The sequence below is a fragment of the Nonomuraea sp. NPDC004186 genome, from assembly GCF_053603495.1.
The window spans coordinates 1-55,243 of sequence record NZ_JBSGFQ010000089.1 but is presented as its reverse complement, the minus strand read 5'-3'; the positions used below and the strand labels follow the sequence as shown (position 1 = coordinate 55,243).

52 protein-coding genes and 1 pseudogene are annotated in these 55,243 nt (G+C 70.0%); 35 read left to right on the top strand and 18 right to left on the bottom strand.

Going from position 1 to position 55,243, the window contains the following annotated elements:
- Positions 1–49: 49 nt before the first annotated feature.
- Complete coding sequence (locus tag ACWEPL_RS47360; protein WP_165959788.1) at positions 50–214, bottom strand: hypothetical protein; 165 nt, start codon at positions 212–214, stop codon at positions 50–52.
- A gap of 235 nt (positions 215–449) precedes the next feature.
- Between ACWEPL_RS47360 and ACWEPL_RS47355 the strand changes: the two genes are divergently transcribed.
- From ACWEPL_RS47355 to ACWEPL_RS47340, 4 genes are all read left to right on the top strand, one after another.
- Complete coding sequence (locus tag ACWEPL_RS47355) at positions 450–1,103, top strand: response regulator transcription factor (protein WP_350722895.1); 654 nt, start codon at positions 450–452, stop codon at positions 1,101–1,103.
- Positions 1,104–1,155: 52 nt separating this feature from the next.
- Positions 1,156–2,460 carry a sensor histidine kinase gene (locus tag ACWEPL_RS47350; RefSeq protein ID WP_363966610.1) on the top strand — a complete coding sequence of 435 codons (1,305 nt, stop codon included), beginning with the start codon at positions 1,156–1,158 and terminating at the stop codon, positions 2,458–2,460.
- 320 nt (positions 2,461–2,780) lie between these two features.
- Positions 2,781–3,080 (top strand): DUF4193 domain-containing protein, encoded by a 300-nt coding sequence (locus tag ACWEPL_RS47345; protein ID WP_020542847.1) that lies wholly within the window; start codon positions 2,781–2,783, stop codon positions 3,078–3,080.
- Positions 3,081–3,159: 79 nt separating this feature from the next.
- The gene (locus ACWEPL_RS47340) at positions 3,160–3,981 is read left to right on the top strand and encodes a hypothetical protein (RefSeq protein WP_350722893.1); all 822 of its coding nucleotides are present in this window, start codon (positions 3,160–3,162) and stop codon (positions 3,979–3,981) included.
- On the opposite strand, the gene ACWEPL_RS47335 is transcribed toward ACWEPL_RS47340, so the two are convergent.
- The 3 genes from ACWEPL_RS47335 to paaI are packed head-to-tail and all read right to left on the bottom strand — an operon-like array spanning position 3,970 to position 6,245.
- Positions 3,970–4,566 (bottom strand): TetR/AcrR family transcriptional regulator, encoded by a 597-nt coding sequence (locus ACWEPL_RS47335; protein WP_363965953.1) that lies wholly within the window; start codon positions 4,564–4,566, stop codon positions 3,970–3,972. The two genes, ACWEPL_RS47340 and ACWEPL_RS47335, sit on opposite strands and share 12 nt — an antisense overlap.
- A gap of 3 nt (positions 4,567–4,569) precedes the next feature.
- Positions 4,570–5,865 carry a phenylacetate--CoA ligase PaaK gene (gene paaK, locus ACWEPL_RS47330; protein WP_363965951.1) on the bottom strand — a complete coding sequence of 432 codons (1,296 nt, stop codon included), beginning with the start codon at positions 5,863–5,865 and terminating at the stop codon, positions 4,570–4,572.
- Positions 5,865–6,245, bottom strand: a complete 381-nt coding sequence (paaI, locus tag ACWEPL_RS47325; protein WP_350723237.1) for a hydroxyphenylacetyl-CoA thioesterase PaaI — start codon at positions 6,243–6,245, stop codon at positions 5,865–5,867. Before paaI ends, paaK begins: the two co-directional genes overlap by 1 nt.
- A 99-nt stretch (positions 6,246–6,344) precedes the next feature.
- Here paaI and paaN point away from each other — a divergent pair, with 99 nt between their 5' ends.
- The 4 genes from paaN (at position 6,345) to ACWEPL_RS47305 (ending at position 11,996) form a co-directional block, all read left to right on the top strand.
- Entirely contained in the window at positions 6,345–7,991 is a 1,647-nt protein-coding gene (gene paaN / locus ACWEPL_RS47320) for a phenylacetic acid degradation protein PaaN (protein ID WP_452440123.1), read from the top strand.
- An 81-nt stretch (positions 7,992–8,072) separates the two neighbouring features.
- On the top strand, positions 8,073–9,020 hold the full coding sequence (locus ACWEPL_RS47315; RefSeq protein ID WP_452440122.1) for an MBL fold metallo-hydrolase: 948 nt from the start codon (positions 8,073–8,075) through the stop codon (positions 9,018–9,020).
- Positions 9,017–10,552, top strand: a complete 1,536-nt coding sequence (locus ACWEPL_RS47310; RefSeq protein ID WP_452440121.1) for an FAD-dependent monooxygenase — start codon at positions 9,017–9,019, stop codon at positions 10,550–10,552. The genes ACWEPL_RS47315 and ACWEPL_RS47310 overlap by 4 nt, the downstream gene beginning before the upstream one ends.
- 10 nt (positions 10,553–10,562) lie before the next feature.
- Positions 10,563–11,996 (top strand): alpha,alpha-trehalose-phosphate synthase (UDP-forming), encoded by a 1,434-nt coding sequence (locus ACWEPL_RS47305; RefSeq protein WP_350722881.1) that lies wholly within the window; start codon positions 10,563–10,565, stop codon positions 11,994–11,996.
- Here ACWEPL_RS47305 and ACWEPL_RS47300 read toward each other — a convergent pair.
- The gene (locus ACWEPL_RS47300) at positions 11,929–12,213 is read right to left on the bottom strand and encodes a DUF4235 domain-containing protein (RefSeq protein ID WP_452440120.1); all 285 of its coding nucleotides are present in this window, start codon (positions 12,211–12,213) and stop codon (positions 11,929–11,931) included. The two genes, ACWEPL_RS47305 and ACWEPL_RS47300, sit on opposite strands and share 68 nt — an antisense overlap.
- A 108-nt stretch (positions 12,214–12,321) precedes the next feature.
- Between ACWEPL_RS47300 and valS the strand changes: the two genes are divergently transcribed.
- Positions 12,322–14,811: a valine--tRNA ligase gene (gene valS, locus ACWEPL_RS47295; RefSeq protein ID WP_363965943.1), complete on the top strand. Its 2,490-nt coding sequence runs from the start codon at positions 12,322–12,324 to the stop codon at positions 14,809–14,811.
- A 68-nt stretch (positions 14,812–14,879) separates the two neighbouring features.
- Here valS and ACWEPL_RS47290 read toward each other — a convergent pair whose 3' ends face one another.
- Complete coding sequence (locus tag ACWEPL_RS47290; protein ID WP_452440119.1) at positions 14,880–15,398, bottom strand: ArsR/SmtB family transcription factor; 519 nt, start codon at positions 15,396–15,398, stop codon at positions 14,880–14,882.
- Between the two features lie 57 nt (positions 15,399–15,455).
- Between ACWEPL_RS47290 and ACWEPL_RS47285 the strand changes: the two genes are divergently transcribed.
- Entirely contained in the window at positions 15,456–16,688 is a 1,233-nt protein-coding gene (locus tag ACWEPL_RS47285) for an MFS transporter (protein ID WP_452440118.1), read from the top strand.
- Here the strand turns inward: ACWEPL_RS47285 and ACWEPL_RS47280 are convergent.
- On the bottom strand, positions 16,666–18,819 hold the full coding sequence (locus ACWEPL_RS47280; RefSeq protein ID WP_452440117.1) for a DUF6351 family protein: 2,154 nt from the start codon (positions 18,817–18,819) through the stop codon (positions 16,666–16,668). The two genes, ACWEPL_RS47285 and ACWEPL_RS47280, sit on opposite strands and share 23 nt — an antisense overlap.
- A 155-nt stretch (positions 18,820–18,974) precedes the next feature.
- Between ACWEPL_RS47280 and ACWEPL_RS47275 the strand changes: the two genes are divergently transcribed.
- From ACWEPL_RS47275 to ACWEPL_RS47230, 10 genes are all read left to right on the top strand, one after another.
- Complete coding sequence (locus ACWEPL_RS47275; RefSeq protein ID WP_452440116.1) at positions 18,975–20,234, top strand: AI-2E family transporter; 1,260 nt, start codon at positions 18,975–18,977, stop codon at positions 20,232–20,234.
- Between the two features lie 11 nt (positions 20,235–20,245).
- On the top strand, positions 20,246–20,473 hold the full coding sequence (locus ACWEPL_RS47270) for a hypothetical protein (protein WP_452440115.1): 228 nt from the start codon (positions 20,246–20,248) through the stop codon (positions 20,471–20,473).
- A complete protein-coding gene (gene dut / locus ACWEPL_RS47265) occupies positions 20,470–20,910 on the top strand; it encodes a dUTP diphosphatase (RefSeq protein WP_363965932.1) in 441 nt (146 codons plus the stop codon). Before ACWEPL_RS47270 ends, dut begins: the two co-directional genes overlap by 4 nt.
- Before the next feature lie 45 nt (positions 20,911–20,955).
- Positions 20,956–21,594 carry a DUF3710 domain-containing protein gene (locus ACWEPL_RS47260; RefSeq protein WP_363965930.1) on the top strand — a complete coding sequence of 213 codons (639 nt, stop codon included), beginning with the start codon at positions 20,956–20,958 and terminating at the stop codon, positions 21,592–21,594.
- Between the two features lie 219 nt (positions 21,595–21,813).
- Positions 21,814–22,020, top strand: a complete 207-nt coding sequence (locus ACWEPL_RS47255; RefSeq protein WP_225289212.1) for an OB-fold nucleic acid binding domain-containing protein — start codon at positions 21,814–21,816, stop codon at positions 22,018–22,020.
- Positions 22,021–22,023: 3 nt separating this feature from the next.
- Positions 22,024–22,695 carry a DUF3159 domain-containing protein gene (locus ACWEPL_RS47250; RefSeq protein ID WP_318786963.1) on the top strand — a complete coding sequence of 224 codons (672 nt, stop codon included), beginning with the start codon at positions 22,024–22,026 and terminating at the stop codon, positions 22,693–22,695.
- Between the two features lie 103 nt (positions 22,696–22,798).
- Entirely contained in the window at positions 22,799–23,020 is a 222-nt protein-coding gene (locus ACWEPL_RS47245) for a hypothetical protein (RefSeq protein ID WP_355194388.1), read from the top strand.
- A gap of 640 nt (positions 23,021–23,660) precedes the next feature.
- A complete protein-coding gene (locus ACWEPL_RS47240) occupies positions 23,661–23,948 on the top strand; it encodes a hypothetical protein (RefSeq protein WP_452440113.1) in 288 nt (95 codons plus the stop codon).
- A gap of 416 nt (positions 23,949–24,364) precedes the next feature.
- Positions 24,365–24,724: a hypothetical protein gene (locus ACWEPL_RS47235; RefSeq protein ID WP_452440112.1), complete on the top strand. Its 360-nt coding sequence runs from the start codon at positions 24,365–24,367 to the stop codon at positions 24,722–24,724.
- Between the two features lie 29 nt (positions 24,725–24,753).
- A complete protein-coding gene (locus ACWEPL_RS47230) occupies positions 24,754–25,137 on the top strand; it encodes a hypothetical protein (RefSeq protein ID WP_452440111.1) in 384 nt (127 codons plus the stop codon).
- A gap of 212 nt (positions 25,138–25,349) precedes the next feature.
- Here the strand turns inward: ACWEPL_RS47230 and ACWEPL_RS47225 are convergent, their stop codons facing one another.
- Positions 25,350–26,009 (bottom strand): potassium channel family protein, encoded by a 660-nt coding sequence (locus ACWEPL_RS47225; protein ID WP_350722859.1) that lies wholly within the window; start codon positions 26,007–26,009, stop codon positions 25,350–25,352.
- A complete protein-coding gene (locus ACWEPL_RS47220; protein ID WP_350722857.1) occupies positions 26,009–26,674 on the bottom strand; it encodes a potassium channel family protein in 666 nt (221 codons plus the stop codon). Before ACWEPL_RS47220 ends, ACWEPL_RS47225 begins: the two co-directional genes overlap by 1 nt.
- Positions 26,675–26,944: 270 nt before the next feature.
- Here ACWEPL_RS47220 and ACWEPL_RS47215 point away from each other — a divergent pair, with 270 nt between their 5' ends.
- From ACWEPL_RS47215 to ACWEPL_RS47205, 3 genes are all read left to right on the top strand, one after another.
- Positions 26,945–28,819, top strand: a complete 1,875-nt coding sequence (locus ACWEPL_RS47215) for an APC family permease (RefSeq protein WP_452440110.1) — start codon at positions 26,945–26,947, stop codon at positions 28,817–28,819.
- A 9-nt stretch (positions 28,820–28,828) separates the two neighbouring features.
- Positions 28,829–30,079, top strand: a complete 1,251-nt coding sequence (locus ACWEPL_RS47210) for a class I SAM-dependent RNA methyltransferase (protein WP_397365106.1) — start codon at positions 28,829–28,831, stop codon at positions 30,077–30,079.
- Between the two features lie 315 nt (positions 30,080–30,394).
- Positions 30,395–31,261, top strand: coding sequence for a CAP domain-containing protein (locus ACWEPL_RS47205; protein ID WP_363965916.1), 867 nt, complete (start codon positions 30,395–30,397; stop codon positions 31,259–31,261).
- 23 nt (positions 31,262–31,284) lie between these two features.
- On the opposite strand, the gene mug is transcribed toward ACWEPL_RS47205, so the two are convergent.
- Genes mug through ACWEPL_RS47180 form a run of 5 tightly spaced genes read right to left on the bottom strand, consistent with a single transcriptional unit; the run spans position 31,285 to position 38,148 of the window.
- On the bottom strand, positions 31,285–31,782 hold the full coding sequence (gene mug, locus ACWEPL_RS47200; RefSeq protein ID WP_363965914.1) for a G/U mismatch-specific DNA glycosylase: 498 nt from the start codon (positions 31,780–31,782) through the stop codon (positions 31,285–31,287).
- Positions 31,783–31,792: 10 nt separating this feature from the next.
- On the bottom strand, positions 31,793–33,193 hold the full coding sequence (locus tag ACWEPL_RS47195) for a sugar porter family MFS transporter (RefSeq protein ID WP_452440109.1): 1,401 nt from the start codon (positions 33,191–33,193) through the stop codon (positions 31,793–31,795).
- A 50-nt stretch (positions 33,194–33,243) separates the two neighbouring features.
- Positions 33,244–35,751, bottom strand: coding sequence for a polynucleotide kinase-phosphatase (locus ACWEPL_RS47190; RefSeq protein ID WP_452440108.1), 2,508 nt, complete (start codon positions 35,749–35,751; stop codon positions 33,244–33,246).
- Positions 35,690–37,189 (bottom strand): 3' terminal RNA ribose 2'-O-methyltransferase Hen1, encoded by a 1,500-nt coding sequence (locus ACWEPL_RS47185; protein ID WP_363965909.1) that lies wholly within the window; start codon positions 37,187–37,189, stop codon positions 35,690–35,692. The genes ACWEPL_RS47190 and ACWEPL_RS47185 overlap by 62 nt, the downstream gene beginning before the upstream one ends.
- A gap of 44 nt (positions 37,190–37,233) precedes the next feature.
- Positions 37,234–38,148, bottom strand: a complete 915-nt coding sequence (locus ACWEPL_RS47180; protein WP_452440107.1) for an LLM class F420-dependent oxidoreductase — start codon at positions 38,146–38,148, stop codon at positions 37,234–37,236.
- 145 nt (positions 38,149–38,293) lie between these two features.
- Between ACWEPL_RS47180 and ACWEPL_RS47175 the strand changes: the two genes are divergently transcribed.
- From ACWEPL_RS47175 to ACWEPL_RS47160, 4 genes are read left to right on the top strand one after another with little or no spacing between them, the layout of a single operon-like run.
- Complete coding sequence (locus tag ACWEPL_RS47175) at positions 38,294–39,277, top strand: glycoside hydrolase family 18 protein (RefSeq protein ID WP_363965907.1); 984 nt, start codon at positions 38,294–38,296, stop codon at positions 39,275–39,277.
- Between the two features lie 51 nt (positions 39,278–39,328).
- Positions 39,329–40,447 carry a sensor histidine kinase gene (locus tag ACWEPL_RS47170; protein WP_452440106.1) on the top strand — a complete coding sequence of 373 codons (1,119 nt, stop codon included), beginning with the start codon at positions 39,329–39,331 and terminating at the stop codon, positions 40,445–40,447.
- Positions 40,444–41,535 carry a sensor histidine kinase gene (locus ACWEPL_RS47165; RefSeq protein WP_452440105.1) on the top strand — a complete coding sequence of 364 codons (1,092 nt, stop codon included), beginning with the start codon at positions 40,444–40,446 and terminating at the stop codon, positions 41,533–41,535. The genes ACWEPL_RS47170 and ACWEPL_RS47165 overlap by 4 nt, the downstream gene beginning before the upstream one ends.
- Complete coding sequence (locus tag ACWEPL_RS47160; protein ID WP_192786541.1) at positions 41,532–42,131, top strand: response regulator transcription factor; 600 nt, start codon at positions 41,532–41,534, stop codon at positions 42,129–42,131. Before ACWEPL_RS47165 ends, ACWEPL_RS47160 begins: the two co-directional genes overlap by 4 nt.
- Before the next feature lie 15 nt (positions 42,132–42,146).
- Here the strand turns inward: ACWEPL_RS47160 and ACWEPL_RS47155 are convergent.
- Positions 42,147–42,940 (bottom strand): annotated as a pseudogene (locus tag ACWEPL_RS47155) (LLM class flavin-dependent oxidoreductase).
- Between ACWEPL_RS47155 and ACWEPL_RS47150 the strand changes: the two are divergent.
- From ACWEPL_RS47150 to ACWEPL_RS47125, 6 genes are all read left to right on the top strand, one after another.
- Complete coding sequence (locus ACWEPL_RS47150; RefSeq protein WP_452440125.1) at positions 42,932–43,096, top strand: hypothetical protein; 165 nt, start codon at positions 42,932–42,934, stop codon at positions 43,094–43,096. The pseudogene ACWEPL_RS47155 and the gene ACWEPL_RS47150 sit on opposite strands and share 9 nt — an antisense overlap.
- 283 nt (positions 43,097–43,379) lie before the next feature.
- The gene (locus tag ACWEPL_RS47145; protein ID WP_452440103.1) at positions 43,380–45,137 is read left to right on the top strand and encodes an ABC transporter substrate-binding protein; all 1,758 of its coding nucleotides are present in this window, start codon (positions 43,380–43,382) and stop codon (positions 45,135–45,137) included.
- 64 nt (positions 45,138–45,201) lie between these two features.
- The gene (locus ACWEPL_RS47140; RefSeq protein ID WP_363965899.1) at positions 45,202–46,197 is read left to right on the top strand and encodes an ABC transporter permease; all 996 of its coding nucleotides are present in this window, start codon (positions 45,202–45,204) and stop codon (positions 46,195–46,197) included.
- Positions 46,194–47,078, top strand: a complete 885-nt coding sequence (locus tag ACWEPL_RS47135; protein WP_185077827.1) for an ABC transporter permease — start codon at positions 46,194–46,196, stop codon at positions 47,076–47,078. Before ACWEPL_RS47140 ends, ACWEPL_RS47135 begins: the two co-directional genes overlap by 4 nt.
- On the top strand, positions 47,075–48,016 hold the full coding sequence (locus ACWEPL_RS47130) for an ABC transporter ATP-binding protein (RefSeq protein ID WP_350722825.1): 942 nt from the start codon (positions 47,075–47,077) through the stop codon (positions 48,014–48,016). The genes ACWEPL_RS47135 and ACWEPL_RS47130 overlap by 4 nt, the downstream gene beginning before the upstream one ends.
- On the top strand, positions 48,016–48,891 hold the full coding sequence (locus tag ACWEPL_RS47125) for an ABC transporter ATP-binding protein (RefSeq protein WP_452440102.1): 876 nt from the start codon (positions 48,016–48,018) through the stop codon (positions 48,889–48,891). Before ACWEPL_RS47130 ends, ACWEPL_RS47125 begins: the two co-directional genes overlap by 1 nt.
- 18 nt (positions 48,892–48,909) lie before the next feature.
- Here ACWEPL_RS47125 and ACWEPL_RS47120 read toward each other — a convergent pair whose 3' ends face one another.
- The 3 genes from ACWEPL_RS47120 to ACWEPL_RS47110 all read right to left on the bottom strand — a co-directional run bounded on the left by ACWEPL_RS47120 (position 48,910) and on the right by ACWEPL_RS47110 (position 50,996).
- Positions 48,910–49,590, bottom strand: coding sequence for a DUF6879 family protein (locus ACWEPL_RS47120; protein ID WP_363965895.1), 681 nt, complete (start codon positions 49,588–49,590; stop codon positions 48,910–48,912).
- A gap of 87 nt (positions 49,591–49,677) precedes the next feature.
- Positions 49,678–50,232 (bottom strand): DUF1707 SHOCT-like domain-containing protein, encoded by a 555-nt coding sequence (locus ACWEPL_RS47115; protein ID WP_452440101.1) that lies wholly within the window; start codon positions 50,230–50,232, stop codon positions 49,678–49,680.
- A 32-nt stretch (positions 50,233–50,264) separates the two neighbouring features.
- Positions 50,265–50,996: a PadR family transcriptional regulator gene (locus tag ACWEPL_RS47110; RefSeq protein ID WP_363965891.1), complete on the bottom strand. Its 732-nt coding sequence runs from the start codon at positions 50,994–50,996 to the stop codon at positions 50,265–50,267.
- A 430-nt stretch (positions 50,997–51,426) separates the two neighbouring features.
- Between ACWEPL_RS47110 and ACWEPL_RS47105 the strand changes: the two genes are divergently transcribed.
- Positions 51,427–52,155, top strand: coding sequence for a metal-dependent hydrolase (locus tag ACWEPL_RS47105; protein ID WP_355194437.1), 729 nt, complete (start codon positions 51,427–51,429; stop codon positions 52,153–52,155).
- A gap of 147 nt (positions 52,156–52,302) precedes the next feature.
- The gene (acnA, locus tag ACWEPL_RS47100; RefSeq protein ID WP_363965889.1) at positions 52,303–55,032 is read left to right on the top strand and encodes an aconitate hydratase AcnA; all 2,730 of its coding nucleotides are present in this window, start codon (positions 52,303–52,305) and stop codon (positions 55,030–55,032) included.
- Positions 55,033–55,243 lie beyond the last annotated feature (211 nt).

The window sequence follows — 55,243 nt, the reverse complement described above, 5'->3', positions numbered from 1 at the left end:
CCACCCCCCGGCCCGCCCCCCCCGGGGCGCCCCCCCCGTACGCGCTTGGTCAGCGGGGCAACGGGATGCCGTGATCGTCGGCCAGCCTGCGCAGGTCCTCGATCTCGGCGGTGAGCGTGTCAGCGAGATATTCGTCGCCGACGCTACGGGCCTCCCGAAGGCCCTTATAAGCCTGGTCGAGGCGGTGTTCGATCGTAGTCGTGAACTCGCCCATCTCACCTACTCTCTGGGGTCCGATCCATGCTCTTGGGCGAAGTACGCCCATTGCCGGGTGATGTCCGGGCGATGGGTGTCCCGCAGGCATACCCCGGCCCGTCGCACCCCGAAACATGAATTTTGTGCTCCTCTCCCTGACCGGAGGGTCACCCACCTCTGAACATGCCTTACCGTGCGCTTATCGAGGCTGTGGACAGAATGAGTGACCAGAATCGGAGAGAGGTGCATCAGGCGTGCGGGTGCTGGTGGTTGAGGATGAGCGGGTGCTCGCCGACGCGATCGCGACCGGGCTGCGGCGCGAGGCCATGGCGGTCGACGTCGCCTACGACGGGGGCGGCGCCCTCGAGCGGACCTCCTACATCGACTACGACGTGATCGTGCTGGACCGCGACCTGCCGGTCGTCCACGGCGACGAGGTGTGCCGTCGCCTGGTGGAGCAGCGGAGCGCCTCGCGGATCCTGATGCTGACCGCGTCGGGCGACGTGGACGACAAGGTGGAGGGTCTCGGTCTGGGGGCCGACGACTACCTGGCCAAGCCGTTCGTGTTCATCGAGCTGGTCGCCAGGGTGCGTGCGCTCGGCCGCCGCTCCGCGCCCGCCCTGCCGCCCGTCCTGGAGCGCGGCGGCATCCGGCTCGACCCGGGCAAGCGGCTGGTGGAGCGCGACGGCAAGGAGGTCGTGCTGACCAAGAAGGAGTTCGCGGTGCTCGAGGAGCTGATGCGGGCCGAGGGCGCCGTGGTCAGCCAGGAGGACCTGCTGGACAAGGCATGGGACGAGAACATCGATCCCTTCACGAACGTGGTCCGCGTGACCATGATGACGCTGCGGAAGAAGCTGGGCGAGCCTCAGGTGATCGAGACTGTGCCCGGGGTTGGGTACAAACTGTGAGAAAACGGCGATCCATTGAACGCCGCACGGCCGTCGCGGGGGAGGCCCCGTGATGGAGAGGTCGGAGGAGCTCCAGGCGGGGCCGACGCATCCGATGATCAGCCCGCATTCGGCGAGGAAGGCGACGCGCGTGCAGCAGGCGCCACCACCCAGCGGGCCGCCCGCCTGGGACGGCCCGCCGCCGCCCGCGGAGCAGACCCAGCGCACGCCGCTGGAGCGGATGAGGGAGCTGCCCGCCAAGGTCAGCATCCGGTGGCGGCTGACGCTCACGTACGGCGCGCTCGTCTTCGTGGCGGCCGCCGTGCTGCTGGGGTCGGTCTACATGATCGTCGGATCGGCGATCACCTGGGCCTGGCCGACCATCGATCTGGGACTGCCTCCCAGCGCGGACGAGCAGCTCCAGAACGCCTGGCACAACATGCAGGCGCTGGCGATCCAGCGTGCGCGGGACGCGCTGTTCGGCAACTCCCTGCTCGCGCTGATGGGCGTCGGCATCCTGGCGCTGATCATCGGCTACTTCGTGGCCGACCGGGCGCTGCGGCCGGTGGCCCAGATGACGGCGACGGCGCGCAAGCTGTCCGAGAGCACCCTGGCCCACCAGCGCATCGACCTGCAGGGCCCCAACGACGAGCTGAAGGAGCTGGCCGACACGTTCGACGCCATGCTCACCCGGCTCAACGTCGCCTTCGACACCCAGCGCAGATTCGTGGCCAACGCCTCCCACGAATTGCGAACTCCCCTCACGATTAACCGGACCGTCCTGGAGATCGCCCTGTCCGATCCCGAGGCGTCCGAGGATCTCAAAGCGCTCGGCCGTACCCTTCTCGAAGTCAACGCGCGTAACGAGAAGCTCATCGAGGGACTGCTGCTGCTGGCGAGGAGCGAGCGCGAACTCGCCGTACGCAAACCGGTCGATGTCCGGGAAGTCGCTCAGACGGCCGTGGAACAGGTGACGGCCTTCGCCGAGGAGCACGGGGTAACCGTGACGGCCGAACTGGTCAGCGCGCCTACCATAGGCGATCCGGTGCTCCTGGAGCGGTCGGTCAGCAACCTCCTGGAGAACGCGGTCAAGTACAACATTCCTGAAAACGGAAAAGTATGGATCCGGACGGGAATGGCGGACGGTGCCTTGGTTGTTCAGGTGGCCAACACAGGGCAGCATGTCCCGGCGTACGAGGTGAACAGCCTGTTCGAGCCCTTCAGGAGGCTCCACGCGGACCGCGTGGATTCGGCGAAGGGATCGGGGCTGGGGCTGTCCATCGTTCGTGCGGTGGTTCAGGCTCACGGTGGAAATGTGGCCGCGGTGCCACGTGATGGTGGAGGGCTCGTCGTGACCATTCGGCTCCCGAGACGCTGAGATCGTCTTGCTCCGGCTCGTTCGTCCGTGTGTTGGTGCCCGTGTTGAGGCGTGGGGGGCGTCTCATTCACGCCGCACATGTGGTTGGATGTGCCGTCGAACACGGTGGTGCATGGCGCCAAGGCTGTGGGTTTCGCCATATTTGGCTAACCATTGCCGACGGCAGCAGGCCCTGACGTGTTGGGAGGTTCGTCGTCCGTTCCCGCGGGGTACCCATGGGAAATCTCCCCGGCGGAACGGGCACAAGATGGGCTTCCTGGACGTTAGAAGACGCGCGATGAGCGCGAGGACATATAGATGAGGGGGATGGAGTAAGCACAATGGCTACCGACTACGACAGCCCACGCAAGACAGACGACGACCTGGGGGAGGACAGCCTCCAGGAGTTGCAGGCGCGGCGCACCGACAAGTCGTCTGGCAGCATCGACATCGACGAGACCGACCTGGCCGAGTCGCTCGAGCTGCCCGGTGCGGATCTGTCGAACGAAGAGCTCTCCCTGCGGGTGATCCCCCGTCAGGCCGACGAGTTCACCTGCTCGCGCTGCTTCCTGGTGCACCACCGTAGCCAGCTGGCCTCCGAGAAGAACGGCCAGCAGGTCTGCCGGGAGTGCGCCGCCTAATCGACTGGAGCGAAAAGCTCGGGGTAGGGAGACGAAGCCCGACCGTGAGTGATCGCGACCATGAGGACGGAGGCAACGCGTGGCCGTACCTGAGCAGGACAAGCAACCAGACAACGAGGTCGCCGGCCCCGAACGCGAGGTCGGCGAGCTCGTAGGCAAGCTCACCGCGCCCGGCGAGCTGGAGCCGGCCGAGCGGCGCAGGCTGCTCGGCCGACTAGCCCGCGCGCTGTCCGAGGGGGCCAAGAAGGCACGCGCCACGGGCGCGGGCCGGGGCCGCTGGCTGGCGGACGTCTTTCTCAACATCGCGCCGCGCATCCCGATCAGGGACCTGCACACCCTTTCCGAGCACCATCACGGCCTGACCGGCGAGCAACTCGCCGACGACCTGGTGCGTACCGCCCAGAAGGCCACGATGACGGTCGGCGCCATCGGCGGAGCGCTCGCGGCGGCAGAGTTCGCCGCACCGCCCCTTCTGCTCTCCGCCCCCGCGCAACTCGTCGCCGAGACCATCGTCGTCGCCGCCATCGAGGTCAAGCTCCTGGCCGAGTTGCACGAGGTCTACGGCGTACGCGTCGAGGGCTCGGGCACCCAGCGCGCGGTCGCGTTCACGGCCGCATGGGCCAGACAACGTGGCATCGACCCCCTCACGCCCACGTCCGTCTCGCTCGCGCTCGGCGCGGCCACCAAGACCGCCCTGCGCAACCGCCTCCTCCGGACGCTCGGCCGCCACCTGACCACGCTCGGCCCGTTCCTCACGGGAGCGATCGCCGGCGGCGCGCTCAACCGCATCGCCACCAAGAAACTCGGCGAGGCCGTACGCAACGACCTGCGCGTCAAGCTGCCCCGCGGCGCCGAGACCCCCGAGGTCGATCCTCCGCGGCGGGACGCGTTAGACCCGTAGGCCGGTGAAGGTCATCTTGAGCAGCGCGTCGGCCAGGTCGTCCGCCGAGGCCCCGCGCGCCGGTCGGTACCACTCGGTGATCGAGTTCACCGCGCCGAACAGCAGTCGCGTCACCAGCGCCGGGTCCACGTCCGGCCGGATGCTGCCCTCCGCCGCCGCCTCCTTGACCAGGTGGCTGATGAACCTGTCGAACTCCCGCCGCCGCTCCAGCGCGGCCTGCTCGGTGCTGCTGTTGCCGCGCACCCGCAGCAGCAGCGTCACGTACGGCAGCCGGTCCACGAGGATGCGCACGCTCTGCCGGACGGCCCACTCCAGGCGGTCGATCGCGGGCCCCGAGGCGGCGCGCTCGTCGGTCACCACCGCGAACAGCCCGTCGAGCGCCCGGTCCAGCGCCCGCGCCAGCAGTTGCTCCTTGCCCGGCACGTGATAGTAGATGGCCGACTTGGTCACGCCGAGAGCCCTGGCCAGGTCCTCCATGCTCGTCCCGTCGTAGCCCCGCTCGTTGAAGACGCCGACGGCGGTGGACAGCACGGACTCCGGGTCGTGTCCGCGCTTGCGCTGGCGGGTGGGGGTCGGAGAGGCCATGTCTTAATTATCCCGCTTGTCGATGACTCGTTTGAGCTTGCCGACCGAGCGCTCCAGCGTCTCCGGATCCACCACCTCGACCTCCACGCTCACGCCCACGGTGTCCTTGACGGCCCGGCGCAGCGCCTCCCCGGCCTCCCCACGGCTCGCGAGGCCGGGGCGGGCCTCGACCCTGACCGTCATCACGTCGAGCCGCCCCGGGCGGGTCAGGTGGAGCTGGAAGTGCGGTGACAGGCCCTCCACGCGCAGCACCAGCTCCTCGATCTGGGTCGGGAACACGTTCACGCCGCGCAGGACGATCATGTCGTCGGTGCGGCCCGTCACCTTCTCCATGCGCCGGAACGCGGGCCTGGCGGTGCCCGGCAGCAGCCTGGTGAGGTCGCCGGTGCGGTAGCGGATGACCGGCATGGCCTCCTTGGTGAGGCTGGTGAAGACCAGCTCGCCCGCCTGCGCGGGCTCCCCGGTGAGGGGATCGACGGTCTCCGGGTAGAAGTGGTCCTCCCAGACGTGCAGGCCGTCCTTGGTCTCGACGCACTCGTTCGCGACGCCGGGGCCGATCACCTCCGACAGGCCGTAGATGTCCACGGCGTGCAGGTCGAAGCGGTCCTCGAGCTCCGCGCGCATGCGCTCGGTCCAGGGCTCGGCGCCGAAGATCCCGATCCGCGGGGAGGACGCGCGGGGGTCCAGGCCCTGCCGCTCGAACTCGTCCAGCAGGGCCAGCATGTACGACGGCGTGACCATGACGATGTCGGGCCGCAGATCGGTGATGAGCCGGACCTGCCGGGGCGTCATGCCGCCGGAGACCGGCACCACCGTGCAGCCCAGCCGCTCGGCCCCGTAGTGGGCGCCCAGCCCGCCGGTGAACAGGCCGTACCCGTAGGCCACGTGCACGATGTCGCCCGGCCGGCCGCCGGAGGCGCGGATCGAGCGGGCCACGACGTCCGCCCAGACGTCCAGGTCGTGCCTGGTGTAGCCGACCACGGTGGGCGTGCCCGTGGTGCCGCTGGAGGCGTGGATCCTGGCCACCTGCTCGCGCGGGACGGCGAACATGCCGAACGGGTAGGTGTCGCGCAGGTCCTGCTTGGTGGTGAAGGGGAACTTCGCCAGGTCGGCGAGCTCTTTGCAGTCGCTCGGATGCACGCCCGCCTGGTCGAATTTTTGCTGATAAATCGGGACATGTTGGTAGGCGTGGGTGAGCGTCCGCTGGAGCCGCTCCAGCTGGATCGACATGAGCTCGTCGCGGGACGCCCGCTCGATGGGATCGAGATCTTCCGGCGCGGGGGGATCGCCGAGTCTCATCAGCCCTCCACCTGTCTCAGTTCTCTGCTGCGGCCGCGGAACTCGGCGACCACCCGGCCGGCCGCTCCGCGCACCGTGATGTCGTAGATGCCGCTGCGGCCGTAGCGGGTGCGCTCGGCGGCCTCGGCCACCAGCACGTCGCCCGCGTGGGCCGGGGAGACGAACGTGATCTCCGCGCCCGCCGCCACCGTCACCGGGCCGTGGCTGTTGCAGGCGCACGCGAACGCGGTGTCGGCCAGCAGGAACACGTAGCCGCCGTGACACAGGTCGTGCCCGTTGATCATCTGGTCGGTCACGGTCATGCGGCACACCGCCCGGCCCTCGCCGAGCTCCGTCAGCTCGATGCCCAGGGCGGCGGAGGCGGTGTCGGCGTCCATCATGCGACGCGCGCTCTCCAACGCAGGTCTCCCTTGTCAACTGACCGAATGTTCGGTAAACACTTCACCGTCCGGACCATCCCTGTCAAGAGGATGAACACCATGTTCGAGCAGCACCGCGAGACTCTGGAGAAGGCGCTGTCGGCCATCGCCGAGCGGGGATACTGGAGCGCCTATCCCGAGTCGCCGAGCCCGCGCGTCTACGGTGAGGGGGCGGCCGAGCGGGGCAAGGAGGCGTTCGAGTCCTACCTCGGCAAGCCGTTCCCCCTCGACCAGCCGGACACCGGGTCCTGGATCGGCGCCGAGCGCTCCCCGTACGGCATCGACCTCGGCGTCACCTACCCGGAGCCGCTCGTGGACGACCTGATCGCCGCGGCCCGGGCGGCGCTGCCCGCCTGGCGCGACGCCGGGCCCGAGGCCCGCGCGCTGGCCTGCGTCGAGATCGTCGACCGGATCAACCGGCGCAGCTTCGAGCTGGCCAATGCGGTGCAGCACACGACCGGGCAGGCGTTCGTGATGGCCTTCCAGGCGGGCGGGCCGCACGCGCAGGACCGCGCGCTCGAGGCCGTCGCCTACGGCTACGCGGCCATGACCTCCTCGGCCGCGAGCGCCCGCTGGGAGAAGCCGGCCAAGGGCGAGCCGCTGGTCATGGACAAGCGCTTCACGGTCGTGCCCCGGGGCGTCGCGCTGGTGATCGGCTGCAACACGTTCCCGACCTGGAACGCGTACCCGGGGCTGTTCGCCTCGCTCGTCACCGGCAACCCGGTGATCGTCAAGCCCCATCCGCGCGCGGTCCTGCCGCTCGCCATCACCGTGCGGATCGCCCGCGAGGTGCTGGCCGAGGCGGGCTTCGACCCCGGGCTGGTCTCGCTCGCGGCGGAGGAGGGGCAGGGGCTGGCCAGGACGCTCGCCACCCACCCCGACGTCCGCATCGTCGACTTCACCGGCTCCACGGAGTTCGGCGACTGGCTGGAGCAGAACGCGCGGCAGGCGCTCGTGCACACCGAGAAGGCGGGGGTCAACACGATCGTCGTCGACTCGACCGGCTCCTGGCGCGGCATGCTGGGCAACCTGGCGTTCTCGCTGTCGCTCTACAGCGGCCAGATGTGCACGGCGCCGCAGAACCTCCTCGTGCCGGCCGGCGGGATCGAGACGGACGAGGGGCACAAGAGCTTCGACGAGGTCTGCGCCGGGCTGGCGGGCGCCGTCGGCAGGCTGCTCGGGGACGACGCCCGCGCGGTGGAGCTGACCGGGGCCATCGTCAACCCCGACGTGCTGGCCCGGGTGGAGGCGGCGCCGTCGCTGGGCGAGGTGGTGCTGGAGTCGCGCGCGGTGAAACACCCGGGGTTCCCGGACGCGGTGGTGCGGACGCCGGTCATCGTGAAGGTCTCGCCGGACGACTCCGACGTCTACGGGCGGGAGCATTTCGGGCCGATCGCGTTCGTCATCCCGACGGGGTCGACGCAGGAGAGCCTGGAGGTGCTGCGCCGCACGATCAAGGCCCGCGGGGCGCTCACGGCCGCCGCCTACTCCACCTCCGACGAGGTGCTCGACCAGGCCGAACGGGCCGCCCTCGACGCGGGGGTGAACCTGTCGTGCAACCTGACGGGCGGCGTCTTCGTCAACCAGTCGGCGGCGTTCAGCGACTACCACGGCACGGGCGCCAACCCGGCCGCCACGGCCTCGCTCACGGACCCGGGCTACGTGGCGGGCCGCTTCCACATCGTCCAGACCAGGCGCCCGGCGTGACGTGGGACGGCGTTGGGAGAGGTGCCGTCGGAGGGGGAAGAGGTTCTGGCGGGTGCTGACCCCGTCGCGGGAGGAGTGGTGATGGCCAGACCGTTCGCCTCGTCGGCCGATCTCGGCGAGAAGAAGCAGTCCCTGGAGGTGCTGGCCGAGGGCGTGTACGCGCTCACGGCAGAAGGCGATCCGAACGTGGGCGCCATCGAGGCCGAGGACTTCCTCGTCTGCTTCGAGGCGCTCGCCACGCCCGTGGCCGCCCGCGAATGGCTGGCCAGGCTGCGGGAGCACTCCGACAAGCCGATCAGGTACCTGGTGCTGTCGCACTACCACGCCGTCCGGGTGCTGGGCGCGTCGGCGTTCGGCGCGGACGTGATCGTGACGCACGACAAGACCCGCGAGCTGATCGCCGAGCGCGGCGAGCAGGACTGGGCCAGCGAGTACGCCAGGATGCCCCGCCTGTTCAAGGAGCCCGGGTCGATTCCTGGGCTGACGTGGCCGACGGCGACGTTCAGCGACACGTTCACCATCGACCTGGGCGGCGACCGGGGCGACCTGGTGCTGGCCCACTGCGGGCGCGGCCACACCGAGGGCGACCTGGTGGCCTGGCTGCCGAAGCGACGGATCATGTTCGCCGGCGACCTCGTCGAGTCCCAGGCCGCCCTCTACACCGGCGACGCCTTCCACCTCGACTGGTCCGCCGCGACGCTCGACAAGGTCGCGTCGTTCGGGGCGGAGACGCTGGTCGGGGGCAGGGGCGCGGTGGCGCGCGGCCGGCGGGGGGTGGACGCGGCCATCGCGCAGACGCGTGACTTCCTCACCGTGATGCTGCGCGAGGTCGGCGCGGCGGGCTCGCTCAAGGAGGCGTTCGAGCGCACGCACCGGGCGCTGGCGCCCCGGTACGGGTCCTGGCCGATCTTCGAGCACTGCCTGCCGTTCAACGTCTCCAGGCTCTGGGACGAGCTGCACGGCGTCGAGCGCCCGCGCATCTGGACCGCCGAGCGCGACCGCGAAGTCTGGGACCAGCTCCAGTCATGAACGCCCCAGCCAGTGCGCAGGTCATCGTGGTCGGGGCGGGGCCGGTCGGGCAGAGTGCCGCGCTGCTGCTGGCCCGCTGGGGCATCCAGGTGCTGGTGCTCGACCGGCGGGCCGGGCGCGACTCCACCGGGTCGAAGTCCATCTGCCAGCAGCGCGACGTGCTCGACATCTGGACCGCCGCCGGCGCGGGCAAGATCGCCGAGGAGGGCCTGGCCTGGACCACCGCCCGCACCTACTACCGCGACCGCGAGCTGTTCTCCTGGTCGTTCGAGCGCGAGGGCCCGCTGCCGGCGTGCGTGAACATCTCCCAGACCCGCACCGAGCAGATCCTGGACGAGGCCATCGCGGCGCAGCCGCTCATCGAGGTGCGCTGGGACCACGAGGTCACCGGCCTCGACCAGGACCCCTCGGGGGTGACGGTCCGCTGCGGTCAGCGGTCGCTGCGCGCGTCCTACGCGCTGGTCTGCGCGGGCGCCAGGGCCCAGCAGGTACGCCAGGCGCTCGGTGTCTCGTTCGACGGGGAGACGTTCGACGACCAGTTCCTCATCTGCGACATCAGGGCCGACCTGCCCGGCTGGGAGAACGAGCGCCGCTTCTACTTCGACCCGCTGTGGAACCCGGGCCGCCAGGTCCTGATCCATCCCTGCCCGGGCGGCACGTTCCGGATCGACTGGCAGATCGCGCCCGACTTCATCCCAACAAAAGCCGATATTTCCAGAAAAATTGGGCAGATCATCGGCGGCCGGCCCTATGACCTGCTCTGGCACAGCACGTACCGCTTCCACTCCCGCATCGCCTCCCGCATGCGCGTCGGCCGGGTCCTGCTGGCCGGCGACAGCGCCCACCTGGTGGCCCCGTTCGGCGCCAGAGGGCTCAACTCCGGCGTGCCCGACGCCGAGAACGCGGCCTGGAAGCTGGCCTTCGTGCTCAACGGCTGGGCGGGGGAGGGGCTGCTGGAGTCGTACCACGCCGAGCGGCACGCGGCCGCGCGGGAGAACCTCGAGATCACCGCCGCCACGATGCGCTTCCTCGCCCCCAGGACCGTGGCGGAGCGCATGCGCAGGCGGGCCGTGCTGGAGGGCGGGCTGGTGGCGGAGGTGGACTCGGGGCGGTTCGCGGAGCCGTTCTGGTACGTGGACTCGCCGCTGACGACCCCCGAGCCGACGCGGCCGTTCGGGGGCAGGCCGCCCAAGGGCGCGCTATGCGTTCCGGCGCCCGGCGTGATCCTTCCGGACGTGGGACTTTCGGGCGGCAGGTTGCGGGAGTTCTGTCGTGACGGTTTTCTCGTGTTGTTGGGTGATATGTGCGATTCGCGTTTGTTTGCGCAGGTCTTGGGCAAGGTCATTACGGCGCCGCTCGCCGTGCGCGGGCTCGCGGAGATGGATGGGACCGGCTCGCTCGCTGAAAGGCTCGGCGCCGGACCGGATGAGGCATGGCTCATCAGGCCCGACTCCCACATCGCCGCGATCATCCCCCATGCGGGTCCCGACTCGGTGGCGGACGCCGTCCGCCGCGTGCTCGGCGAACAATAGGAGGAACTGCGTGACTGGCCGTAGCTCGTTTCTGATCGTCGCGAACCGGTTGCCGGTGGATCGGATGCTCGAGCCTGACGGAACGGCCTCGTGGCGCAGGAGCCCTGGCGGGCTCGTGACCGCGATCGCACCGGTGATGAAGCGCCGGCACGGAGCCTGGCTCGGCTGGCACGGAGCCCCCGACGAGAAGCTGGAGCCGTTCGAGCAGGACGGCATGAACCTCATCCCGATCCCCCTGTCGGCCGGCGAGGTGGAGCTGTACTACGAGGGCTTCTCCAACGCCACTCTCTGGCCGCTCTACCACGACGTGGTGGCGCCGCCGGTGTTCGACCGGGCGATGTGGGACACCTACCGCGCCGTCAACGAGCGCTTCGCCAACGCCGCCGCCGACGCCGCCGAGAAGGGCGCGGTGGTCTGGGTGCAGGACTACCAGCTCCAGCTCGTCCCGGCCATGCTGCGCAGGCTCAGGCCGGACCTGCGGATCGGGTTCTTCCTGCACATCCCGTTCCCGCCGACCGAGCTGTTCTGGCGGCTGCCCTGGCGAAAGGACCTCGTCGAAGGGCTGCTCGGGGCCGACCTGGTGGGCTTCCAGCTGCCCGGCGGGGCCTCCAACTTCCGGCGGCTGTGCCGCAGGCTGCTCGGGCTGCCGTACAAGGGGAACGAGATCTTCCTCGACGACCGGGTGGTGACCACGCAGGCGTTCCCCATCTCGGTGGACTTCGGGCAGCTCGACTCGCTGGTGCGCGACCCGCAGATCATGGCGCGGGCCAAGGAGGTCAGGGCGGAGCTGGGCGATCCCGAGCACGTGCTGCTCGGCGTCGACCGGCTCGACTACACCAAGGGCATCGGGCAGCGGCTGGAGGCGTTCGGCGAGCTGCTCAAGGACGGGCGGCTGAAGGCGAACGAGGCCGTGTTCGTGCAGATCGCCACGCCCAGCAGGGAGCGGGTGGAGGAGTACAAGCGGCTGCGCGACGACATCGAGCTGCAGGTCGGGCGGATCAACGGCGAGCACGCGCAGCTCGGCTACCAGCCGGTCCAGTATTTCCACCAGTCGTACGACCACGCCGAGCTGGCCGCCCTCTACCTGGCCGCCGACGTCATGGTCGTGACCCCGCTGCGTGACGGGATGAACCTGGTCGCCAAGGAGTATGTCTCCTGCCACCACGACCTGCACGGCGCGCTGGTGCTCAGCGAGTTCGCCGGGGCGGCCGACGAGCTGCGCCAGGCCTACCTGGTCAACCCGTACGACGTGGAGGACGTCAAGCGGCAGATGGTGGCCGCGATGCGGGCCACGCCGCACGAGCTGGCCCGGCGGATGCGCACGATGCGCCGCCGGGTAGCCACCTACGACGTGGACCGCTGGGCCAACGAGTTTCTCACTGCCCTTGAGTCACCTGCTTCACAGACTTCCACGCGTCGTAACGCTTCTTGGCGGTCCGGTTGACCACGATCTGCGCCACCGACATGCCGACGCCCATGAGCACGGCGTAGCCGATCGCCTCCCCCATGCTGACCTCGGGCGAGTCTGTGTCGAGCGGCGGCTCCTTCCCGGTCGCCTTCACCCAGACGAACCCGAGGACCTTCCTTGCCGCCCAGCCGGTGGCCAGACCGACCAGGCCGCCGATCACACGCCAGGCGATATCGGGCTTGTCCTCCGCCATGTCGATCTCCCTTCCCCTCTGTAACGAACACTAGTCTGCACCGCTTGCCGGGCCTGCGAAGCCGTACCATATGGAGGCATGACTCAACAGCGACTACGCCATGCATCCATGCCGGAAAAGCCGACCCTCGACGGCTTGGAGCAGGTATGGGTAGCTCGCTGGGAGGACGAGGGCACCTACCGTTTCGACCGGTCCGCGCCGCGCGAGCAGGTTTATGCCATCGACACGCCGCCGCCGACCGTGTCCGGCTCGCTGCACGTCGGTCATGTCTTCTCCTTCACCCACACCGACATCATGGCCCGCTACCAGCGGATGATCGGCAAGTCGGTGTTCTACCCGATCGGCTGGGACGACAACGGCCTGCCCACCGAGCGCCGGGTGCAGAACGTCTACGGCGTGCGCTGCGACCCGTCGCTGCCCTATGACCCTGACTTCGTGCCACCGGACAAGCCCGGCAAACGTGAGATCGCCATCTCGCGGCGTAACTTCGTGGAGCTGTGCCACAAGCTGACCGCCCTCGACGAGCAGGCGTTCGAGGAGGTCTGGCGGCGGGTCGGCCTGTCGGTCGACTGGTCGCTGCTCTACACCACGATCAGCGACGAGGCGCAGGCGGTCTCGCAGCGCGCCTTCCTGCGCAACCTGCTGCGTGGCGAGGCCTACCTCGCCGAGGCGCCGACGTTGTGGGACGTCACCTTCCGCACCGCCGTCGCCCAGGCCGAGCTGGAGGACCGGGAGTGGCCCGGCGCGTTCCACAAGATCTCGTTCTACGGCGAGAAGGGCCCGGTCTTCATCGAGACGACCAGGCCCGAGCTGATCCCGGCGTGCGTGGCGCTGGTCGCCCACCCCGACGACGAGCGCTACCAGCCGCTGTTCGGCACGTCGGTGCTGACGCCGCTGTTCGGGGTGGAGGTGCCGGTGCTGGCCCACCGGCTGGCCGAGCCCGACAAGGGCACCGGCATCGCCATGATCTGCACGTTCGGCGACATCACCGACGTCACCTGGTGGCGGGAGCTGCACCTGGAGACCCGGCCGATCATCGGCTGGGACGGGCGGCTGCTGGCCGAGCCGCCGGAGGGCGTGGAGGCGGAGCCGTACAAGGAGCTGGCCGGCAAGACCGTGCACAGCGCCCGCGAGCGGATCGTGGAGCTGCTGCGGGAGTCCGGCGACCTCGAGGGCGAGCCGAGGCCCGTCTCGCGCACGGTCAAGTTCTACGAGAAGGGCGACCGGCCGCTCGAGATCGTCACCACCCGCCAGTGGTACATCCGCAACGGCGGGCGCGACGAGGAGCTGCGTGATCGGCTGCTGGGGCGCGGGCGCGAGCTGACGTGGCACCCGCCGCACATGCGCGTGCGCTACGACAACTGGGTCGAGGGGCTCACCAGCGACTGGCTGATCTCGCGCCAGCGCTTCTTCGGCGTGCCGTTCCCGGTGTGGTATCCGATCGACGAGTCGGGGCAGCCCGTCCACGACGCGCCGATCGTGCCCACGGAGGACATGCTGCCGGTCGACCCGTCCTCCGACGTGCCGCCCGGCTACACCGAGGACCAGCGCGGCGTGCCCGGCGGGTTCATGGCCGACCCCGACGTGATGGACACCTGGGCCACCTCGTCGCTGACGCCGCAGATCGCGGGCCGCTGGGAGACCGACGACGACCTGTTCAAGCGGGTCTACCCGGCCGACCTGCGGCCGCAGGCGCACGAGATCATCCGCACCTGGCTGTTCTCGACCGTGGTCAGGTCGCACTACGAGTTCGGCCGGCTGCCGTGGAGCGACGTCGCGATCTCGGGCTGGATCCTCGACCCCGACCGCAAGAAGATGTCCAAGTCCAAGGGCAACGTGGTCACCCCGCTCGACCTGCTGAAGCAGCACGGCTCCGACGCGGTGCGCTACTGGGCGGCCAACGGCCGCTACGGCGTGGACACCGCGTTCGACGCCGGGCAGCTCAAGATCGGGCGGCGGCTCGCGATCAAGATCCTCAACGCGTCCAAGTTCGTCCTCGGCCTGGCTGTGAACGACGGGCCAGGATCAAACACGGTCACCGAGCCGCTCGACCTGTCGATGCTCGCGGGCCTGTCCGACGCCGTGCGCGAGGCCGGCCAGGCGTTCGAGGCCTACGACCACACCAGGGCTCTGGAGGCCGTGGAGCGCTTCTTCTGGGCGTTCTGCGACGACTACCTGGAGCTGGTCAAGGCCAGGGCCTACGAGTCCGGTCCGGCCGCCGCCTCCGCCCACGCGGCGCTGCGGCAGGCGCTCGACGTGCTGCTGCGGCTGTTCGCGCCGTTCCTGCCCTTCGTGACCGAAGAGGTGTGGTCGTGGTGGCGCGAGGGGTCGGTGCACCGGGCCCCGTGGCCCGCTCTCCCGCGCGGGGCCGGCGACCCGGCCGTGCTGGCCGTGGCGTCCGAGGTGCTCGGCCAGGTGCGCAAGGCCAAGTCCGAGGCCAAGCAGTCGATGCGGGCCGAGGTCTCCAGGCTGACCGTTTGGGCGCCCGAAGTCGGGCTTGTCCGCCAAGCTCAGGACGACCTTTGTGCCGCAGGCACTGTGGAGGAGTTCGTCTTGGAGTATGGTGACGAGCTGAAAGTCGAGGTCCACCTGGGCTGACGTCCGGATGGCAGGACGCCGGGCCGCCCCCTCTGCGGGGCGCCCGGCGTCCGTGCGTCCAGGGGTCCTCAGGGGTCCCGGGTGACGTCGCGGTGCATGGCCAGGAAGATCGAGTACGCCTGCCCGTCCGGCGGCGCCTGCCGCCCGCGAAACTCGTCGAACAGTTCCTCCAGCCGCCTGCGCAGTTCCGCGTGCCCGTCGGGGGTGAGCCTGAGCCCCAGCCTGACGAGGTCGGCCCGCTCGATGTCGATGAGCCTGCTCTCCTGCAGGAACGCGTCGAGCATCGCCGCGCTGCCCCCGCCCACGCCGCTCTCGCGGACGTCCATCTCCCACGACTTGCCGGTGGCCCGGTAGGGGATCTCCGTGGAGCCGCGCGGCCCCGGCCGGCTGGGCTCGGCGGACAGGAAACCCGTCTCCACGAGCTTGCGCACGTGGTGGAGGGTGGTGGCGGGGTTGGCGTCGAGGCGGCCGGCGATCTCTTTGTTGGTGAGCGCCTGGTCGAGACAGAGCCGCAGGATGCGCAGCCGTACGGCCGAGGCCAGCGCGCGGGCCTCGGCCTCGGTGGCGGGGCGGCGTTGGGTGCCCATGGACCGCCACCCTATAACCGGTTGATTTTTCTCAATCGGTCAGGGATGCTCTGACGGGTGAGCCTGTTACGCGATCACGACTTCCGCCGGTTGTTCCTCGCCGACGTCGCCAGCCAGGCGGGCAGCCAGCTCCTGGTGCTGGCGCTGCCGCTGGTGGCCGTGTCGGCGCTGCGGGCCTCCGCGTTCGAGGTGGGCCTGCTGGCGGCATGCCAGACGCTGGCGTTCGTGGTGATCGGGCTCCCCGCCGGCGCCCTCGTCGACCGGCTGCGCAAGCGCGTGGTCATGGTGGTCAGCGATTGGGCGAGGGCGCTGGCGCTCGCGTCCGTGCCGGTCGCGTGGTGGCTGGACGTGCTGACGATCCACCAGCTGTACGCGGTGGCGCTGGTGCTGGGTGTGTTCACCGTGTTCTTCGACGTCGCGTACCAGAGCTACCTGCCCTGCCTGGTCGAACGCGAGCGGCTCGTCGAGGGCAACTCCACGCTGGAGATCGTCCGCACGGTGGCGCAGGTCGGCGGGCCGAGCGGGGGCGGCTACCTGATCCACCTCCTCACCGCGCCGTTCGCGCTGGTCGCCACGGTGGCCGGGTTCGCCTGGTCGGCGCTGTGCCTGGGTACGATCCGCAGGCACGAGGCCCGTCCGGAGCCCGGCCGGGCCAACCTGGGCCAGGAGATCGCCGAAGGCGTGCGATTCGTGCTCGGGCACCGGCTGCTGCGCCGCATCGCCGGCTGCACCGCCACCGCGAACTTCTTCGTCTCCGTGGCCCAGCCCATGTTCCTGCTCCTCCTGGCCAGGGAGCTCGGCCTGGACGCGGGCACCATCGGGCTGCTCATGGCCTCGGGCGGCCTCGGCGGGATCGTCGGCGCGCTGGTCAACGCCCGGGTCGTCAGGCGGCTCGGGCAGGGGCCGGCGATGTGGCTGGGCATAGCCGTGCCCGCGCCGCTGACGTTCGTGCTGCCGTGGATGGCGGCCGACTGGCGGCTGGGGCTGTTCGTGGCCTACGAGTTCTGCGTCGGGGCGGGAGTGGTGATCTACAACGTCACGCAGCTCAGCTTCCGCCAGGCCATCACGCCCGAGCCGCTGCTCGGGCGGGTGAACGCCACCATGCGCTTCCTGGTGTGGGGCACGCTGCCGCTGGGCGGGCTGATCGGTGGCGCGCTGGGCGGGGCGATCGGGGTGCGGAACACGCTCCTGGTCGCGGCTGCCGGGGCCTGCCTGGCGTTCCTGCCGCTGGCCACCTCGCCCCTGCGCTCGATGCGCGAACTGCCCGTCAGTAGTCGCACACTCCGGTAGGGAAGATCTGCTTCAGCCTGGCCCGCTCCTCCTCGGTCGGGTGCCAGGAGCCGTACAGGCCCCTCGCGACGGCCCGATCGACCGGTTGGAGGCGGCACCTGTAGACGCCGCCCGCCAGCGGGCCGCCCGCCACCACGCGGCTCGTCGAATAGAGCGGGAAGCGCTGCGTGCAGGCGCCGGGGGAGCGGCGGTCGAGGATGCCGTCCCAGACGTGCGGGCCCGCCGCGATCTGCGTGCCGTCCGTGGCGAAGCAGCGGTCCACCGCCTCCGGCGGCCTGTTGCCGACCACGCCGCGCGCCGGATATTTCCGGATGTTGGCCATCCAGGCGTCCATCACCTGCAGCGCCTGCGGCGTCTGGTCGAACTTCGGCCCGTCGGGCCGCGCGTCCGTGAACCAGATGACCTGGTTGCCCGCCCGGCCGTCGTGGTCGAGCATCCGCTGCCTGGAGGCGAACGACTGGTGCGAGTCGTGCATGTCGAGCCGGTCCTCCAGGTAGTGCCGCCAGTCGATGATCGGGATGTCGATGTCGCCCATGAACACCAGGCCGCTGCGCCGCACGTTCCTGATCGCGATCGGGTCTCCCGCGCGCCTGGGCGCCGGGTCGCCCAGGTTGACGTTGCGGGCGCTCCAGGGGTCGAAGTCGGCCGGGCAGGCGGACTGCACGAACGGGCAGCCCTCCTGGACCATGTCCGCAGCCTCCTTCCACGAGCCCGCCTTCGCGTTGACGTCCAGGAACTCGGCCGGGGTGATCACGCCGTCGGCCAGCGCCTTCAGCCCGTACTGGACGCCCACGTTGTCCCAGGTCGAGCGGGCGTACCCGTGCTCGTCCACGCCGTAGACGTTGCGCGCGTCGTCCCAGTGCGTCCACTGCACGGTGTCCTTGACGCCCGGCGGGTCCATGCGCTGCCACTCGGGGTCGTTGTTCGAGGTCCACCGAGGATTCATGGTCAGCGGGGTCAGGCCGCGCCAGCCGTTGACGCACTCGTCGGAGCCCTGTCCGCCGGTGTACGGGTTCGCGACCGTGTCGCTGGCATTCATGCCGATGAGGGCCGTCCTGTCGTCCCACCGGGCCCAGCGCGGATTGCGGTCCATGTAGCGTTCGAGCAGCTCGCAGTCGCCCACGTGGATGGTCTGGGTGACCATGTCCGGATAGGAGTACTGCGGGATCGCGGCGTCGATCAGCCGGTCGCCCAGGTTCTGGCCGTAGATGTACTGCTGGATGGCCCCGCCCGAGCCGCCCACGCCCACCGTGTAGAGCGGGACGCCGTACTGCTCGATGAAGCGCTCCTTGACCATGAGGGCCGTCTCGCCGCCCAGGATCAGGTTGTAGTGGGTGGAGGTGCGGGTGCCCGACGAGTACATGATCGCGTAGCCCTGGCCCAGCCCGTACGGGTCGAGGGCGTTGCCGCCGAGCGTGCCCTGGTCGTGGCCGATCCCCACGCCGCCGTCGAACCGGTAGATCGCCCGGCCGGTCCAGCCGTCCTCGACCATGGCGATGGAGTAGAGGAAGCGGTTGATCACGCCGCGCTCCCTGCGTACCACGAAGTCGACCGTGCGGCCGTCCGGCAGCGTGGTCGTGGACATGTCGGCGGGCCGCCCGGTAGATCCGCTCGTCGGCATGGGCTTGAACGTGCCGTCCGTGGACCGGTAGAGGCGGTCGGTGACGGCCGGCGCGAAGCAGTCCCTGCTCCAGCCGCCCGCGACGCGCATGCCCTGGCCGTCCTGGTTGTCCGCCGCGGGCGGGCCCAGCCCGCTGCGCTCGGTCTTGCACAGGAACGGGTACTGGTGCGGACCCGAGAAGACCGGCCCCTCGATGGGGTGGTTGCGCAACGTCAGCGTCCGCCGCTCCCGGCCCGCCGTGGCGACGATCGTGTTCGCTCCCGTCCTCAGGCCGGTGACCAGGGCCGTGAGGCCGTCCCTGGTCTGCTTGAAGGCCGCCGTGACGTCCTCGCCGTCGCGCGTGACCCGGAGCCGCGTGCCTTCGCGGTGGCGGACCCTGAGCAGGGCGTCACCGCCGGTGATCTGGTCGGGGCGGCTGGAGAGCACGTCCAGCGCCAGGTCGGCGCGGGAGGCGTACGCGGGGGCGGGCAAGAGCGACGCGAGCACGGCGAGGACCACCACAGCCTTCATGACCATGACGGTGACACGCCGTCCATCCCTTGCACAGGCCCGACCTTGGCGAGGTGGGCTTGTGCTGGTCGCGCGGCCTTAGCGTCGCTCTGTGGTCAGCCGCCCCATGATTTATGGGCGCGCATCCGGGCCGCGGACATGCCAGTCTGGAATATGTGTTTCCCGACCGCCCTACCAAGCTCGTGCCGCCCGTGCTGGCCAAGATGGCCGCGTGGTGCGCGTGCCTGATCCTCGTCGGCGTGGTCGTCTACTTCTTCGCCCTCGTCATCGCCCGGCTCACGTTCGTGGCGCTGCCCGTGGCGATCGCGCTGCTGCTGACCGCGCTGCTGTTCCCGCTGACCAACAGCCTGCGCCAGGCGGGCATGCGGCCCATCTACGCCACCTGGATCACCATGCTGGTGGCCCTGGCCGTGCTCGCCGGCACCGGGTGGCTGGTGGGGGCGCGGGCTAGCGACGAGTTCCCCAACCTCGTCCAGCAGGTGCAGGCGACGGCCCGATCGGTGCAGGACTGGCTGATCACCGGCCCCCTGCACCTCAAAGAGGCGCAGATCACGAGCTACGTCGACGAGATCGCCACCATGGTCAACACGCAGCGCACGGCCATCACCGGCACCGTGCTGACGGCCGGGGCGGTCGCCTTCGAGGTGCTCGCGTCCATCGTGCTGCTGCTGTTCGTGACGTTCTTCCTGCTCAAGGACGGCGAGCGCATCTGGTCGTGGGTCCTGCGGGGGTTCGGCAACGTCGCGCCGCGCGTGGACCGGGCCGGGCGGGCCGCCTGGGCCACGCTCTCCCACTACGTGCAGGGCACCGTGGCCGTGGCCGCGGTGCACGGGCTGATCATGGGCATCGTGCTGGCGGGCATGGGCGTGCCGCTGTGGGCGCCGCTGGCCGTGCTGATCTTCTTCGCCAGCTTCATCCCCATCGTCGGCATCTTCTTCGCCGGCACGGTCGCCACCCTCGTCACGCTGGGCGCCAAGGGGCTCGTCTACGCGCTGATCTTCCTCGGCATCCTCATCGTCGAGCAGCAGCTGGAAAATCACGTGCTCCAGCCGCTGATCGTGGGCCGGGCGCTCAACTTCCATCCGCTGGCGATCATCCTGGTGCTGGCCATCGGCGGCATCCTGGCCGGCATCGCGGGGGCCGCCGTCGCCGTGCCGGTGGCCGCGGTGATCTACCGCGCGCTGCCCGAGCTCATGCATCAACCACCTGCCCTGCCACCGCCCAGCCATGGTCCCGGTGAGGACAAGGGGCCCAGAGGGGACGCCGGGGGAGGGCCCGGCGAGGTTCCCCGGCCGCGCGGCGAGGGGGCCGCTCCCCGCGACGACGCATCCGGATCGCGCGGCGCGGAGCCCGGCGGGAGAGGCGCCGAGCCCGGAAGCCAGGGCGAGAACGGCCGGCGGGTGGACACCGAGTAACCTCGTCAGCCGTGACTCCCTGTCTCCTCTCCGCTCCCGTGGGCACGACACTCCACTTGCGTGCCGGGTGCGACGGCAATGCGGGCGGGAAGGCGTACCTTGAGGCTGAGGGGCGAAACAGCCCTCCGACGGTCCGTCCGCCCGTCCGCGCGGCGGCGCTGTTCGCCGAGGTGAGCATGGGACACTTCGCCAAGCACGCCACCGTACAGAACACCCAGGACTACGAGGTGAACCCTTGAGCAACGCAGAGGTCCTCATCCAGCGGCTCGACGCCGGGCTGCCGATGCCGTCCTACGCCCACGCGGGAGACGCGGGCGCCGACCTCTACGCGGCCGAGGACGTCGAGTTGCTGCCCGGCGAGCGGGCTGTCATCGGGACGGGCGTCGCGATCGCCCTGCCCGACGGCTACGCCGCGTTCGTCCACCCGAGGTCCGGGCTGGCCGCCAAGCACGGTGTCACGCTGGTCAACGCGCCGGGCACGGTCGACGCGGGCTACCGCGGCGAGATCAGGGTGACGCTGATCAACACCGATGCCAAGGAGCCGTTCCGCCTCCAGCGGGGCGACCGGGTGGCCCAGCTCGTGGTCCAGCGGGTGGAGCGCGCGGCCTTCTACGAGGTGGAGAGCCTGCCGGGTTCGGTGCGCGGCGCCAACGGGTTCGGATCTACAGGACGATGAGCATCGGGCCGCGCTGACGGCCCGCGAGCGAGGAGAGTGAGGAACGTGTTCCGACGTCGTCGTCGTGAGCAGCCGGAGCAGGTCGTCGAGCAGGATCCTGCCGCCCTTGCGCGAGATTCCGGCCCGTGGGACGCCGACGAGCCCCACCCGGAGACCGACAGGATCGACCTGGGCGGCCTGCGGCTGCCGCACAATCCCGACTTCGACGTGCGGCTGGCCTCCGTCGGAGACCAGCACGTCGGTGTCGTCGTGCTCTACGAGGAGAGCTCGCTGCAGCTCCAGGCCCTGGCCGCACCGCGCAGCTCGGGCCTGTGGGACGAGGTCAAGACCAAGATCCTGGCCCAGGCGCAGCATCTGGAGGAGCGGGAGGGCCCGTTCGGCAGCGAGCTGAGGGGCGAGATGAAGGTCGAGGACGGCTCCCGTCCCGCCCGATATCTCGGCATCGACGGGCCCCGCTGGTTCCTGCTCGCCGTGATCTCCGGCAAGGCGGCGCTGGACGAGGCCGTGGCGGCGGCGTACATCGACTTCGTCAAGGACGTCGTGGTGGTCCGGGGCAGCGACCCGATGGCCCGCGAGGAGCCCATCCCGCTGCGCCGCCCCAACGAACAAGCAGGCGAGACGGGCGACGATCGGCCCGGGTTCAACCCGTTCAAACGGGGACCCGAAATCAGCGAGATTCGCTGAGGGCTGACATCGCGCCGACATCACATAGGCTGATTCATCATGAGTACGGCAGAGCCTCCGAAACGCGGGGGATTGCGCGGGTTCTTCAGTCGGCTGGCCTCACCCCAGTCCGAGATCGAGGCCCAAGAACTGCGAGAAGACGCCGACGAGGTCGGCGCGACCCCCATCGTCTCGTGTGGCGGCCGTCGGCGCTTCTGCGTGGCAGGTACGCTACGTACGGTGACACTCCGTCCGAGGGGCGGCGCCCCCGCCCTCGAGGCCGAGCTCTACGACGGGTCCGACGTGATCGACCTGGTCTGGCTCGGCCGCCGCAAGATCGCGGGCATCGAGCCCGGCCGCACGGTCAAGGCCGAGGGCCTGGTCAGCATGCAGGACGGACGCAAGGTGATGTTCAATCCGCGTTACGAGCTGCGCCCAGGGAGTTGACACGTGAGTGCTGAGGCGGAAGAGGTCGCCCACGACACCGTTGAGGCGGCGGTGCGAGCCCAGCTCGCCAAGGCCTTCGGCGGGGTGCGCGGCATCATCGAGGCGGCGATCCCGACGATCGCGTTCACGGTGTGCTGGGTCACCACCGAGGAGCTGAAACTGTCGCTCATCGTGAGCGTCTCGATCGCGGTGGTGCTGCTGCTGGTCAGGATCGTGCAGCGGTCCACACCGCAGTTCGTGATCAACAGCCTGATCGGCATCGCGATCGGCGCGTTCTTCGCCAGCCGCACCGGCGACGCGAAGGACTACTTCCTGCCCGGCATCCTGTGGAACGCCGGCTACATGGTGGCGATGCTGCTGTCCATCGTCACCCGGTGGCCGGTGGTGGGCTTCCTGATCGGCTCGGTCACGGGCGACCCGACCGCCTGGCACAAGGACCCGGGCATCGTGAAGCTGTGCACGCGGCTGACCTGGCTGCTCCTGCTGCCGTGCGCGGTCCGGGTGGCCGTGCAGGGGCCGGTCTACTGGTTCGGAGGCGGCAACGAGGCGGTCGCCGCCCTCGGCGTCGCCAAGATCGCCATGGGCTGGCCGCTCCAGGTGGCCGCCCTCGGCGCCATGCTCTGGGTCCTGGGCCGCGGCCGCACCCCGATCAAACCCCCGGTGGCTCCCGCCTGACGATCCCTGGTAAAGATCTCCGGATCATTTCCTAGAAGAGCTGATCCACTTGCGCGGGTACGAAGGCTGGCGAAGGATCACTTCGAGCCAATCGGGGGCCCCAATGTACGCACGTGCCGTCACCGCCCTGGCCACGACCGCCGCCGCCCTGCTCCTGGCAGCGGGGCCGGCCGTCGCCGACGACGACTGGAGGGGGCCGGATGACACTCTGTGCGAACGGTTCCTCGAGAGCCTGGACAGGGGCTCCGTCATGCTGCCCATGAGTGTCGTCTTCAACTGCATGGACGCGGATGACGCCAGGCGCTTCAGCGTGACCTTCGACTGAGCGCCGGTTCCTGGTTGTCGGGCACCGCCATGGTGATGACACCGAAGGATTCGCCAAGAGGGCTGGAAACCCTGGGTTAACGGGAGAACACAGCCCTGAGATGTGGGTCATCGAGGGCCGTCCCAGGGGGCCGGCCGTCGCTGAGGCTGAGTTTCTGTCACGACGCGCTTCCTGCCCGGGCTCCTGAGGGCCGGGCAGGGGGCCACCGCTTCGGAGCTGTGACGAGGAGTCGGATGGGACCGCGAGGGGTGGCGCCGCGCTGGTCACGTGCAATCGACCCGGATGCCGGTCCGTCGCTCGCCAGGGGCGGCTTTGCCGTCGTCGTGCAGCCCGGCGGTGGGCGCCGGTAGGGAGTTCAGCCAGATGGAAACGGTCCGCGGGTCGCCGGCGTCCTGTCGCTTCCGGCGCATGACATGGGACCACCCCCGCCGCCCCGCTACGGCGAATAGCGCCGCCTGCCCGAGTTCCCCGGCGTCCTCGCTGGATTCCTGGAGTACCGCCTGGACCTGACGCGAGTCGGCAAAGCCGTGACCTCGCCGGAGACGATCTAGTTGATCAGTTGGGCCGATGGGATGGCCGAATGCCGCGTCGAGGTACTGAGGTACTGAGGTACTCTGGTACGGAGGGACAGGTGATTCCCATGGCTATGCCGAACCCAGGTGGCAAGCGGCAAGCGCCGTTGAAGGTCGATCTGGCAACAGACAAACTCATCACGCAAGGTGCACACTTCCTCGGGATGACCAAAAAGGATCTTGTGGATGCCGCGGTCCGTGCCTATCTCGATCGGCAGCGTGAGGAGATCCGTCGAGGCATGATCGAGTCCATGAAGGTCCTCGATGGCTCTCTTGCCTCTGGCGTGTCCTTGCTCACAGGGCTTTCCGCCGAGAGGATCGAGGAACTGGGCGGCGTCGGAGGCTGGGAGGAATAGCCTCACAATGGCACACGTCCGACCTACGATCCGGGTCCTTCGCCATGACCTGGGGATCCCCATTCCACCAGCAAGCCTGCCGCTGGAGAGCGTTGAGCATCCGCTCTTGGACAAAGCCTCGCGCCAGTTCGCTGACCCTGACATCGCTCATGAGCGGATACGTGCGATAGACGACACGGTGATGTTCAAGGTCAAGGTGCAGCGATGGCGCGGAGCGGTGTGGAGGGACGAGCCTTCTGCGGACGTCGAGGCATGGCTAGTGGCTGGGGGAATGCGTGAGGAGGGTTCCGGGGACGACTTCTATTCCGCCCTCACTGCCGAAACCCGAGCCGCCCGTGCCCGCTACAACGCGGAGCATGACAAGCCACTGATCACTGACGCCTATAGTGCTCACCTGCTGCCCGGTCCCGATGATCATGACCGGTATCGCCTGGAAAGTGCGACACGGTTCGCATTGCGCCTTAAATCGTACTATTCGTGAGCTGGTCTGCGGCTCGCTGCGTGACGGACATGAGCACGCGGCCGACTTTTCAGGCTTCAGGCTGGGCATCTTGATCAGGGCCGAGGACGGGCACGAAACCTATGTCGCGATCCGTATCACCGGTTCCGTTCCGCGCGACCTGGTCACGCTAATCCTGAGCCGGATGCCTGGCTGTCCCCCTGAAGCATGGTTTCCAGAGGTAGCTCTACCTGAGCGTGACCTGCTGCCTGCTGAGCAAGTGTGGTCCAACCTGATGGATCCCAAAGCGGCGGCCCTCCTCCTTGACGAGGGGTAGGGCCGGCTCCGCCCGGCAACGCTGCCGCCGTGGCGCTCGGCGGGACGAATCACATGGTGGGCAGCGACGCCATCGTCCACTGTCTCACCGTGGACTTCCCGCGCATGTTCGTCGCCGATGTGGCGCTTGATTTCCGCGGGTTGTACGCCGAACAGCGATATGGCCGTGGTGGAGGAGACCATGCGGCTACGCTGACCAACGCCCACGCCTATCGCAACGACTACTGTTTCGTCTTCGCATTGCGAGGCGGGCCGATCCATAGGGTGCGCGAGTACATGGACACCGCCAACGGGCATCGCATGGCATTCGATGGGCGTGAGGCGGGAACCTCTGACAGGGTCGTCGTGCCTGTTGCGGTGCTGCCTGTCTGCCGAAACAAACCTTGCGCCCTGGCGCATGCCGTTGATGCGTGAGTAATCGGGGTCGCGTCCGGGGGTGCGGGGGTCTGCCCCCACAGGGCGCTGCCCGAGCTCTCGTCGCGCGCAGCGCGCCTTCAAGCGAGGACCGCGCCGTTGCGGGGTCGAAGGGGCGGAGCCCGAGGGCTCTCATGGCGCGAAGCGCCTCCCGGTGCGAGGACCTTGCCTTTCGGCCCCGGAACCCCCCAGGGGGCCCGGGTTCGTACCGGCTAGTGCTGGGAGAGGAGGTGGGCGAGCTCCTGCTCCACCTCCTGGTTCGCGACGAACAGCAGCTCGTCCCCCGCCTCCAGCGGATCGTCCGCCGTCGGCACCAGGACCCGGCCCTCCCTGAGGATCGCGACCAGGGCGGAGTCCACGGGCCACGGCACCGAGCCGGCCCGCTGGCCCACGACCGGGGCGTCCTCGGCCAGCGTGAGCTCCACCAGGTTGGCCTGGCCCTGGCGGAAGGTCATCAGGCGTACGAGGTCGCCGACGCTGACCGCCTCCTCCACCAGGGCGCTCAGCAGGCGCGGGGTCGAGACGGCCACGTCGACGCCCCAGGACTCGTTGAAGAGCCACTCGTTGTTGGGGTGGTTGATGCGGGCCACCACGCGCGGTACGCCGTACTCGGTCTTGGCCAGCAGGGAGACCACCAGGTTGACCTTGTCGTCGCCGGAGGAGGCGACCACGACGTGGCAGTTGTTGAGCCCGGCCTCGTCGAGGGAGGCGATCTCGCAGGCGTCGGCGAGGAGCCATTCGGCGCGCGGCACGCTGTCGATCTTGATGGCCCGGGGGTCCACGTCGATGAGCAGGACCTCGTGGCCGTTCTCCAGGAGCTCGGCCGCGATGGAGCGGCCCACGGCGCCCGCTCCGGCGATGGCGACGCGCATCACTCGTCCTCTTCCGGTGCCGCGGCGAGCACCTTGTTGATCCGGTCCATGTCGTTCTCCGCGGCGATGACGTGGAGCACGTCGCCCTCCTGCACCACGGTGTCCTCCGTGATGGTCAGGGCCTCGCCCATGCGGTTGATGAAGGCCACGCGCGTCTTGACGCGGTGCTCGAGGTCGACGACGCGGGTGCCGATCCACTCGGGGTTGGCGGTGACCTCCGCCAGGATGATCGTGCCCGTGGGGTCGCGCCAGAGCGGCTCGGCGCCCTCGGGGAGGATGCGGCGCAGGATCTGGTCGGCCGTCCACCGTACGGTCGCCACCGTGGGGATGCCGAGCCGCTGGTAGACCTCGGCGCGGCGGGGGTCGTAGATGCGGGCCACCACGTTGTCCACGCCGAACGTCTCGCGGGCCACGCGAGCGGAGATGATGTTGGAGTTGTCGCCGCTGGAGACCGCGACGTACGCGGCGGCGGACTCGATGCCGGCCTCGGTGAGCACGTCGCGATCGAAGCCCACGCCCGTCACCCGCCGCCCTCGGAACCCGGCGCGAAGCCGCCGGAACGCCTGCGGGTCGCGGTCGATGATGGCGACGGAATGGCCGCTGTCCTCGAGGATATGAGCGAGAGTCGAACCGACTCGGCCACACCCCATGATCACTATATGCATTTCCCCCCGCACTTTCGCGGTCGGCCCATTGCTGGACACCAGTATGGCCCGAGGGGGGAGCGCCTCGTTTAAGGCCTCGGCATGGGGCTAGCATCTCGTTACGTGGCGAAGGTAACGGATCTTGTCAAACGCTTGCTCGTGGGGCGCGCCCTGCGTAGCGGGCAGCTTCACGAGCAACTCCTCCCAAAACGGATAGCACTGCCGGTTTTCGCGAGTGACGCGCTCTCTTCTGTGGCGTATGCGCCCCAAGAGATTCTGGTCATCCTGTCGTTGGCCGGAGTCTCCTTCTACACCTACAGTCCCTGGGTCGCGATCGCCGTCGTGGTCGTGATGCTCACCGTCGTGGCGTCGTACCGGCAGAACGTGCACGCCTATCCGAGCGGCGGCGGGGACTACGAGGTGGCGACCACCAACCTCGGCAAGAACGCCGGGCTCACCGTCGCCAGCGCGCTCATGGTCGACTACGTGCTCACGGTCGCGGTGTCCGTCGCCAACGGCGTCGATTACGTCGGCGCCACAATTCCGTTCGTGGGCCAGCACAAGCCCGCCATCGCCATCGCCATCGTGATCCTCCTCACGGTGATCAACCTGCGCGGCATCCGCGAGTCCGGCGCCGCCTTCGCCGTTCCCACGTACGCGTTCATGATCGCCGTTCTGGCCCTGATCGCCTGGGGCGGGTTCCGGCTGCTGGTGCTGGGTGAGCAGCTCCAGGCGCCGAGCGCCCACTTCACCATCGAGGCCGAGCAGACCAACCTGACCACCTTCGCCGCCGCGTTCCTGATCCTGCGCGCGTTCTCCTCCGGCTGCGCCGCCCTGACGGGCGTCGAGGCCATCAGCAACGGCGTGCCCGCCTTCAGAAAGCCCAAGAGCAAGAACGCCGCCACCACGCTGCTGATGATGGGCCTGGTCGCGATCACCATGTTCGGCGGCATCATCGCGCTCGGGCTCGCGTCGGGCGTGAAGATCGCCGAGCCGTCCGTGGTCGCCACCGACCTGCACCTGCCCAACGGCACCCCCGTCGGCCCCGGCTACTACCAGCAGCCGATCATCTCCCAGGTGGCCGACGCGGTGTTCGGCGGTGGGTCGCTGCCGTTCGTGGTGATCTCGGCGGTGACCGCCCTGATCCTCTTCCTGGCCGCCAACACGGCCTTCAACGGCTTCCCGGTGCTCGGCTCCATCCTGGCGCAGGACCGTTACCTGCCGCGCCAGCTCCACACCCGCGGCGACCGGCTGGCCTTCTCCAACGGCATCATCATCCTCGCGCTCGGCGCGTGCCTGCTGCTGTGGGGCTTCCAGGCCGACGTCAGCCGCCTGCTGAACCTCTACATCGTCGGCGTCTTCGTCTCGTTCACGCTCAGCCAGATCGGCATGGTCATTCACTGGACCCGCCACCTGAAGACCGAGACCGACCCCAAGGTGCGCCACCAGATGCACCGCTCCCGCGTGATCAACTTCTTCGGCGGGATCATGACGGGTCTCGTGCTGGTGGTCGTGCTGCTGACGAAGTTCCTGGTCGGGGCGTGGATCGTGTGCATCGCGATGCCGATCCTGTTCCTCATGATGAAGGGAATCAGGCGCCACTACGACAACGTGGCGGCCGAGCTGGAGATCAGCGAGGAGTACGAGCCGACCATGCTGCCCGCGCGCAACCACGCGATCGTGCTCGTCTCCAAGCTGCACAAGCCGACCATGCGCGCGCTGGCCTACGCCCGCGCCACCAGGCCGTCCACGCTGGAGGCCATCACGGTGGGCGTCGAGGGCGAGGACGCGCGCAAGCTGCAGGAGGAGTGGGAGCGGCGGGGCATCCCGGTGCAGCTCAAGATGCTCGACTCGCCGTACCGCGAGATCACGCAGCCCATCCTCGACTACGTCAAGACCCTGCGGCGGCGCTCGCCGCGCGACGTGGTGACCGTGTTCATCCCCGAGTACGTGGTCGGCCACTGGTGGGAGCACGCGCTGCACAACCAGAGCGCGCTCAGGCTGAAGGCGCGGCTGCTGTTCAAGCCGGGGGTCATGGTGACGAGCGTGCCCTGGCAGCTGCACTCCTCCGATCGCCTCAAGGGCAGGCCGGAGCCGTTCGCGCCGGGCGCGGTGCGCCGTCCCTGGGACCAGACCGCCAAGGATGGGGAGCAGGCTCGGGCATAGGGTGTCCCTGTGGAACAGGCATCTCTCGAGCTGACGGTAGGTCCGGTCGCGCACGGCGGCTGGTGTGTGGCGCGCCACGAAGGGCGCGTGGTGTTCGTACGCCACGCCTTGCCAGGCGAGCGGGTGATCGCCGACGTCACCGAGGAGACCGCCAGGTTCCTGCGTGCCGACGCCGTGGAGATCCTGGAGCCCTCGCCCGACCGCGTCGTCCCGCCCTGCCCGTACGCCGGCCCTGGGCGGTGCGGCGGGTGCGACTGGCAGCACGCCACGCTGGAGGCGCAGCGGCGGCTCAAGGCGCAGGTCGTGGCCGAGCAGCTCAAGCGGCTCGCGGGCCTGTCACGCGAGGTCGTGGTGGAGGAAGTGCCGGGCGCCAAGGACGGGCTCGGCTGGCGCACCCGCGTCCAGTTCGCCGCCCGGCCCGGCGGTGAGCTGGGCTTCCGCCGGCACCGTTCGCACGACATCGAGGTCGTGGACGCCTGTCTGATCGCCCACCCGGAGGTGGAGGCGGTCGGGGCGGAGCAGCACTCCTGGCCGGGCGCGGCCGGCGTCGAGGTCATCGCGTCCTCGTCCGGCGACCGGGCCGTGGTCGTCTCGCCCAGGCCGCGCCGCAGCGTCACCGTGCCCGAGCTCGAAGCGCCCGCCTCGATCCTCCTCGACCAGGGCAAGGGCCGTACGGTGCCGCGCCGCGGCTCGGGGGTGCTGCACGAGCAGGTCGGCGACCGCGGCTTCCGGGTCGCGGGCAGCGGCTTCTGGCAGGTCCACCCGGGCGCCGCCGAGACGCTGCTGGACGCGGTGCTGGCCTACGCGGCGCCGGAGCCGGGGGAGTGGGCGCTCGACCTCTACTGCGGGGTGGGGCTGTTCGCCGCCGGGCTGGCGGAGGCCGTGGGGGCCGAGGGGGCGGTGTTCGGGCTGGAGTCGGAGGCGGCCGCCGTCCGCGACGCCCGCGCCAACCTCCGCGACCTGCCGCAGGCCCGGGTGGAGCGGGGACGGGTCGAGGAGGCGCTGGACCGTTTCCAGATCGAACGCGCCGACCTCGTGGTCGTCGATCCGCCCCGTTCCGGGCTGGGGCGCGAGGTGGTGGAGCGGATCGCCGCGCTGGACGCGCAGCGGATCGTGTACGTCTCCTGCGACCCGGCCACGCTGGCGCGGGACCTGGCCTGGCTGGCGGAGCTCGGTTACCCGCTCTCCGACCTGCGGGCCTTCGACGCCTTCCCGATGACCCACCACGTGGAGTGCGTGGCCCTGCTGGCCAAGCAGTGATCCGTCGTCCCGGCCCGCCTCGCGGGTGAGCCGGGTCCTTCTCAGCCCGCGGCGCACGATGCGCCGCGGGCTTCTTCGTGAACCCCCAAGCGATCCTCCGCGTATCTCCAGGTGGCTCCCATGGGGGCCATGGGGCGTGCAAAGCCCGGTGGGACAGGAGTTTCGAGCCTGTGGCAGCGGGGGCACTGACGCCTCAGGTGGCACTCTGGTTTACCCGAGTTGCGAGATTTATATCGCAATTTAGTGACAAGTCGGTCTCGTTCCCGACAGAATGCCTTGCCATCCAGCGTCTATGGCAACTGGAGGGAATCCCCTATGCGTAGACCCATTGGGGTATTTGCCGGGCTCATCGGCCTGGCGGCGCTCTGCGCGCCGATCAGTGCGGCCGAGGCCGCGGCGCAGAGTTCGGTCGAGGCGCAGGCCTCGTGCCGCGTGAACGTGGCCAAGCCCAGCCTGACCAACGCATTGAAGATCAAGTCGTTCGCCACCCGTCGCAACTGCGACGACAGCGCACTCCTGCGCATCCGCATCAAGCGCGCCGTCCCGGGTCCCGACCCCGTCGTCAAGAGCGGGGCCTCCAAGGACGGCCGCATCACCTTGACACTCGCCTGCAAACCGGGCACCTATTACGCGGTCGCGACCGACTATCGCGGCGGCGCCGCCAAGTCCCGGGCCGTCCGGCTGACCTGCACCCCTGACAGCACGCCGACGCCCACTCCCACCACTCCCGGCCCCAGCGGCACGTCGACCCCGACGCCCACCGCGCCGCCCCCGTCGTCCGGAGGGACGGTCGGCACGGCCGAGGAGAACGAGGTCCTCAGGCTGACCAACGCCGAGCGGGCCAAGGGCGGCTGCCAGCCGCTCAAGCACGACCCGCAGCTCCGCACCGCCGCGTTCGGCCACTCCGACGACATGGCGAAGCAGGGCTACTTCGACCACACCTCCAAGGACGGCCGCAGCTTCATGGACCGCATCCGGGGGGCCGGCTTCAGCGGAGGCACGGCCTTCGCCGAGAACATCGCCTTCGGCCAGCCCTCCCCGGCCTCCGTGGTCCAGGGCTGGATGAACAGCGAGGGCCACCGGGCCAACATCATGAACTGCCGGTACAACCTGATCGGCGTCGGCGTGGCCAAGAACTCCCAGGGCCGGATCTACTGGACCCAGGACTTCGCGGCCAAGTAGGCCAAGTAGGCCAGGCAGGCCGATCAGGCCAAGTGGCCGCGCAGCCGTCCCATCTCGTCGGCGATGGTGGCCAGGGTCCAGTGGGCGTTCAACCCGCTCGGGTTGGGCAGCACCCACACCCTGGCCCCACCGACGAGCTCCTCCTGGAGGCCGATGCGGGCCTTGGGGCGGGCGAAGGCCATGCGGTACGCCGAGATCCCCAGCACCGCGAGGACCGTCGGCGTCGCGGCCGCCACCTTCGCGGTCAGGGCCAGGCCGCCCTCCACCAGCTCCTCCCGGGTCAGCTCCGACGCCTTGGCGCTCGGGCGGGCGACGATGTTCGTGATGCCCAGGCCGTACGAGGGGAGAAGGTGCTGCTCGGCCGGGGCCAGCAGGCGCGGGGTGAAGCCGGACAGGTGCAGCGCGGGCCAGAAGCGGTTGCCGGGCCGGGCGAAGTGGTGGCCGGTGGCCTCGGACATGAGGCCGGGATTGATGCCGCAGAACAGCACGTCGAGCTCGGGGGCCAGGACGTCGTCGATCACGTGCCGGAGATTAGCCCATCTCTTCGAGTTTGCGGCCCTTGGTCTCACGCACCCACCTGACGACGAACAGGAACGACAGCACCGCGAAGAACGCGTACATGGCGTAGGTGAGCGGCAGGTTCCAGGCCGCCATCGCCGGGAACGTCACCGTGACCGCCCAGTTCGCGATCCACTGGGCCCCGGCGGAGACGCCCAGGGCGGCGGCGCGGATGCGGTTCGGGAACATCTCCCCCAGCAGCACCCAGACCACCACGCCCCAGGACAGGGCGAAGAACAGCACGAACACGTTGGCCGCCACGAGCGCGATCAGCCCCTGCGGGTCGGGCAGCGTGACCGTCTTGCCCACCTCCCTGGCCGCGCTGAACGCCCACGCCGCGGTGGCCAGCGAGACCGCCATGCCCGCGGAGCCGATCAGGAGCAGCGGTTTGCGCCCGATCCTGTCCACCAGCGAGATCGCGATGAACGTGCCCACGATGTTGATCATCGAGCTGGAGAAGCTGATCAGCAGCGAGGCGCTCTGGTTGATGCCGACCGACTGCCACAGCACGGACGAGTAGTAGAAGATCACGTTGATGCCGACGAACTGCTGGAAGACCGACAGGCCGATCCCGATCCAGACGATCGGCAGCAGCCCGAGCGCGGGCCCGCGCAGGTCCTTCAGCCCCGGCACCCGCTGGGTGCGCAGCACGTGCTGGATCTCCGCGATGTGGGCCTCGATGTCCACGTCCTCGGGCTCGATCTCGGACAGCACCTCGCGGGCCCTCCTGGTGCGCCCCGACATGATCAGGTAGCGCGGCGACTCGGGGATGATCAGCGCGAACGTCAGGTAGAACAGGGCGGGCACGACGCAGGCGCCCAGCATCCACTGCCACGCCTGCAGGCCCCAGAGGGGGTTGTTCACGTTGCCGCCGGCCAGCTGGACGATCACGTAGTCGACGAGCTGCGAGACCGCGATGCCGAGCACGATCGCCAGCTGCTGGAACGAGCCCAGCCGTCCCCGGTAGGCGGGCGGGGCCACCTCGGCGATGTACGCGGGCCCGATCACCGACGCCATGCCGATCGCGAAGCCCGCGATCACGCGCCAGAACGCGAGGTCCCAGATGGCGAACGGCAGCATCTGACCGATCGAGCTGACCGCGAACAGCAGCGCCGCCACCTGCATCGTCCTGGTGCGCCCCAGCCGGTCGGCCAGCCCGCCGCCCGCCCACGCCCCCACGGCGGACCCGAGCAGCGCGATGGCCACCACGAACCCGATCTCGACCGGCCCCACGTGGAAGTACTTCTGGATGCCGACGACGGCGCCGTTGATCACGGCGCTGTCGTAGCCGAACAGGAACCCCCCGATGGCCGCGGCCGCCGTGATGAAGATGACGTGGCCGAGGTGCTCGTGGTGCGCGAACTTCGTTGCCATGCAGGTCCTTCCCCGTGGTGTGGGGACATACCCGCAGGTCATGGCGTTAGTCAGAGCCGGGGATCCACAGGCTCCGACTCCAGGGCCAGCACCGCGAAGACCGGCTCGTGCACCCGCCAGGCCGCCTCGCCGTCCGCCAGCCGCGACAGCGCCTCCAGCCCCAGCGCGTACTCGCGCAGCGCCATCGAGCGCTTCTTGCCCAGGAAGCGCCGGCGCAGCACGTCGAGCGACTCGGTGTAGTCGGGGCCGTAGATGATGCGCAGGTACTCGCGCCCGCGCACCTTCACCCCGGGCTGCACCCGCCCGGGAGCGTACGCGGCGGGCTTGACCACCATGCCCTCGCCGCCCGCCGCCGTCAGGGACTCCCACCACTCGGTCGCCGAAGCCCTCGACCCGGGCGAGTCGAGCGTGACGGAGACGTGCCGGGTGGGGGCGATCAGCGGCGAGTCGAGCAGCGCCAGCGTGGACAGGTGCCAGGCGTGCGGCTCCAGCGCCGTGGCCCGCCCCTCGCAGGCGAGGATCTGGAACGGCGCCACCCGGATGCCCTCCAGGCCGTCGACCGGCCAGCAGTAGCGTGCATAAGCGTCGCGGAACAGGGCAGCGTTGTCGGAGCGGCGCCGGGTGCGGGTCAGCAGTCCGCCCACGTCCATTCCCCGCCCGGCCGCCGCTTCCAGCGCCGCGACCGCCTCGGGCAGCGCGGCGCGGGCGGCCGCGCCGACGGAGGCGTACTGCGAGCGGATCAGCTCGCCGGCCTTCGCCGACCAGGGCAGCAGCTCGCAGTCGAGCACCACCCAGTCGGAGTCCAGCTCCGCCCAGAGCGGCTCGCACGCCTCGCGCAGCCGCGCGACCAGCGGCGCCGTGTCGTCGAAGAACGGCCGTCCGGTACGCGTGTAGACGGCGCCGGTGCTGCCGTCCGTCACGCCGAACCTGGCCGCCGCCACCTCCGGCGTCCTGGCCAGCACGGCGACGGCCCGCGAGCCCATGTGCTTCTCCTCGCACACGACCTCGCGCACCCCGGCGGCGGCGAACTCCTCGAACGCCTCGTGCGGGTGCTCGAGGTAGCCGTCCAGCCGGGACGTCTCCGGCGGCGCCATGGTGGGCGGCAGGTAGACCAGCCAGCGCGGGTCCACCGCGAACCGGCTCATGACCTCCAGGGCCGCGGCCGCGTTCTCCTCCAGGACCTTGACCCTGGTGCCGAACCTGGTCTCGACGTGCCGGGTGCCGATCACGTCGTTGATGTCCAGCATGCCGGGATCGCGGGCCGAGCCGGTGCCGAGGGGCTTGGCCGGCTCGTACCAGACCTTCTCGGCCGGGATCTGGACGATCTGCCGCTCCGGGTAGCGCAGCGCGGTCAGGTGGCCGCCGAAGACGCAGCCGGTGTCGAGGCAGATCGTGTTGTTCACCCACTCGGGGCGGACCGTGGGGGTGTGGCCGTAGACGACCATCGCCCGGCCGCGGTACTCGTCGGCCCACGGGTAGCGGACGGGCAGGCCGTACTCGTCGGTCTCGCCGGTCGTGTCGCCGTACAGGGCGAACGCGCGCACCCGGCCCGAGGCGCGGCCGTGGTAGGCCTCCTTCAGGCCCGCGTGCGCGACCACGAGCCGGCCGCCGTCGAGGCGGTAGTGGCTGAGCAGGCCGTCCATGAACGTCCTGGCCCGCTCCACGAACTCGGGCTCCTGCGCCGCGAGCTGGTCGAGCGACTCCTGCAGGCCGTGCGCGACCGTGACCTTGCGGCCGTTGAGCGCGCGCACCAGCTTCTGCTCGTGGTTGCCGGCCACGCAGATCGCGGTGCCGGCCTCGACCATGTCCATCACCAGGCGCAGCACGCCGGGGGTGTCGGGCCCGCGGTCGACCAGGTCGCCGACGAACACGGCCGTGCGCCCCTCCGGGTGCGTGAGCCCCTCCCAGCCGAGCCTGCGCAGCAGCGTCTCCAGCTCCGAGCGGCAGCCGTGCACGTCGCCGATGATGTCGAAGGGGCCGGTCAGCTCGGTCCTGTCGGACCAGGCCCTCTCGTACGTGATCTCCGCGTCGTCGATCTCGTCGAGGCCGCGCAGCACGTGGACCCGCCGGAACCCGTCGTTGGAGATCTTGCTCAGCGAGCGCCGCAGCTCCTTGCGCTGGCGGATGACCACGCCGGGGCCGAAGTCGCGGTCGGGCCGGGCGGCGTTGCGCTCGATGGCCACCTCCTCGGGCGCGTCGAGCACGATCGCGTCGCACAGCACGTCGTACTTCCTGGCCAGGTCGAGGAGGCTCCTACGGGCCGCGTACTGGACGTTGGTGGCGTCGACCACGGTGAACAGGCCCCTGGCCAGCCGTACGCCGACGATGTGGTGCAGCAGGTCGAACGCCGCGGGCGTGGCCGACTGGTCGTTCTCGTCGTCGGAGACCAGGCCGCGGCAGAAGTCGGAGGAGATGACCTGCGTGGGCTTGAAGTGCTTCCTGGCGAACGTCGACTTGCCGCTGCCCGAGACGCCGACGAGCACCACCAGCGAGAGCTCAGGAACGCTGATCACGGGTGAACACTCCCATCTGGGTCGGCGGGCCGACCTCGGGGTCATCGTCGCCGACCGGCGCGAAAGCGACCTGGTAGCCGTACTCGCCGGCGACCCTGGTGGCCCAGGCGGCGAACTCGGCGCGGGTCCACTCGAAGCGGTGGTCGGGGTGGCGCAGGCCGGTCAGGAACTCGTAGCGGACGTTGTGCTCGACGTTGGGGGTGGTGACGAGCACGTGCTGGGGCCGGGCGCGGCCGAACACGACACGTTCGAGCGCGGTCAGGCGCGGCGGGTCGACGTGCTCGATCACCTCCATGAGCACCGCGGCGTCGTAGCCGGACAGCCGCTTGTCGGTGTACGTGAGCGCGCCCTGGAACAGGGTGAGCCTGCCGCGCTTGCTGTCGGGCATGCGGTCCAGCCGCAGCTTGCGGGCGGCGATGGTGAGCGCCATCGACGAGACGTCCATGCCGCCGACCCTGGCGAACCTGGGCCTGGCCAGCAGCGCGCCGACCAGCTCGCCCTGGCCGCAGCCCAGGTCGATCACGCTGACCGCGCCGAGCTCCTCCAGCTTGGCCAGCACCGCCTCGCGCCGCCGGAGGTTCAGCGGCTTCGCCTTGGGCGCCTGCTGGGTGGCCTCATCTTGGGCGGCCTCCTCCTGGGGAGCGTCGCCCTGGGCCTCGGCCTCCGCGGCGGCCGCCTCGTCGGCGGCGGTCTCCCCGGCGGGCGCGTCCTCCTCGACCGCGGGCTCCAGCTCCTCCTCTGTCTCGTCGCCCAGCTCGGCCAGGCGCGCCAGCGCGGTGCGGGCCAGCGCCCAGCGCCGCCCCAGGTAGCGCCGGGTGATCAGGCCCCGCTCCGGGTGCCCGGCCAGCCAGCCCTCGCCCGCCCTGATCAGCTTGTCGACCTCGTCGGGCGCGATCCAGTAGTGCTTGCCGTCGTCGAGCACCGGCAGCAGCACGTACAGGTGGTTGAGCGCGTCGGCGAGGCGCGCCGTGCCGCGCAGGGTGAGCCGGACATAGCGCGAATCACCCCACTCGGGGAAGCCCTCGTCGAGCGGCAGAGCCTGCGCGTCCACCTCCCACCCGAGCGGCTCGAAGAGCCTGGTGGCCAGCTCGGGGCCGCCCCGGCAGGGCAGCGCGGGCAGCCGCAGCTCCAGCGGCAGCGGCGTGCCCGCCAGCTCGGGCCTGGCCGCGCACCGGCCCGCCCGCGCCGTCCGGAACACGTCGGCCAGCGCCACGGCCAGCAGCGAGGAGGCCGCGTAGGGGCGGTCGTTGACGTACTGCGAAAGGCTGAAGTCGGGCGAGCTCTTGCCGCGCGACCTGACCAGCGCGATCGGATCGACTTCGAGCAGGAGCGCCGCCGTGCAGCGCTCCTCCTCGGCCTCGGGGTAGAACACCGTCGCCGTGCCGAACGACCGGCCGAACTCCTGCACGCGCCCGGGATGCTTGTGCAGGAGGAAACCCAGGTCAGTGGCGGGCCTCGCGGTGGTCGTGATCGTCAGCAGCACGCCCCAAGTCTGCCGTACCGCCACGAAGCGCCGCCAATGATTACTTACACGTGCGGAAGCACCTCAGCGGCGATCAGCTCCAGGTGGTCGAGGTCGTTCAGGTCCATGATCTGGAGGTAGACCGTCTCGGCGCCCAGCTCGGCGAACTTGCCGATCTTCTCCACGATCTCGGCCGGGGTGCCGCACAGGCCGCCCACGGGCAGGGTCTCGGGGTTCTCGCCGATGGCGGCCGCGCGCCGCTCGACCTCCGCCCGATCCGCGCCCACGACGGTCGTCTGCGCCACCGAGTACGTCAGTTCGCGCCCGGTCGTCTCGCAGGCCGCGCGCACCCGCGCGAACGCCTGCTCCGTGTCGGCCAGGGTGTGGAACGGGAGGTTGTACTCGTCGGCGTAGGCAGCCGCCAGCCTCGGCGTGCGCTTGGCGCCGAACCCGCCGATGATGATCGGCGGCCTGGGCCGCTGGACCGGCTTGGGCAGCGCGGGCGAGTCGGCCACCCGGTAGTAGCTGCCCTCGAACGAGAAGCTCTTCTCCGCGGTCCACAGGCCCGTGATGATCTCGAGCTGCTCCTCGAACCGCCCGAACCGCTCGTTCTGCGGCGGGAACGGGATGCCGTACGCCGCGTGCTCGGTGTCGAACCAGCCCGTGCCGAAGCCGAGCTCGACCCGGCCGCCGCTCATCTGGTCGATCTGCGCGACGCTGATCGCCAGCGGCCCGGGCAGCCGGAACGTGGCCGGCGTCACCAGGGTGCCCAGCCGGATCCTCGAGGTCTCCCTGGCCAGGCCGGCCAGCGTGATCCACGCGTCGGTCGAGCCGACCCCCGGGTCGCCGGGGCCGATGCGCATGTAGTGGTCGGAACGGAAGAAAGCGTCAAAACCCAGTCGCTCGGTGGCCTGGGCGACGGTGAGCAGGTCGTCATATGTCGCGCCCTGCTGGGGCTCGGTGAAGATCCGCAGCTTCATGACGACATTATCCGCACACAACGGACGCGTGCCGGAAAAGGACCGCACAGCGGCTCGCGCGCTTGCTACCGTTCGAGTCAGCGCCGGAGAGTAGCCGAATGACCACGTGAGGTGGCCTATGCCGCGGCACAAGAGGGAGCCGGGCATGCTCCCGCGCCCGCTCGCGATCCTCGGGGCCCTCGCTCTCACCGCCGCCACCGGAGCGATCGTGCGCATGCTTCCCGCGGGGGCCACGCTCGCGCCGAGGCCGCCGGTGGTGAGGCACACCCCTGCCGTCTCGCCGCCGGTGGCGGTGGAGCCGCAGGCGGCGTTCGTGGAGTTCGTCGACACCGCGCGGGAGCCCGAGTTCGACCTGACCAAGGAGACCCGGCGCACCGGTGTGCGCCGGTACGCGCTCGGCCACCTCGTCTCGGGCGACGACGGCTGCGCGCCCAAATGGAATGGCCCGTCCCAGTCCGACCCGCTCGATCCCGGCAAGAACCCCGTGGCCAACCGGATCGGCCGGCTCAGGGCGCTGGGCGGCGACGCCGCGCCCGTGTTCGGCGGCCCGGAGGGGCGGGAGCTGGCCGACACCTGCACCAGGCCGGGCGGGCTCGCGGCCGCCTACCGCAGGGTGGTCGGGGCGTTCGACGCCGACACCATCGACTTCGAGGTCAGCGACAGCCGGGATCAGGCCGCCGTGCTGCGCCGGGCGCGGGCCATCTACGCCATGCAGCGCGAGCGGCCGCTCCAGGTCAGCTTCACGCTGCCGCTGAAGTCGGACGGGCTGGGCTCCGGCGACGTGGCGATGCTGCGGGCCACCCGCCAGGCGGGCGCCGAGATCGGCACCGTCAACCTGCTGGCCGACATCGAACCGCGGGGCGCCCCTGACGGCCGCCTGCGCCGGGTGGCGGAGGCCGTGCTGGCGGCCAGGGACCAGATCGCGCGGGCCCAGGGCCTGGACGACCCCGAGGAGGCGTGGCCGCACATCGCGCTCACCCCGGTGCTGGTGGGCGAGGGCGATCTGAACGAGGTCGACGCCCGGACCCTGGCCGCCTACGCCGCCCGCCACGGCCTGGCCTGGCTGTCGCTGCGCGGAGTCGCCCCGAAACCGGACGTGTCACGGATTCTTTGGCAGACCTCTCCCTGACTATAGGATTTCCGCGACGGGCGAGGTTTCCAGCGGCAGGGGGATGGCGTGATGGCGGCGCGTCCGGAGACGGCGCGAAAGATCCTGCTCTACTGGATGGACGCCGCGGTCATGCTCCTCGGCGTCATGTTCGTGGTGGTCATCGTCATCTACCTGGCGGACGGCCGGATCTCCACGCTCCACGCCGCGGCCGTCCTCACATGCCTGCTTGTCTGCTTCGGCCTCTTCCCCTCCCTGCTCAGGGACGCCTACGACGCCAGGCCCCGGCCCACGCCGAAGCTGGTGGTCGCGGGGCTGTCCGCGGCGGTCGCGGTGGCGCTGGTCCCGCGCCAGCCGCTGGAGAACGTGCCCACCTGGCTGGAGATCGGCGTCCTGTGGCTGTCGGTCGCCGCCCTCTACCTGCCGTGGGCCGTGACCCTCTGCCTCGGCGTGGCCGTGGTCGGCCTGGCCGGCGGCTATGTCATGGCCGTGACCGGCGAGCCGTGGTACGGGGTGCTCGTCCCCGAGACGTTCAGCGCCGTCGCGCTGACGGTGGCCATGCTGGTCTGGCGCTGGATCTGGTGGACGATCAGGGACGCCCACGACAGCAAGGAGGCCAAGGCCCGGCTGGCGGTGTCGGAGGAGCGGCTGCGCTTCGCCCGTGACCTGCACGACCTGCTCGGGCACAGCCTGTCGGTGATCACGCTGAAGAGCGAGCTGGCCGCCAAGCTGGCGACCAAGGACGCCGGGCGGGCGGACGCCGAGATGGCCCAGGTGCACCGGCTGGCCGGCGAGTCCCTGGCCGAGGTGCAGCAGGCGGTGCACGGCTACCAGACGCTCGACCTCGACGAGGAGCTGGCCGGCGCGCGGGTGGCGTTGGAGGCGGCCGGCGCGCGCTGCCTGATCGACGCCAGGGCCGACGGGCTGTCGCCGGCCGCCCGGACGCTGCTGGCCTGGGCGGTCCGCGAGGGCACCACCAACGTGCTCAAGCACAGCGCGGCCACCCGCTGCGCGATCACGATCGACGGCGGCGTGCTCGAAATGATCAACGACGGCGTGGACGGGCACCCCTCCGCCTCCGGCAGTGGCCTGCGGGGCCTGTCGGAGCGGCTGGCCACGGCGGGCGGCTCCTTCTCCGCCCGGCCGACCCCGGCGGGCGAGTTCCTGCTGCGAGCGGCGGTGCCCGCGTGATACGCCGCGCGACGAAGCTGGACAAGATCCGCTGGGTGATCGTCTACTCGACCGACTTCATCAACCTGTTCTCCTTCTTCGGCTATTACGACCTCTATGTCCGCTGGCAGATGGGCATGCCGTGGCCGGTGGTCCTGGCCGGTGTCGCCCTGCTGGTGGTCTTCAACGTGCTCGCGACGCGGCCGCACCGGGTGGCCATGAGGGGCGGCAGGCGGCCCACCGCGATCCTGGCGGTGACCGGTGTGATCATCCTGGTCATGTCCGTCGCCTTCTTCATGTGGGCCATCCCGACGTGGCTGGGCATGCTGGGGCCCTTCGTGCGCAGGCGCACCATCGTGATCCTGTCGGTCCTGTCCGTCGTGCTCTTCAACCTGTACGTGGCGCTGCAGGGCGTGCCCATCTGGGGCACGCTCCTGGTGCAGTCGGTGTTCACCGCCGTGAGCGTGGTCGGCGTGCTGACGAACCTGTGGCTCTGGCGGGTGGCCAAGGAGGCGTACGAGGGGCAGGAGGCGCAGGCCAGGCTGGCGGTCTCGGAGGAGCGCCTGCGCTTCGCCCGCGACCTCAACGACCTGCTCGGGCAGAGCCTCACCGACATCGCGGCCCGCACCGAGGGCGCGTCGCGCACGCTGCCGGTCGACCCGGCGGCGGCGGCCGAGGAGATGTTCGCGGTCCGCGACCTGGCCCGGCGGTCGCTGCGCGAGGTGCGCTCCGTCGTGCAGAGCTACCGGGCCGTCGACCTGGACGAGATGCTCGCCAGCGTGCGGGCCGTGCTGGAGGCGGCGGACGTACGATGCACCGTGCACGCCGAGACGGGCTCGCTGCCGCCGGAGACCCGCACGCTGCTGGCCACGGTCGTGCGCGAGGGGACCACCAACGTGCTCAAGCACAGCACGGCCGGACGCTGCACGATCACGATCGAGGATGGAGTGCTGGAGATGTCCAACGACGGGGTGAGCGGACCGGCGGGCGAGCACGCGCCGAACGGCCTGGCGGGGCTGGCCCAGCGCGTACGCGCGGTCGGCGGCACCCTGGAGGCCGCGCCGACGCACGAGGGCGGCTACCTGCTGCGGGCGGCGGTGCCGGCATGACGACCAGGGTGTTACTGGCCGACGACGAGCACCTGATCCGGGGCGCCATCGCGGCCCTGCTGGACCTGGAGGAGGGCATCGAGGTCGTCGCCCAGGTGGGCAGGGGTGACGAGGTCGTGGCCGCCGTGGCCGAGCACCGGCCCGACGTGGCCGTGCTCGACATCGAGATGCCCGGCATGGACGGCCTCAGCGCGGCCGAGCAGATCAGCGCGCAGTGCAAGATCGTCATCCTGACGAGCCTGGGCCGCCCCGGCTACCTGCGCAGGGCGATGGCGGCGGGGGTGAGCGGCTTCCTCGGCAAGGACGCCTCGGCCGAGGAGCTGGCCATGGCGATCCGGAAGGTCCAGGCGGGCGGCCGCTATCTCGACGCCGAGCTGGCCGCCGCCGCGATGGCCGCCGGCGACAGCCCGCTGACCGAGCGCGAGCGCGACGCGCTGCGGCTGGCCGGCGACGGGGCCACGATCTCGCGGATCGCGGCCGAGCTGCACCTGACCGAGGGCACCGTACGCAACTACCTGTCGAGCGCGATGACCAAGCTCAACGCCCAGAACCGCCTGGAGGCCATCCGCACGGCCCAGCGCATGGGCTGGCTCTGAACCCGGCCGGGGACCTCACCGCAGCAGGTCGCGCACCTTCGCCAGCAGGTCCACCTGGGTACGCCAGTCGCCGCCCGCTATGCCGATGACCGCGTGGCCCGCCCCGGCGTCGCGGTAGGCGGCGAGCGCCTCGGCGGCTCGCTCCGGCGGGCCGGTGAGCGGGATCGGCAGGACCTCCTCCAAGGGGCGGCCGTAGGCGGCGGCGACGCCTGACGCGATCTCCTCCCGCGACGGGACTCCGTGGCCGCTCCCCAGGGCCGCCGTGCCGCCGATCGCGACGACCGGTACGGGACGGCCCCGGCCCGCGGCCAGCTCCGCGAGCCGGGCCCGGCCCTCGGCCACCTCCCGGGGCGGGATCAGGGACGGGAACCAGCCGTCGCCGAGCAGCGCCGCCCGCCGGATCGCCGCCTCGGACGCGTTGCCGACCCACACCGGCGGCATCGTGGCGGCGGGCGCCAGCCGTACGGGCGGCTCGCCGGGCTCGTCCCGCAGCCGCGTCTCCTCGCCCGCCAGCAGCCGGGGCAGCAGTTCCAGGGCCGTGTCGGTACGCCGGCCGCGCGAGCGGTAGGGCGCCCCCGCCGCGGCCCACTGCCCGGGACCGCCGCCCGAGCCCACCCCAGGACGAGGCGGTCGCGGGTGACGTGCTGCAGGGTCGCGATCTGCTTGGCGGCCCACGCGAGGGGCCGGATGGCGGGGACGAACACGCTCATCCCCACCTTGATCCGCCGGGTGCCCGCCGCGGCGGCGGCCAGGGCGATGGGCCCGTCCAGGGTCGGCCCGCCGATGGCCAGGTGGTCGCCGTGCCACACGCCGTCCAGCCCGGCGTCCTCGGCGTGCCGCGCGGCGGCCGGCAGGTCGATGCCGTCGCGCCGCTGCACGGAGACTCCCGGCAGGATGACGCCGATCGTGAAGCTGTTCATGCGCTCCACCGTGCAACCTCAATCGCGGTCGAGGTCAACCGGTGAGAGCGTTTGCGGGGCGCGTCTCGAAAGAGTCACGGGTATTGACGGCACGGACATCGTGAACTTACGTTCGCGGTACTTATCCGGTTCAGCAGGCCCTCACGGCCTGTGACTACTCCTCAGTGAATCGCTCACCGGTCTCCAGGGCGGGGGCGCGTTCTGCGTCCTTGCTGGGAGCGCTCCCAGGTGGGAGCTCCCGCCGCCCGTTCGAGAGCAAGCCGGCCCATCGGGGGTCGATGGAAGACGTGCGAACCTTCGCGCCCCGCGCGGAGGAAGGAGAGAAGCGATGCGAAACCGGGCTCGGATCATGATTCCGCTCGTGGCGGCGGGCCTGCTCGCCGCGGCCTGCACCGGCGGCGGAGCCACGCCGACCCCACCGGCCTCCCAGCCGCAGAGCCAGGGCGCGGTGGCGAGCGCCAACCCCGACTCGCTGCCGCGCAACGAGACCCTCTACACGACCGGCACCCAGTGGGGGCCGCCCGTCAACTTCAACCCCATCAGGGAATGGGACCACGCCACGGGCACCAAGGGCCTGGTGTACGAGACGCTGTTCCACTATGACGCGACCGCCGGCAAGCTGACCCCCTGGCTGGCCGAGAGCGGCTCGTGGGCCGACGACAAGACGTACCAGGTCAAGCTCCGCCAGGGCGTCAAGTGGGCCGACGGCCAGCCTCTGACGGCCAAGGACGTGGCGTACTCCTTCGAGCTCGGCAAGATGGAGACGATCCCGTACCACAACCTGTGGACCTGGCTGAAGAGCGTCGAGGCGGTCGACGACCAGACGGTGAAGTTCAGCTTCTCCACGGCCAACTACCAGCAGTGGGACTTCAACCTGTACAGCCGGTCGATCGTCCCCGAGCACATCTGGAAGGGCCGCTCGGAGAAGGACGTGCTCGACGGGATCAACGAGAACCCGGTGGGCACGGGCGCATACACGTTCATGGCCAAGGACCAGGACCGCGTCGTGCTGCAGCGGCGCGACGACTGGTGGGGCAAAGCCGCGCTGAACATGGAGCCCAAGCCCCGCTACATCGTCGACATCGCCACCCCGAGCAACGAGGTCGCGATGGGCCTGCTGCTGCAGAAGGGCATGGACCTGAGCAACAACTTCCTGCCCGGCGTGGCCAACCTGGTCAAGGGCAACTTCGGCCTGACGACCTACTACAGCGAGCCGCCGTACATGTTGTCGGCCAACACCGCGTGGCTGGTGCCCAACACCACCAAGAAGCCGATGGACGACCCCGCCTTCCGCAAGGCGCTCGCCGCCTCGATCGACGTCAAGAAGATCGTCGAAGGCGTGTACGGCAACCTCGTCAAGGCCGCCAGCCCGACCGGCCTGCTGCCGCAGTGGGAGCAGTACGTCGACCAGAACGTGGTGGCCGAATCCGGGTTCGCCTTCGACGCGGCCAAGGCGAAGAAGGCGCTGGCCGACGCCGGTTACAAGGACACCGACGGCGACGGGTACGTCGAGAACAAGGACGGCTCCAAGATCAGCCTGACCATCATCGTGCCGTCCGGCTGGACGGACTGGATGGAGTCGGCCAGGTCCATCGCCGCCAGCGCCAAGACCGCCGGGATCCAGATCACCCCGGACTTCCCCGACTTCAACGCCCTGGTGGAGAAGCGCGCCAAGGGCGACTTCGACCTGCTGATCAACAACGAGCGGCAGCTGTCCAACTCGCCGTACACCTACTACGAGTACCTCTTCCAGCTCCCGATCCAGAAACAGCAGAACACCGTCAACTTCGCCCGCTACGAGAACAAGCGGGCCTGGGACCTGACCAAGCAGCTCGACCAGGTCAAGACCGACGACGTCGAGGGCATGAAGAAGATCATCTCCCAGCTCCAGCAGATCCACCTGGACGACCTGCCGGTGATCCCGCTCTGGTACAACGGCCTCTGGGCGCAGTCGAGCAACCAGGTCTGGAAGAACTGGCCGGCCGCGGCGGGCAGCACGCCCAAGACCCCGGCCGTGATGTGGCACAACTGGCTCGAACTGGGTGGTTTCGAGACCCTCACGCAGCTCCAGCCCTCCGGCTCCTGACCCCATCGTCCCCCGCTCCCGCAGGAGCGGGGGACTTTCACGGCTCTCACGGAGAAAGCATCACGTGCGTCGATATTTCGGCAGAAAACTGCTCATATACGGGCTGACCTTCTTCGTCGCTGTCACCGTCAACTGGCTGATCCCGCGTTTCATGCCCGGCGACCCGGTGGCGAGCATGGTGGCCAGGGCCAACGTCACCCAGCCCGCCGCCGCGGAGGCGATGCGGGTCTACTACAGCAACCTCTTCGGCTTCGACCAGCCGCTGATCACGCAGTACCTCAACTTCTGGGCCGCGCTGTTCAGGGGCGACTTCGGGATCAGCATCTGGCTGTTCCCTTCCCCCGTCAGCTCCGTGATCATGAGCGCGGTGCCGTACACGCTGGCGCTGATCGTCCCGTCGGTGCTGCTGAGCTGGGTGGTGGGCAACTGGTTCGGCGCGTACGCGGCCCGGCGCAAGCTGCTCGACAACACCGTGCTCCCGGTCGGGTACGTCCTGACCGCGATGCCGTACATGTGGCTGGCCGTGCTCCTGGCCTGGGCGCTCGGCGTGATCGCCGGACTGTTCCCGGTGGCCGGCGGCTACAGCTTCTCGATGCGGCCCAACTGGTCGTGGGCGTTCCTGCTCGACCTGCTGCACCACTGGACACTGCCGTTCCTGTCGCTGTTCCTGGTGGCGCTGGGCGGCTGGGCCATCGGCATGCGCAACATGATCATCTATGAGCTGGAGTCCGACTACTCCAACTACCTGGCCGCGCTCGGCGCGCCGGCCAGGCTCATCCGCAGGTACGCCTTCCGCAACGCCGTCCTGCCCCAGATCACCGGCCTGGCCCTGCAACTCGGCGTGATCGTGGCCGGAGCCCTGGTCACCGAGATCGTCTTCGCCTACCCGGGCCTGGGCAGCCTGATTCTCAACGCCATCAAGAACAAGGACTTCTTCCTGCTCCAGGGCACGTTCCTGTTCATCGTGCTCGGCGTGCTGATCGCCAACTTCATCATCGACATCGTCTACGTCGTGGTCGATCCGCGTACCAGGGCGGGAATGGCGGGTGCGCGGGCATGACGGCACTCCAGGAAGTCGCCCCGCGCGAGCGCGCCGGGGTCCGGCGCGAGGCGCTCTACTTCGCCGTGCGCAACGGCAAGCTGATGTTCGGCTTCGGCCTCGTGCTGGCGCTGCTCCTGCTCGGCCTGATCGGGCCGGTGCTGACCGGCGGCACGCCCAACGAGTACGGCCCCCAGCCCATGAGCCCGCCCTCGGCCGGGCACTGGCTCGGCACCACCACGTTCGGCCAGGACATCTTCCTGCAGTTCGTGCACGGCCTGCGCAGCACCTTCGCCGTGGGCGTGGTCGGCGGCGGCATCGCGGCGGCCATCGGCATGCTCGTCGGGTTCGTGGCCGGCTACCGCGGCGGCATCGTCGACGAGGTGCTCAACATGCTGACCAACGTCATCCTCGTCATCCCGACCCTGGCCGTGCTGCTGATCATCAACGCGTACCTGGGGATCAGGAGCGTGGCCGTGCAGGGCCTGTTCATCGGCCTGACGCAGTGGCCGTGGGCGGCGCGGGCGATCAGGGCGCAGACGTTCTCGCTGCGTACGAGGGAGTTCGTGGACCTGGCCAGGATGAGCGGCGCGAGCACCTGGAAGATCATCACCAGGGAGATCGCGCCGAACATGAGCTCCTACCTGTTCATGACGTTCATCCTGCTGTTCGGCGGCTCGATCCTCATCGCCTCCTCGCTCGACTTCATCGGCCTCGGCCCGACCGAGGGGGTCTCGCTCGGCCTGATGCTGCAGAACGCCAACCAGTGGAGCGCGCTCCAGCTCGGCATGTGGTGGTGGTTCGTGCCGCCGGGCGCGGCCATCACCGCCATCGTGGGTGCCCTGTACGTGGCCAACGTCGGCCTCGACGAGGTCTTCAACCCGAAACTGAGGGAGACATGAGCCTGCAGGTCAGCGAGCTGAGGGTGCACTACCGCACGCTCAGGGGCGAGGTCCGCGCCCTCGACGGCATGTCCTTCGAGCTGTCGGACGGCGAGATCCTCGGCCTGGTCGGCGAGTCCGGCTGCGGCAAGAGCACGCTGGGCAAGAGCCTCATCCGCATGGACGGCCGCATGCGCCACGTCGGCGGCCGGGTCGTGCTCGACGGCCGGGAGCTGCCCATCGCCGACGACCGCGGGATGAACGACTTCCGCTTCAAGGAGGTCTCCCTCATCCCGCAGTACGCCATGAGCGCGCTCAACCCCACCCGCAAGATCCGCAGGATGGTCGGCGAGCTGCTCCGGTCGAGGGGCGCGGAGGTGGACGCGGCCGAGCTGGAACGCCGGATGGACCAGGTCGGCCTGCCCCGCGAGGTGCTCGACCGCTACCCGATCGAGCTGTCCGGCGGCATGAAGCAGCGCATGGTGATGGTCATCTCGACGCTGCTCGACCCGTCCCTGCTGATCGCCGACGAGGTCACCTCCGCGCTCGACGTCTCCACCCAGAAGGCCGTCGCCCGCGCGCTGCTCGGCTTCCGCGAGAGCGGCTACGTCAAGAGCATGATCTTCGTCACCCACGACATCGCGCTCACCCACCACATCGCCGACACGATCATGGTCATGTACGCGGGCAAGCTGGCCGAGAAGGCGCCCGCCGACGTGATCGTCAAGGCACCCCGCCACCCGTACACGAAGCTGCTGCTCGACTCCCTGCCCGAGGTCGGGGTCCGCTACGCCGACCGCAGGCTGGAGGGCATCGCCGGCAGCCCGCCGTCGCTGCTGGACCCGCCCGCCGGCTGCCGCTTCCGCGACCGCTGCCCGATCGCGGGGGACGAGTGCGCCGAGGAACCGCCCGTGGTCGAGCTCGCCTCCGACCATCACGTCGCCTGCTGGAAGGCCTGATGCTGAAACTCGACGACGTCACCAAGGAATTCAGGATCGGCGCGTTCGGCGGCAAGAGTGTCGCGGCCGTACGGAACGTGAGCTTCGAGGTCGTGCCCGGCGAGGTCGTCTCCCTCATCGGGGAGAGCGGCAGCGGCAAGAGCACGATCGGCCGGATGATCCTCGGCCTGAACCCGGTCACCAGCGGCACGATCACCTTCGACGGGCGGCCCGTGCGCGGCGGCAAGGAGTACTACCGCCACATCCAGGGCATCTTCCAGGACCCGTTCAGCTCGTTCAACCCGGTGTTCAAGGCCGACCGGGTGTTCGACCTGGTCAAGGAGGCGTACCACCCGTCCGTCCCGGCGGCCGAGTGGGCCGGACGGGTCGCGGCGTGCCTGCGCGACGTGCGGCTCAACCCCGACCAGGTGCTCGGCAAGTATCCGCACCAGCTCAGCGGCGGCCAGCTCCAGCGCCTGCTCATCGCCCGCGCGCTGCTGCTCGACATCAAGCTGCTGGTGGCCGACGAGATCACCAGCATGCTGGACGCCTCCACCCGCATCGACGTGCTCAACCTGCTCGCCGAGCTGAAGACCCGCGGCCTCGGCGTGCTCTACATCACGCACGACCTCTCGCTCGGCAACTACCTCGCCGAGCGCACGGTGGTGCTGCGCCAGGGGAGCGTGGTCGAGATGGGGCTGACGGACAAGGTCTTCGGCGATCCGCTGCACCCGTACACCCGCGAGCTGCTGTCCGCCGTGCCGCGCCTGCACCAGGCCTGGGACGACGCCACGCCCGTGGAAACCTGCCTCTACCACGAGCGCGGCGGCACGGGAGCGCTGCTGGAGGCCGAACCCGGCCACCTCGTGGCGTGCGCCCGGCTCCCGGCCTGCTGAGGAATGTGAAGGGGGCGCTCAGACCCGGAACTCCTCGGTACGGTGCGCGTAGGCGGGCAGCGCGGCCCGCATCTCGTCGGTGACCTGCGGCGGCGGCAGCGGCACGATCTCCCGCTCGTGGAAGTCGAGCACGTTCTCCCCCTCGGCGAACAGCTCCTGGACCGTCCGCAGGCACGGCCCCACGACGGCGGGATCGGTGATCCGCCGCCCGCCCATGCACCCGCCGTACCGGTCGTACAGCACTTCGTACATCAGGGACGGAGAGAAGATCACCAGCTCCGGCATCGGGTCGAGCCCCGCCACCCGCTCGGCCGGCACCACCCGGCACGGGGAGCCGGCCCTGGCGCGTAAGGCCAGGATGTGCATCTCCCACTGCAGGTACGAGGTGATCGGGAACTCGACGACCCGCACCCGCTTGACCGGGACGCGGTGCCGGAAATAGTCGGCCACGGTCGCCGCCATGTGCGCGGTCAGGGCCAGCGAACGCTCCCAGTCGCCGTCCATCATGGCCCGCCAGCTCGCCACGTCCGGCTCGTAGAAGTGCTGGGCGCGCTCCAGCTTCCACATCGGCTCGGGGCAGATCGCGTGGTCGCGGTCGAAACCGGTTTGGTACTCCGGCACGTCCAGGGCGAGGCCGTCGGCCGGGGCGACGGCGGCGAACGGGTTCGTGCGGCGGGCCGGAGCGCCCTGCTGGGTCATGCGGCGTCCCTTCGACTCTGAAGATCCGCCCTGATCATGAAATGAGCCCCTGACAGGGTCAAGGCCCAAAACGATCCGGGCGGACCGTCAGCGCCGGTAGTGGAAGCGCCGGTGGATGAGGCTGAACACCATGGCTCCCAGCCACACCACGAAGAGCACCTTGAAGATCCCGAAGCCGCCGAAGATCAGCCCCAGCAGCAGGAACACGAACAGCACGCCCATGAACGGATGCGGCCCGCGATGGCGCCGCCACGGGTGGTTGCCGCCCTGCTCGCGCCACTGACGGCGCATATCCCGGCGGGCCTGGTGCATGGAGTGGCGCATGTCATGGTGGGCCTGGTGCATGGACTGCATCTGCCGGCGGTGCGCCGACATCGCCTCCCGCCAGCCGTCCATGTCATGGTGGGGGTCGTAGTGGGGGTCGTAGTGGGGTGCGGGCTCGCGGTAGCCGGGCGCGGGCTGCGGCCCCGGCAGGTCGGCCGTCACCTTTGCCAGGTCACGGGCCGTCTTCGAGGCCAGCGTCTGGTCGAGTCGCTCGTCGAGCTCCTCGTGGGTCAGGCGGCCCTGCGCGAAGTGCTCGCGCAGGACGGCCATCGTCTGCTCACGCTCGGCGTCGCCGATGCGAAGGTCGTGCGAGTCCATACCTGATCCCGAATCCTTCCGGAAGCTCGCGCTCACTCCTCGCCCGGTTCGTCGTCCGCCAGGATCTGGTAGAGCTTGCGCCGGGTCTCTATAAGAGTCTTACGCGCTTCTCGGATTTGTGCGTCGTTCCCGGTCTGCAAAACCTGCATCATGGCGAAGGCCGACTGCCGGGCGATGTGCCAGAGATCGGCGGTGTTGTCGTCGATGTCGGGGCGCATCTCGTCCCACGGGGCCCGGACCTCGTCCGCGTGCGACTCGATGTAGTTGCGCCCCGCCTCGGTGAGGCGGAAGGTCTTGCGGCCCTCGCTCTCCTCCGAGATCACCAGGCCCTCGTCGGTGAGCTGCTGCAGCGCCGGGTAGACGGCGCCGGGGCTGGGCTTCCAGCCGCCCTCGCTGCGCTCGGCGATCTCCTGGATGATCTGGTAGCCGTTGCGCGGCTCCTCCGAGAGCAGGGCCAGGATCGCGGCGCGGACGTCGCCCCGCTTGGCCTTGCGGCCCCGGCCGCCCCAGCCCCGCTGGCCGCCCCACGGCCCGCCGGGGCCGCCCCAGGGGCCGCGCCCCCAGTCGAACGGGAACGGCCCGCCGGGGCCGCCACGCCTGCCGCGCTGGCGGTGCTCGTGATGGTGGCGGCGGCCACCCATGTCGTCGAAGGCCTCGGAAACGGCCCTGAACGCCTCGCGGGCGGCCTGCTTGGCCTCACGGGCCGCCTGCCGGTACTCGTGCGCGCCGGGCCAGTGCCCGCCTGCTGCCTGTGCGGAATCCATTTCTCCCCCTATATCGTGATCTGTTCTCGATGCGTCAACGATATATCGATAGTGTGTCGTTAGCAAGGCCGGTGCGGGAGTGAGCCAGATCACGAAAAAGTTGCGGAATCCGGGAACAGGATTGAGGAAAGGCTCGTTATCTAGAGCAGACGAGGTCGTTCCGCGTCGGCAGGGCTGGGGGGTGCTGTCGCCGCGGAGACGGCCTCGTCTGCGTTTGCGGGGACTTTTCGGGACCGCGCACCCAGCTCCTTCCCGCTCGCGTGCGCGGGGGAGCGGGTCGGCGAGCAGGCCGGCCGCGAAGACCGTGCGTGACCACGTATCCCCATATTTTCGCCAAGTAACGCGTCGCGGATCGGCCCCAGGCCATCGTGAAGGCCCCGCCAGGCGGGTCTCGGCGCGTAAAGGACTTCTTTGCCGTACAGTCCGGATCATGATGGGGCACACGCACGCGATGACCGGGGCCATCGCCTGGCTGGGGCTGGCGCCGCCCCTCGCCGCACTTCCGTTGCTGAACGAGTCGTCCCGGTTCGTCGAGACGGGAATCATGGCCACCGCGCTCAGCCCGGCGGAGCTGATCGCCGGTGCCCTCATCTGCGCGGGCGCCGCGATGCTGCCCGACCTCGACCATCCGAGCGCGACGATCGCGCAGACGTTCGGGCCGGTCACGTGGGCGCTCAGCAAGGCCGTGTGCTGGATCAGCGGCGGCCACCGCGGCGCGACCCACTCGCTGGTGTTCGCGGCGGCGCTCGGATTCGGGGCCCACTGGCTGGCCAACACCTATCCCATCGGGCGCGACATCATGGTCGTGCTGCTCATCGGCCTGGCCCTGCGGGCGATCGGCGTCGGGATCCCCGGCAACAAGGCGGGTTCCGCGATGATCAACATCGGGCTGACCGCCGGGCTTTACGCCGTCTTCCTCTCGCTCGGCGTGGGCTACGCCTGGCTGGGGCTCGCGGTGGCGATCGGGTGCCTCATCCATGTCGTCGGCGACTGCATGACCGAACGGGGCTGTCCGGTGCTGTGGCCGCTGGGGGCCAAGTTCGTGCTGCCGTGGAAGATCGGCATCAAGACCGGCAAGACGTTCGAGCAGAAGATCCTCGCGCCGATCCTGTCGGTGGCCATCGTCGGCCTGCTGTTCTGGCGGCTGGCACCCGGTTAACTTGATGTCGAGATAACCTAGGGATATCTTGACGTCGAGACATCCGCCGCGGAGCTCGCCAGTTAGGGTCACCTAACGTGCTGGTCGTGCGAAGAGTGCGGCAGGATTTGGTCTGAGGAAAAAGTCTGATGGAGGAGGCGAATCACCGTGTCCGCGAACAGCTTCGGCAGCCGTGACACGCTACGCGTCGGCGACGCGTCGTACGAGATTTTCCGGCTGGATGCCGTCGAGGGCGCCGCACGCCTCCCGTACAGCCTGAAGATCCTGCTGGAAAACCTCCTCCGCACCGAGGACGGCGCGAACATCACCGCCGACCACATCCGGGCGCTGGGTGGCTGGGACCCGAAGGCGGCGCCGAGCGTGGAGATCCAGTTCACGCCCGCGCGCGTCATCATGCAGGACTTCACCGGCGTCCCCTGCGTGGTCGACCTGGCCACCATGCGCGAGGCCGTGCGTGACCTCGGCGGCGACGCGGCCCGCATCAACCCGCTCGCGCCGGCCGAGATGGTCATCGACCACTCGGTCATCGTCGACTTCTTCGGCCACCCCGACGCCTTCCAGCGCAACGTCGAGCGCGAGTACGAGCGCAACCGCGAGCGCTACCAGTTCCTGCGCTGGGGCCAGACGGCCTTCGACGAGTTCAAGGTCGTCCCGCCCGGCACCGGCATCGTCCACCAGGTCAACATCGAGCACCTGGCCCGCGTGGTGATGATCCGCGACGGCAAGGCGTACCCCGACACCTGCGTCGGCACCGACTCCCACACCACCATGGAGAACGGCATCGGCGTCCTGGGCTGGGGCGTCGGCGGCATCGAGGCCGAGGCCGCGATGCTCGGCCAGCCGATCTCCATGCTCATCCCGCGCGTGGTCGGCTTCAAGCTCAACGGCAAGCTGCCCGCCGGGGCCACCGCCACCGACCTGGTGCTCACGATCACCGAGATCCTGCGCAAGCACGGCGTCGTCGGCAAGTTCGTGGAGTTCTACGGCGAGGGCGTCTCGTCCGTGCCGCTGGCCGACCGGGCCACGATCGGCAACATGAGCCCCGAGTTCGGCTCCACCTGCGCGATCTTCCCGATCGACGGCCAGACCGTCGACTACCTGCGCCTGACCGGCCGCTCCGAGGAGCAGATCGCGCTCGTCGAGGCGTACGCCAAGACCCAGGGCCTCTGGCTCGACCCGTCCGCGCCCGAGCCGGTCTTCTCCGAGTACATCGAGCTCGACCTCGGCACCGTCGTGCCGTCCATCGCCGGCCCCAAGCGCCCGCAGGACCGCATCGCGCTGTCGGCCGCCAAGGCCACCTGGCGCCACGACGTCCAGAACTACGTCGAGGACGGCGTCGACGAGGCGGGCCAGGAGACCTTCCCGGCCTCCGACGCGCCCGCCTCCAACGCCCGCGCCAACGGCGGCCGGCCGCACAAGCCGGTGGCGGTCACGCTGGCCGACGGCACCTCGTTCGAGATCGACCACGGCATCGTCTCGATCGCCGCGATCACCTCGTGCACCAACACCTCCAACCCGTACGTCATGCTCGGCGCGGCGCTGCTGGCCCGCAACGCCGTCGAGAAGGGCCTGACCCGCAAGCCGTGGGTCAAGACCTCGCTGGCCCCCGGCTCGCAGGTCGTCACAGGCTACTTCGAGCGCTCGGGGCTCCAGCCGTACCTCGACAAGATCGGCTTCAACCTCGTCGGCTACGGCTGCACCACCTGCATCGGAAACTCGGGCCCGCTGCCGCCCGAGATCTCCGAGGCCGTGCAGGCCAACGACCTCGCGGTCACGGCCGTGCTGTCGGGCAACCGCAACTTCGAGGGCCGCATCAACCCCGACGTCAAGATGAACTACCTGGCCTCGCCGCCGCTCGTGGTGGCGTACGCGCTGGCCGGGACCATGGACGTCGACCTCGACACCGAGCCGCTGGGCCTGGGCAACGACGGCAAGCCCGTCTACCTGAGGGACATCTGGCCGTCGCCGGAGGAGATCTCCGCGGTGGTCAACTCCTCCATCGGCCGTGACATGTTCGAGCGCGACTACGCCGACGTGTTCAAGGGCGACGACCACTGGCGCTCGCTGCCGATCCCGACCGGCGACACGTTCGAGTGGGACCCGTCCTCGACCTACGTGCGCAAGGCCCCCTACTTCGACGGCATGCCGTCGAAGCCGGAGCCCGTCACCGACATCGCCGGCGCCCGCGTGCTGGTCAAGGTCGGCGACTCGGTCACCACCGACCACATCTCGCCGGCCGGCTCCATCAAGACCGGCACCCCGGCCGCGCAATATCTGCAGGCCAACGGGGTCGAGGTGAAGGACTTCAACTCCTACGGCTCGCGGCGCGGCAACCACGAGGTGATGATCCGGGGCACGTTCGCCAACATCCGCCTGCGCAACCAGATCGCGCCGGGCACCGAGGGCGGCTACACCCGCGACTTCACCCAGCCCGACGGGCCGGTGTCGTTCATCTACGACGCCTCGGTCAACTACGCCGCGGCCGAGACGCCGCTGGTGGTGCTGGCGGGCAAGGAGTACGGCTCCGGCTCCTCGCGCGACTGGGCGGCCAAGGGCACGGCGCTGCTGGGCGTGCGCGCGGTCATCGCCGAGTCGTACGAGCGCATCCACCGCTCCAACCTGATCGGCATGGGCGTGCTCCCGCTGCAGTTCCCCGAGGGCGCCACGGCGGAGTCGCTCGGGCTGACCGGCGAGGAGACCTTCGACATCACGGGTGTCGAGGAGCTCAACTCCGGCGGCATCCCGAGCACGGTCCACGTCAAGGCCGGCGAGGTCGAGTTCGACGCTGTGGTGCGCATCGACACGCCGGGCGAGGCCGACTACTACCGGCACGGCGGGATCATGCAGTACGTTCTTCGCTCGTTGCTCGCGAAGTGACTTCCCGGGCTCGCGCGCGGTCATGAGCCGCGCGGGGGCCGGGATCCCTTGGCCGCTCGTTGAAGCCGGGGGTGGGGCGTGATCCTCACGCGCCCGTATCGGGGGAACCACCCGACACAAAGAAGAGCCGCCCGGCGGGCGGGCTGGGCCGAGCTCAGCCTCGCCCCATTCGGTGATCAGGAACGCCAACAGCTCTTTTCGGCCCCTGGTC

What these genes read in the sequence shown, in the direction of transcription:
- ACWEPL_RS47335 (WP_363965953.1), bottom strand. Translation starts at nt 4,566, where the DNA reads ATGGCCTCTCCGACCCCCACCCGCCAGCGCAAGCGCGGACACGACCCG.
- ACWEPL_RS47280 (WP_452440117.1), bottom strand. Translation starts at nt 18,819, where the DNA reads ATGAAGGCTGTGGTGGTCCTCGCCGTGCTCGCGTCGCTCTTGCCCGCC.
- ACWEPL_RS47195 (WP_452440109.1), bottom strand. Translation starts at nt 33,193, where the DNA reads ATGGCAACGAAGTTCGCGCACCACGAGCACCTCGGCCACGTCATCTTC.
- ACWEPL_RS47130 (WP_350722825.1), top strand. Translation starts at nt 47,075, where the DNA reads ATGAGCCTGCAGGTCAGCGAGCTGAGGGTGCACTACCGCACGCTCAGG.
- ACWEPL_RS47240 (WP_452440113.1), top strand. Translation starts at nt 23,661, where the DNA reads ATGGCTATGCCGAACCCAGGTGGCAAGCGGCAAGCGCCGTTGAAGGTC.
- ACWEPL_RS47345 (WP_020542847.1), top strand. Translation starts at nt 2,781, where the DNA reads ATGGCTACCGACTACGACAGCCCACGCAAGACAGACGACGACCTGGGG.
- ACWEPL_RS47315 (WP_452440122.1), top strand. Translation starts at nt 8,073, where the DNA reads ATGGCCAGACCGTTCGCCTCGTCGGCCGATCTCGGCGAGAAGAAGCAG.
- paaI (WP_350723237.1), bottom strand. Translation starts at nt 6,245, where the DNA reads ATGATGGACGCCGACACCGCCTCCGCCGCCCTGGGCATCGAGCTGACG.
- ACWEPL_RS47110 (WP_363965891.1), bottom strand. Translation starts at nt 50,996, where the DNA reads ATGGATTCCGCACAGGCAGCAGGCGGGCACTGGCCCGGCGCGCACGAG.
- ACWEPL_RS47120 (WP_363965895.1), bottom strand. Translation starts at nt 49,590, where the DNA reads ATGACCCAGCAGGGCGCTCCGGCCCGCCGCACGAACCCGTTCGCCGCC.
- ACWEPL_RS47300 (WP_452440120.1), bottom strand. Translation starts at nt 12,213, where the DNA reads ATGGCGGAGGACAAGCCCGATATCGCCTGGCGTGTGATCGGCGGCCTG.
- valS (WP_363965943.1), top strand. Translation starts at nt 12,322, where the DNA reads ATGCCGGAAAAGCCGACCCTCGACGGCTTGGAGCAGGTATGGGTAGCT.
- ACWEPL_RS47160 (WP_192786541.1), top strand. Translation starts at nt 41,532, where the DNA reads ATGACGACCAGGGTGTTACTGGCCGACGACGAGCACCTGATCCGGGGC.
- ACWEPL_RS47290 (WP_452440119.1), bottom strand. Translation starts at nt 15,398, where the DNA reads ATGGGCACCCAACGCCGCCCCGCCACCGAGGCCGAGGCCCGCGCGCTG.
- ACWEPL_RS47360 (WP_165959788.1), bottom strand. Translation starts at nt 214, where the DNA reads ATGGGCGAGTTCACGACTACGATCGAACACCGCCTCGACCAGGCTTAT.
- ACWEPL_RS47115 (WP_452440101.1), bottom strand. Translation starts at nt 50,232, where the DNA reads ATGGACTCGCACGACCTTCGCATCGGCGACGCCGAGCGTGAGCAGACG.
- ACWEPL_RS47350 (WP_363966610.1), top strand. Translation starts at nt 1,156, where the DNA reads ATGGAGAGGTCGGAGGAGCTCCAGGCGGGGCCGACGCATCCGATGATC.
- ACWEPL_RS47205 (WP_363965916.1), top strand. Translation starts at nt 30,395, where the DNA reads ATGCGTAGACCCATTGGGGTATTTGCCGGGCTCATCGGCCTGGCGGCG.
- ACWEPL_RS47175 (WP_363965907.1), top strand. Translation starts at nt 38,294, where the DNA reads ATGCTCCCGCGCCCGCTCGCGATCCTCGGGGCCCTCGCTCTCACCGCC.
- ACWEPL_RS47145 (WP_452440103.1), top strand. Translation starts at nt 43,380, where the DNA reads ATGCGAAACCGGGCTCGGATCATGATTCCGCTCGTGGCGGCGGGCCTG.
- ACWEPL_RS47170 (WP_452440106.1), top strand. Translation starts at nt 39,329, where the DNA reads ATGGCGGCGCGTCCGGAGACGGCGCGAAAGATCCTGCTCTACTGGATG.
- ACWEPL_RS47105 (WP_355194437.1), top strand. Translation starts at nt 51,427, where the DNA reads ATGATGGGGCACACGCACGCGATGACCGGGGCCATCGCCTGGCTGGGG.
- ACWEPL_RS47225 (WP_350722859.1), bottom strand. Translation starts at nt 26,009, where the DNA reads ATGCGCGTCGCCATCGCCGGAGCGGGCGCCGTGGGCCGCTCCATCGCG.
- ACWEPL_RS47220 (WP_350722857.1), bottom strand. Translation starts at nt 26,674, where the DNA reads ATGCATATAGTGATCATGGGGTGTGGCCGAGTCGGTTCGACTCTCGCT.
- ACWEPL_RS47125 (WP_452440102.1), top strand. Translation starts at nt 48,016, where the DNA reads ATGCTGAAACTCGACGACGTCACCAAGGAATTCAGGATCGGCGCGTTC.
- ACWEPL_RS47190 (WP_452440108.1), bottom strand. Translation starts at nt 35,751, where the DNA reads ATGACCCCGAGGTCGGCCCGCCGACCCAGATGGGAGTGTTCACCCGTG.
- ACWEPL_RS47245 (WP_355194388.1), top strand. Translation starts at nt 22,799, where the DNA reads ATGTACGCACGTGCCGTCACCGCCCTGGCCACGACCGCCGCCGCCCTG.
- ACWEPL_RS47310 (WP_452440121.1), top strand. Translation starts at nt 9,017, where the DNA reads ATGAACGCCCCAGCCAGTGCGCAGGTCATCGTGGTCGGGGCGGGGCCG.
- ACWEPL_RS47235 (WP_452440112.1), top strand. Translation starts at nt 24,365, where the DNA reads ATGACCGGTATCGCCTGGAAAGTGCGACACGGTTCGCATTGCGCCTTA.
- ACWEPL_RS47135 (WP_185077827.1), top strand. Translation starts at nt 46,194, where the DNA reads ATGACGGCACTCCAGGAAGTCGCCCCGCGCGAGCGCGCCGGGGTCCGG.
- ACWEPL_RS47180 (WP_452440107.1), bottom strand. Translation starts at nt 38,148, where the DNA reads ATGAAGCTGCGGATCTTCACCGAGCCCCAGCAGGGCGCGACATATGAC.
- paaN (WP_452440123.1), top strand. Translation starts at nt 6,345, where the DNA reads ATGTTCGAGCAGCACCGCGAGACTCTGGAGAAGGCGCTGTCGGCCATC.
- paaK (WP_363965951.1), bottom strand. Translation starts at nt 5,865, where the DNA reads ATGAGACTCGGCGATCCCCCCGCGCCGGAAGATCTCGATCCCATCGAG.